This is a genomic window from Parapedobacter sp., from assembly GCF_053550995.1.
Genome location: NZ_JBMQOC010000024.1, coordinates 1 through 57,671, shown reverse-complemented (window position 1 = coordinate 57,671; position 57,671 = coordinate 1). Strand labels below are relative to the sequence as shown.

The 57,671-nt window shown below is 50.7% G+C and carries 49 protein-coding genes and 2 tRNA genes (1 of these 51 running past the window's edge); 28 read left to right on the top strand and 23 right to left on the bottom strand.

The features are described from left to right. The 9 genes from ACO1NT_RS04095 to cysM all read left to right on the top strand — a co-directional run. On the top strand, positions 1 to 45 hold the 3' portion of the coding sequence (locus tag ACO1NT_RS04095) for a hypothetical protein (protein ID WP_449047127.1). The gene continues 201 nt to the left of window position 1, outside the view; only the last 45 of its 246 coding nucleotides appear in the window; the start codon falls outside the window, past its left edge; its stop codon occupies positions 43 to 45. Positions 46 to 184: 139 nt separating this feature from the next. Then, complete coding sequence (locus tag ACO1NT_RS04090) at positions 185 to 1,369, top strand: HlyD family secretion protein (protein ID WP_449047126.1); 1,185 nt, start codon at positions 185 to 187, stop codon at positions 1,367 to 1,369. 32 nt (positions 1,370 to 1,401) lie between these two features. Further along, complete coding sequence (locus tag ACO1NT_RS04085) at positions 1,402 to 3,609, top strand: peptidase domain-containing ABC transporter (RefSeq protein WP_449047125.1); 2,208 nt, start codon at positions 1,402 to 1,404, stop codon at positions 3,607 to 3,609. Positions 3,610 to 3,685: 76 nt separating this feature from the next. Then, positions 3,686 to 4,051, top strand: coding sequence for a hypothetical protein (locus tag ACO1NT_RS04080; protein WP_449047124.1), 366 nt, complete (start codon positions 3,686 to 3,688; stop codon positions 4,049 to 4,051). Positions 4,052 to 4,171: 120 nt separating this feature from the next. Further along, positions 4,172 to 4,696, top strand: coding sequence for a ferritin (locus tag ACO1NT_RS04075; protein ID WP_449047123.1), 525 nt, complete (start codon positions 4,172 to 4,174; stop codon positions 4,694 to 4,696). 172 nt (positions 4,697 to 4,868) lie between these two features. Then, on the top strand, positions 4,869 to 7,589 hold the full coding sequence (locus ACO1NT_RS04070; protein ID WP_449047122.1) for an outer membrane beta-barrel protein: 2,721 nt from the start codon (positions 4,869 to 4,871) through the stop codon (positions 7,587 to 7,589). After that, positions 7,586 to 8,557: an NAD(P)H-quinone oxidoreductase gene (locus tag ACO1NT_RS04065; RefSeq protein ID WP_449047121.1), complete on the top strand. Its 972-nt coding sequence runs from the start codon at positions 7,586 to 7,588 to the stop codon at positions 8,555 to 8,557. Before ACO1NT_RS04070 ends, ACO1NT_RS04065 begins: the two co-directional genes overlap by 4 nt. Positions 8,558 to 8,657: 100 nt before the next feature. Further along, entirely contained in the window at positions 8,658 to 9,470 is an 813-nt protein-coding gene (locus ACO1NT_RS04060; protein ID WP_449047120.1) for a serine O-acetyltransferase, read from the top strand. Positions 9,471 to 9,473: 3 nt separating this feature from the next. Continuing rightward, entirely contained in the window at positions 9,474 to 10,346 is an 873-nt protein-coding gene (gene cysM / locus ACO1NT_RS04055; RefSeq protein ID WP_449047119.1) for a cysteine synthase CysM, read from the top strand. 17 nt (positions 10,347 to 10,363) lie between these two features. Here the strand turns inward: cysM and ACO1NT_RS04050 are convergent, their stop codons facing one another. From ACO1NT_RS04050 to ACO1NT_RS04040, 3 genes are all read right to left on the bottom strand, one after another. Beyond that, a complete protein-coding gene (locus ACO1NT_RS04050) occupies positions 10,364 to 12,625 on the bottom strand; it encodes a Tex family protein (protein WP_449047118.1) in 2,262 nt (753 codons plus the stop codon). A gap of 6 nt (positions 12,626 to 12,631) precedes the next feature. After that, on the bottom strand, positions 12,632 to 13,090 hold the full coding sequence (locus ACO1NT_RS04045) for a Sec-independent protein translocase subunit TatA/TatB (RefSeq protein WP_449047117.1): 459 nt from the start codon (positions 13,088 to 13,090) through the stop codon (positions 12,632 to 12,634). Between the two features lie 62 nt (positions 13,091 to 13,152). Beyond that, positions 13,153 to 15,822, bottom strand: a complete 2,670-nt coding sequence (locus tag ACO1NT_RS04040) for a M14 family metallopeptidase (protein ID WP_449047116.1) — start codon at positions 15,820 to 15,822, stop codon at positions 13,153 to 13,155. 71 nt (positions 15,823 to 15,893) lie between these two features. Here ACO1NT_RS04040 and ACO1NT_RS04035 point away from each other — a divergent pair, with 71 nt between their 5' ends. After that, positions 15,894 to 17,291: an MATE family efflux transporter gene (locus ACO1NT_RS04035; RefSeq protein ID WP_449047115.1), complete on the top strand. Its 1,398-nt coding sequence runs from the start codon at positions 15,894 to 15,896 to the stop codon at positions 17,289 to 17,291. 14 nt (positions 17,292 to 17,305) lie between these two features. Here the strand turns inward: ACO1NT_RS04035 and ACO1NT_RS04030 are convergent, their stop codons facing one another. From ACO1NT_RS04030 to ACO1NT_RS04020, 3 genes are all read right to left on the bottom strand, one after another. Next, positions 17,306 to 18,676 (bottom strand): dihydrolipoamide acetyltransferase family protein, encoded by a 1,371-nt coding sequence (locus ACO1NT_RS04030; RefSeq protein WP_449047114.1) that lies wholly within the window; start codon positions 18,674 to 18,676, stop codon positions 17,306 to 17,308. A 144-nt stretch (positions 18,677 to 18,820) separates the two neighbouring features. Then, a complete protein-coding gene (locus ACO1NT_RS04025) occupies positions 18,821 to 20,071 on the bottom strand; it encodes a competence/damage-inducible protein A (RefSeq protein WP_449047113.1) in 1,251 nt (416 codons plus the stop codon). A gap of 3 nt (positions 20,072 to 20,074) precedes the next feature. Continuing rightward, a complete protein-coding gene (locus tag ACO1NT_RS04020) occupies positions 20,075 to 22,588 on the bottom strand; it encodes a putative LPS assembly protein LptD (RefSeq protein WP_449047112.1) in 2,514 nt (837 codons plus the stop codon). Positions 22,589 to 22,791: 203 nt separating this feature from the next. On the opposite strand from ACO1NT_RS04020, the gene ACO1NT_RS04015 reads away from it, so the two are divergent. From ACO1NT_RS04015 to tig, 4 genes are all read left to right on the top strand, one after another. Then, entirely contained in the window at positions 22,792 to 23,610 is an 819-nt protein-coding gene (locus tag ACO1NT_RS04015) for an N-acetylmuramoyl-L-alanine amidase family protein (protein ID WP_449047111.1), read from the top strand. A 104-nt stretch (positions 23,611 to 23,714) separates the two neighbouring features. Continuing rightward, positions 23,715 to 24,659 carry an MlaD family protein gene (locus ACO1NT_RS04010; RefSeq protein ID WP_449047110.1) on the top strand — a complete coding sequence of 315 codons (945 nt, stop codon included), beginning with the start codon at positions 23,715 to 23,717 and terminating at the stop codon, positions 24,657 to 24,659. A gap of 70 nt (positions 24,660 to 24,729) precedes the next feature. Beyond that, positions 24,730 to 24,811 (top strand) — tRNA-Leu (locus tag ACO1NT_RS04005). An 84-nt stretch (positions 24,812 to 24,895) separates the two neighbouring features. Further along, positions 24,896 to 26,242: a trigger factor gene (gene tig, locus ACO1NT_RS04000; protein WP_449047109.1), complete on the top strand. Its 1,347-nt coding sequence runs from the start codon at positions 24,896 to 24,898 to the stop codon at positions 26,240 to 26,242. Between the two features lie 67 nt (positions 26,243 to 26,309). On the opposite strand, the gene ACO1NT_RS03995 is transcribed toward tig, so the two are convergent. Together ACO1NT_RS03995 and ACO1NT_RS03990 are read right to left on the bottom strand one after the other, a co-directional pair. After that, the gene (locus ACO1NT_RS03995; RefSeq protein ID WP_449047108.1) at positions 26,310 to 27,086 is read right to left on the bottom strand and encodes a copper resistance protein NlpE N-terminal domain-containing protein; all 777 of its coding nucleotides are present in this window, start codon (positions 27,084 to 27,086) and stop codon (positions 26,310 to 26,312) included. Positions 27,087 to 27,138: 52 nt separating this feature from the next. Further along, positions 27,139 to 29,178, bottom strand: coding sequence for a S9 family peptidase (locus tag ACO1NT_RS03990; RefSeq protein WP_449047107.1), 2,040 nt, complete (start codon positions 29,176 to 29,178; stop codon positions 27,139 to 27,141). A 95-nt stretch (positions 29,179 to 29,273) separates the two neighbouring features. Here ACO1NT_RS03990 and ACO1NT_RS03985 point away from each other — a divergent pair, with 95 nt between their 5' ends. Further along, on the top strand, positions 29,274 to 29,570 hold the full coding sequence (locus ACO1NT_RS03985) for a DUF202 domain-containing protein (protein ID WP_449047106.1): 297 nt from the start codon (positions 29,274 to 29,276) through the stop codon (positions 29,568 to 29,570). Between the two features lie 51 nt (positions 29,571 to 29,621). On the opposite strand, the gene ACO1NT_RS03980 is transcribed toward ACO1NT_RS03985, so the two are convergent. The 10 genes from ACO1NT_RS03980 to fsa all read right to left on the bottom strand — a co-directional run bounded on the left by ACO1NT_RS03980 (position 29,622) and on the right by fsa (position 43,568). Continuing rightward, a tRNA-Leu gene (locus ACO1NT_RS03980) sits at positions 29,622 to 29,705 on the bottom strand. 88 nt (positions 29,706 to 29,793) lie between these two features. Further along, complete coding sequence (locus tag ACO1NT_RS03975) at positions 29,794 to 32,979, bottom strand: efflux RND transporter permease subunit (RefSeq protein WP_449047105.1); 3,186 nt, start codon at positions 32,977 to 32,979, stop codon at positions 29,794 to 29,796. 30 nt (positions 32,980 to 33,009) lie between these two features. Further along, positions 33,010 to 34,137, bottom strand: coding sequence for an efflux RND transporter periplasmic adaptor subunit (locus ACO1NT_RS03970; RefSeq protein WP_449047104.1), 1,128 nt, complete (start codon positions 34,135 to 34,137; stop codon positions 33,010 to 33,012). A 67-nt stretch (positions 34,138 to 34,204) separates the two neighbouring features. Further along, positions 34,205 to 35,554, bottom strand: a complete 1,350-nt coding sequence (locus tag ACO1NT_RS03965) for a TolC family protein (RefSeq protein WP_449047103.1) — start codon at positions 35,552 to 35,554, stop codon at positions 34,205 to 34,207. A 26-nt stretch (positions 35,555 to 35,580) separates the two neighbouring features. Continuing rightward, entirely contained in the window at positions 35,581 to 36,165 is a 585-nt protein-coding gene (locus ACO1NT_RS03960; RefSeq protein ID WP_449047102.1) for a TetR/AcrR family transcriptional regulator, read from the bottom strand. A 103-nt stretch (positions 36,166 to 36,268) separates the two neighbouring features. Then, entirely contained in the window at positions 36,269 to 38,401 is a 2,133-nt protein-coding gene (gene rnr, locus ACO1NT_RS03955; RefSeq protein ID WP_449047101.1) for a ribonuclease R, read from the bottom strand. A gap of 169 nt (positions 38,402 to 38,570) precedes the next feature. Then, a complete protein-coding gene (locus ACO1NT_RS03950) occupies positions 38,571 to 39,284 on the bottom strand; it encodes a 3'-5' exonuclease (RefSeq protein ID WP_449047100.1) in 714 nt (237 codons plus the stop codon). Between the two features lie 11 nt (positions 39,285 to 39,295). Further along, entirely contained in the window at positions 39,296 to 41,701 is a 2,406-nt protein-coding gene (gene pbpC, locus ACO1NT_RS03945) for a penicillin-binding protein 1C (protein ID WP_449047099.1), read from the bottom strand. 663 nt (positions 41,702 to 42,364) lie between these two features. Beyond that, complete coding sequence (locus tag ACO1NT_RS03940) at positions 42,365 to 42,847, bottom strand: Fur family transcriptional regulator (RefSeq protein WP_449047098.1); 483 nt, start codon at positions 42,845 to 42,847, stop codon at positions 42,365 to 42,367. A gap of 61 nt (positions 42,848 to 42,908) precedes the next feature. Further along, complete coding sequence (gene fsa, locus ACO1NT_RS03935) at positions 42,909 to 43,568, bottom strand: fructose-6-phosphate aldolase (protein ID WP_449047097.1); 660 nt, start codon at positions 43,566 to 43,568, stop codon at positions 42,909 to 42,911. A gap of 113 nt (positions 43,569 to 43,681) precedes the next feature. Between fsa and ACO1NT_RS03930 the strand changes: the two genes are divergently transcribed. From ACO1NT_RS03930 to ACO1NT_RS03920, 3 genes are all read left to right on the top strand, one after another. Further along, positions 43,682 to 44,914, top strand: a complete 1,233-nt coding sequence (locus ACO1NT_RS03930) for an MFS transporter (protein WP_449047096.1) — start codon at positions 43,682 to 43,684, stop codon at positions 44,912 to 44,914. 152 nt (positions 44,915 to 45,066) lie between these two features. Further along, positions 45,067 to 46,389: a Gfo/Idh/MocA family protein gene (locus ACO1NT_RS03925; RefSeq protein ID WP_449047095.1), complete on the top strand. Its 1,323-nt coding sequence runs from the start codon at positions 45,067 to 45,069 to the stop codon at positions 46,387 to 46,389. Position 46,390: 1 nt separating this feature from the next. Continuing rightward, on the top strand, positions 46,391 to 47,308 hold the full coding sequence (locus tag ACO1NT_RS03920) for a sugar phosphate isomerase/epimerase family protein (protein WP_449047094.1): 918 nt from the start codon (positions 46,391 to 46,393) through the stop codon (positions 47,306 to 47,308). Positions 47,309 to 48,477: 1,169 nt separating this feature from the next. On the opposite strand, the gene ACO1NT_RS03915 is transcribed toward ACO1NT_RS03920, so the two are convergent. Next, positions 48,478 to 48,939 (bottom strand): hypothetical protein, encoded by a 462-nt coding sequence (locus ACO1NT_RS03915; RefSeq protein WP_449047093.1) that lies wholly within the window; start codon positions 48,937 to 48,939, stop codon positions 48,478 to 48,480. Between the two features lie 77 nt (positions 48,940 to 49,016). Between ACO1NT_RS03915 and ACO1NT_RS03910 the strand changes: the two genes are divergently transcribed. The 5 genes from ACO1NT_RS03910 (at position 49,017) to ACO1NT_RS03890 (ending at position 52,228) form a co-directional block, all read left to right on the top strand. Continuing rightward, a complete protein-coding gene (locus ACO1NT_RS03910) occupies positions 49,017 to 49,196 on the top strand; it encodes a helix-turn-helix domain-containing protein (protein ID WP_449047141.1) in 180 nt (59 codons plus the stop codon). A gap of 372 nt (positions 49,197 to 49,568) precedes the next feature. Then, entirely contained in the window at positions 49,569 to 49,913 is a 345-nt protein-coding gene (locus ACO1NT_RS03905) for a YciI family protein (RefSeq protein WP_449047092.1), read from the top strand. After that, positions 49,913 to 51,163 (top strand): RNA polymerase sigma factor, encoded by a 1,251-nt coding sequence (locus ACO1NT_RS03900; RefSeq protein ID WP_449047091.1) that lies wholly within the window; start codon positions 49,913 to 49,915, stop codon positions 51,161 to 51,163. Before ACO1NT_RS03905 ends, ACO1NT_RS03900 begins: the two co-directional genes overlap by 1 nt. Before the next feature lie 85 nt (positions 51,164 to 51,248). Further along, a complete protein-coding gene (locus ACO1NT_RS03895; protein WP_449047090.1) occupies positions 51,249 to 51,683 on the top strand; it encodes a hypothetical protein in 435 nt (144 codons plus the stop codon). Positions 51,684 to 51,703: 20 nt separating this feature from the next. Beyond that, a complete protein-coding gene (locus ACO1NT_RS03890) occupies positions 51,704 to 52,228 on the top strand; it encodes a GNAT family N-acetyltransferase (protein ID WP_449047089.1) in 525 nt (174 codons plus the stop codon). A 12-nt stretch (positions 52,229 to 52,240) separates the two neighbouring features. On the opposite strand, the gene ACO1NT_RS03885 is transcribed toward ACO1NT_RS03890, so the two are convergent. The 3 genes from ACO1NT_RS03885 to ACO1NT_RS03875 form a co-directional block, all read right to left on the bottom strand. Next, the gene (locus ACO1NT_RS03885) at positions 52,241 to 52,897 is read right to left on the bottom strand and encodes a sigma-70 family RNA polymerase sigma factor (protein WP_449047088.1); all 657 of its coding nucleotides are present in this window, start codon (positions 52,895 to 52,897) and stop codon (positions 52,241 to 52,243) included. Further along, on the bottom strand, positions 52,894 to 53,277 hold the full coding sequence (locus ACO1NT_RS03880) for a hypothetical protein (RefSeq protein WP_449047087.1): 384 nt from the start codon (positions 53,275 to 53,277) through the stop codon (positions 52,894 to 52,896). The genes ACO1NT_RS03885 and ACO1NT_RS03880 overlap by 4 nt, the downstream gene beginning before the upstream one ends. Positions 53,278 to 53,360: 83 nt before the next feature. Next, on the bottom strand, positions 53,361 to 53,612 hold the full coding sequence (locus ACO1NT_RS03875) for a hypothetical protein (protein WP_449047086.1): 252 nt from the start codon (positions 53,610 to 53,612) through the stop codon (positions 53,361 to 53,363). Positions 53,613 to 53,858: 246 nt separating this feature from the next. Here ACO1NT_RS03875 and ACO1NT_RS03870 point away from each other — a divergent pair, with 246 nt between their 5' ends. The 5 genes from ACO1NT_RS03870 to ACO1NT_RS03850 are packed head-to-tail and all read left to right on the top strand — an operon-like array spanning position 53,859 to position 56,844. Further along, a complete protein-coding gene (locus ACO1NT_RS03870) occupies positions 53,859 to 54,566 on the top strand; it encodes a class I SAM-dependent methyltransferase (protein ID WP_449047085.1) in 708 nt (235 codons plus the stop codon). A gap of 20 nt (positions 54,567 to 54,586) precedes the next feature. Next, the gene (locus ACO1NT_RS03865) at positions 54,587 to 55,156 is read left to right on the top strand and encodes a pentapeptide repeat-containing protein (protein ID WP_449047084.1); all 570 of its coding nucleotides are present in this window, start codon (positions 54,587 to 54,589) and stop codon (positions 55,154 to 55,156) included. Further along, positions 55,150 to 55,503: a bleomycin resistance protein gene (locus ACO1NT_RS03860; RefSeq protein ID WP_449047083.1), complete on the top strand. Its 354-nt coding sequence runs from the start codon at positions 55,150 to 55,152 to the stop codon at positions 55,501 to 55,503. Before ACO1NT_RS03865 ends, ACO1NT_RS03860 begins: the two co-directional genes overlap by 7 nt. Before the next feature lies 1 nt (position 55,504). Continuing rightward, positions 55,505 to 55,915 (top strand): DUF6157 family protein, encoded by a 411-nt coding sequence (locus ACO1NT_RS03855; protein ID WP_449047082.1) that lies wholly within the window; start codon positions 55,505 to 55,507, stop codon positions 55,913 to 55,915. Between the two features lie 38 nt (positions 55,916 to 55,953). Next, a complete protein-coding gene (locus tag ACO1NT_RS03850; protein WP_449047081.1) occupies positions 55,954 to 56,844 on the top strand; it encodes a DMT family transporter in 891 nt (296 codons plus the stop codon). Between the two features lie 18 nt (positions 56,845 to 56,862). Here ACO1NT_RS03850 and ACO1NT_RS03845 read toward each other — a convergent pair. Beyond that, on the bottom strand, positions 56,863 to 57,671 hold an 809-nt coding region (locus ACO1NT_RS03845; RefSeq protein WP_449047080.1), incomplete at its 5' end, for a carboxypeptidase-like regulatory domain-containing protein.

Here is a 57,671-nt window from a genome sequence, read left to right as displayed (position 1 = left end):
CTTGGTGGTCTCTTGGGTGGTTTATTAGGCGGTATCAGCTTGTAAGCCGATTGCTCACCTGCTAACGGTGATGGACAACGGTCCTAATCATTGCGGGATTTACTAAAAGGAGGGATACGCACATCCCTCTTTTTTTATCAATAAGCCTGGGATAGGCATTCAAATATATACACGGAAGAATAACATGGCGAAAAAGCTGTTTCCGGCTGAGATTGTCGAATTCACGGCAGAATACCATTTCAATAAACACAATCCGCGTACTCTGGTCATTTACCAGGTATTGTTGCTGTTGGTGATAGCGGCTATCGCTGCCCTATTTGTGGTAAAGATTGATGTCAGTGTTAAAGGGGCGGGGGTATTGCGTGCCGTGCAAGAAGACCATGCCATCAAAGCGATTGTTTCGGGTCGTATTGAAGAGGTGCTCGTAGCCGAAAACCAACGGGTGGAGGCCGGCCAGGTACTGGCGCGGATACGGACGGATATCCTTGACCAGGAGAAGGATCTATTGCTATCGCAGCGGTCCGATTTGGGTAGCCAGTTGAACGACCTGCACAAGCTTACCCGCCTACTCCAGCAACGGAACGTGACGCGCCGACCCACATTGTCATCAGCGATGTATAGCCAACAATTTACGCTATTCTGGCAGCGGGTATCCAAGCTGCAGAACCAACTTGATCTGGCCGAGAAGAATTTTGAACGTTATAGCCAACTATATGATAATCGGGTAATCTCCGCTGCTGAGTATGACGAAGCAAACTATACGTACCAGCAGGCAAAAACCGAGTTGGAACTAGCTTATGACGAGCAGGCGTCGCTATGGCAGCAGGACCTGAATGGGCTCCGATTGAAAACGGGCGAATTGGGAGCGCGGATCAACCAAGTGAACAAAGAGCAGGAACTTTATGTACTGCAAGCACCGGCATCAGGTACCCTCCAGTCCGTAAAAGGGTTGCGGAAAGGAAGCATGATCAGTGCAAACGAAGTGCTGGCCGAGGTGTCGCCCGATTCGGGGCTAATCGCCGAGGCTTATATCCTGCCGAAGGATATCGGTTACCTGCGTGCGGGTACTCCGGTGAAACTGCAGGTAGAGGCTTATGATTATAACCAATGGGGAATGGCCACCGGCGAGATTGCATCGATTTCGGCTGATATCTTCACCGATCGCGGGCAACCCTATTTTAAAGTGCGCTGCATGCTCAATGAAGACAAGCTAGTGCTCAAAAATGGATATGAGGGGAAGTTACATAAGGGGATGACCTTGCAAGCGCGTTTTTTTGTAACACAACGTACCCTCTTCCAATTGATATATGATAAGGCAGATGATTGGTTGAACCCTAATATGATAACATCTAAACAGGCCGCACTTTAAAAGGTGTCTGGCATCTACTGGAAACGGAAGGCATGGCAAAAAAAATAAAAAGGATAGGGCGCGTGAAGATCAAGCAGCATGATATTGCGGATTGTGCGGCGGCATGCCTGGCGTCTGTATTAGCGTGGTACCGGCGCGATGTGCCCATAGCCCGCATCCGGCAATATGCTTCAACAGATCAGAAAGGCACTACTGCATGGGGCATCATCCAAGCAGCCCAGAAGCTCAACCTTTCGGCCAAGGGTGTGCGTGGCAATATCGAGGCACTGCCCGATATTCCGTTGCCGGCAATTGCCCATGTGGTAGTGCGACAACGATTACAGCATTATGTGGTCGTTTACAGCGTGTCGAAAACGCACGTGCAAGTAATGGATCCCGCCACGGGAACAATAGACAAGATGCCGCTTTCAACGTTTAAGGAAAGCTGGACCGGCGTGTTGATCCTTCTCAGCCCGGATGATGGGTTCCGTCCCGGAAATGAAAAAGTGAGCGTTGCGAGCCGTTTTATGTATCTATTGAAGCCCCATAAAGCTATCCTTTGGCAAGTGCTCACTGGAGCTTTGCTATTTACCGTGCTTGGGCTGTCTACCTCCATTTTCTTACAAAAGATCGTAGACCATGTTATTCCCGATGGAAACCGTAACCTCCTTAACCTGATGGGGATTGCCATGGTGTCTATTTTGGTCGTAAAACTGATCATTAACCACGCCCGCACAATCCTGACCATCAATACCGGGCAGCAGATCGATGCCCGGCTTATTTTAGGGTATTACAAGCATTTGCTGCGGTTGCCACAGGCCTTTTTTGATAACATGCGCGTAGGGGAGATCATTTCGAGGATGAATGATGCCGTGAAAATCCGAGCATTCGTGAATGATGTATTGGTCGGCTTGGCAGTTAATGTTTTCATCGTGCTGTTTTCATTCGCACTGATGTTTACCTATTACTGGAAATTGGCGCTCGTATTGTTGGTAGTGGTACCTTTGTTTTCCATTATCTATTATTTCGCAAACCGGCTGCACCGGAAGACGCAACGCAAACTTATGGAAGATTCGGCCGATTTGGAGGCTCAATTGGTCGAATCGGTCAATGCTGCCCGTACCATCAAGCGTTTCGGGTTGGAGGAGTTTGCCAATTTGAAAACCGAAACCCGTTTTATCCAACTGCTCAAGAGTGTTTATACATCGGCCACGAATACCCTTTGGATAGGGAATGCTAACGGGCTAGTGGCTGGTTTATTTACCGTGGTTTTGCTGTGGCTGGGGACCTTGTTTGTGCTTGATAAAGCCATTACACCTGGCGAATTGCTTTCTTTCTATGCTATTTTGGGATATTTTATCGGTCCCGTGGGTAGCTTGATCGGAATGAATAAAACCATCCAGGATGCTGTAATCGCGGCGGATCGTCTTTTTGAGGTGATGGACCTTGAGCGCGAGGAAACCGAGAATCAGAGCGACCTGACCCCCGAGATGATCGGCGATATGGTGTTTGTGGATGTGAAATTCCAGTATGGTACCCGTACCACGGTCTTTGAAAAGCTCAACCTGCAGATTCCGAAAGGTAAGGTGACTGCAATCGTAGGTGAGAGCGGTTCGGGAAAAACCACGTTACTCTCGCTGCTGCACAACATGTACCCCATCCAAGGGGGCAAGATCATGGTTGGCGACTTCGATGTACGTTACCTCACACATGACAGCCTCCGGCGTCTGGTGGGTGCTGTGCCGCAGGAAGTTCATCTTTTCGCCGGCAATATCGTCCAGAATATCGCCATTGGCGATTTATCGCCCGATATGAACGAAATCATGAAATTATGTAAGGAGTTGGATCTGTTGTCGTTCATCGAGCAACTTCCTGCCGGATTCAATACCTACATCGGCGAGAACGGCACGCAGCTCTCTGGCGGGCAACGGCAGCGTATTGCCATTGCACGGGCGCTATACCGAAAACCTGAGGTGCTTATCCTTGATGAAGCGACTTCGTCGCTCGACTCCGTGTCGGAAAGCTATGTGCAACGAACCATCGCCGATTTCAACAATCAAGGAAAAACCGTAATCATCATTGCGCACCGCCTCAGTACGGTAATGAATGCCGATAAAATCGCGGTGCTTCATAAAGGTGCCCTGGTCGAAGAGGGCAACCATGCAAGCCTGATGAATATAAAAGGGCATTACTACAATATGTGGCAGCAGCAATTCCCACCTGAATTTGCCCTGTTGGGCAAACCGCTGCCACGAAATTGATCGCCAAGATGAATTTAGTTGGACTGATTATAAATAATATGTATATTCGCCCCCGATTAATGACTTGGAATAAACAATGGTTTGCCCGTTAGCCCATTTCGAAGAAGTATACAAGACCCAGCATGGTGCTGTATATCAGTGTAGTAGGCAGAATTGCTATTGGTTGGAATTTGCCGGCGATACCACAGCATTTAGGGTGAGTGACTTCTTCAATTTCAAAAAGCGGATCGACGCCATCGATTTATCGGCGATGATCATCGATTCATCGCGAACCGCTGACTTTACCATCGTGATGCCGTTCCGTACCCCCCGTTGTTTTGTACTGGATGTAAATGACGTACTCAACCTCCGTGAATTGCTGGATGGGGCTAAGTTTATGATTGAACTTAACAGCGTGGTCAACGCATGCCTTCAAGGGACGCCGAGCGGCGCCCGCGTATAATTTAGACTGAATTCGTATTGCTTTTATTTTGTGGCGTTTACCGCTTAGTTTGTGTATTTTTGTATCACAAGCTTGGATAAGCTATCGTTTGTTTGTTGAAATCAGGAAATAGGGAATATTATGAAAGATTTATTAAGATTGAAGACTTCGTTGAACGAAGAAATCGAAGCCATATTAAATGCACAGATTAAGGTAGAAGCACATTCTTCTTCGGTATACTTGGCCATGTCGGCTTGGTGCGACGACCAAGGATACGACTTCAGTGCAACTTTTTTTTCAGAGCAATCGGAAGAGGAACGGAAGCACATGATGAAACTTTTCAATTATGTGAACGACCGTGGAGGAAAGGCGATTTCGCCTGAGATCACGAACATTCCGGCAGATTTCGAATCCTTCCGGTCGGTATTTGAAGAAATGCTCGAACAAGAGATGTATGTGACCCAACAATTTAACAATATTGCCGACAAATGCATTAAATTGAAGGACTTTGTAACCTTCCAGTTCATACAATGGTTCCTTGAAGAACAGATTGAGGAAGAGTACGTGGCACGCCGCATATTGGATATGTTTGACGTCATCGGTGAAGAGGGGGTAGGCCGTTGGGAAATCGATAAGCATATACCGAAGGTGCAGTACAACGGTTAGCGGCCAGCGGTTGACATAAGGGATAATCGGGTTGTCTTTTTTAACGAGGCAGCCCGATTTTTTTTGCACACATACGGATTATGTACTATCTTTCGTTCTTTATAAAAGGTGGGACGGGGATAGTTGTTTGCCTCACATAATTCACCTTTGGTTCATATATTGTCACGAAAAGTTGCCATCGATAGCGCTACATAAGCTCCTCGTTTTCGCATTCCTTTTTGTATCGTTGCAGGCTTTCGCACAGCATCAACGAAAGGAAATAAGCGGTCTTGTTATCGATACAGCGGGTACACCGTTGGTTGGCGTCAACGTGCGGCTAACGACCATATTGGACACGATGCTCTCGGTAACCGATGATCGCGGCCAGTTTAGGTTTGCCGATATCATCGGCCCCGAATTCAGGTTGAGTTTTAGTATGATCGGCTACAAAATATTGGACCGGAGCTATGCCAATAATTTCCCGGGTACGTCCATGCAATTGCTGCCTACCGTGCTGCCACCCCAGCGAACATTGCTGGCGGAGATCGTTGTCAATAGGGTGCAACCCATTGTTCTCAAGGAAGATACTGTACAGTATAACTTGGAAGCCTATAACATCAGGGAAAACGCTTTGTTGGAAGAAGCGTTAAAGCTGCTTCCCAATGTGCAGGTGCGGCGTGATGGTAAAGTCATCGCACACGGAAAACTAATCAGCCGCGTTCAGGTAGACAGCAAGAATTTCTTCGGTGGCGATGTGCAGACGGCCACCCGTAATCTTCCCGCGGGTTTCATCCAGTCCGTGCAGGTAATCGATGACTATGGCGATATGGCCAACACCACTGGTGTAAAAGACACCGAACCGGAGAAAATAATCAACATTGTGTTGAAAGAAGATAGCAAACGGATCCTATTTGGTCAGGTGACCGGCGGTGGCGGTACAGAAAGCCGCTATATTGGGAGTATGGGGCTTAATAATTTCAATGATGGGCAAGAGTTTTCCATTTTGGGTTCGTTTAACAACACGAATACCAGCCTGTTTAGTTACGGGGCACCTAATGGTGCCGGTACACGAGAAAGGGGCAACGTAGACCTAACGGGGATGACTGACCCCGTGGATGGCGTGAATACCACCAATTCGGCCAGTGTTAGTTACTCAGATGATTTATCCGACAAGGTAAGTGTTTATGGAAGGTACACCTACACCAACCGGAAGAATCATACCATTGGCCATTCCGTGTTGAAGAGCCACTTCGATTTTTACGAAATCATCAACCAGGAAGAGCGGGAGCTCATTACGGACAACATCAACCACTTGATGGCGTGGGATATCGAGGCTCAACTGGATAGCCGTAATTCCTTGAAAATAAGTCCGAATCTATCGTATAGCACCGTTAATACCGTCAACCATAGCAATGATACGATCAAAAACCGTAACATCGTCAGTGAACGGGTATACCGCGCCACGGATGAGTTATCGATCCCCAATTTCGACATGGATGTGCTGTATTCCCGGATGTTTAATAAGCCCGGCAGGAAATTCGTACTCAACATGCAGGGAAAATATGCCAAGCAGGACAAGTTGGAAGACGTAAATGATTATTTTGAGAGTATGAATATCCATTCGGGCCAACCTGTCCAAGACGATGCATATTATCTTGCCCAACAGATAAGTAGCGACAACCAGAGCCGGATAGGCCGTATTAAGGCGTCTTTTGTGGAGCCCATCGACAAATCGAGTATATTGGAAATCAACTACGAATACAATTATACGGCAATCGATAGCCGTAGAAGTGTATGGGATACCAACGAGGCCATGTTTGTCGATTCGCTGGGGGTGGACTATTCTTATTTTTTTGAAAGTAACCGGGTAGGCCTGAACTACCAGATGGAACAGAATAAGCGGTTTAGATATACACTGGGGTTTGCGGTGCAACCGTTGCTGTTGCAAGGCCACATGCTCAATGCGGATACCCTGATCCAGCATCGAAATGTAAATATCATCCCGAGTGCCGGCCTTCGCTTCCTTATCAGCGATGAAAGTGAACTATCTGTCGAGTATCTGGGCACTAACAACCAGCCTAACTTTTCGCAGATACAGCCTATACGCAACCTCACCAATTCGCAGAATATCATTATTGGTAATGCCGACCTGAAAGCAGAGTTCATCAACCGGATAACCACCCGGTTCCGCCAAACAAAACCGGGCAGGAATCAATTTTTCGAGGCTCAACTCGCGTTCAATAAGATACAAAACAAAATCGTAACCAGCAGGTCAAATCCGAACGGAACCGTGCAGGAAACGAGTTTCCGTAACTCCGGCGGCTATTTTGACGCACGGGGATATTATATGTTCAGCACACCGGTTATCAATGAAGATTTCCAATTGGACCTAACGGGCACCACCGACTATGTTAACAACATATCGTATATCAATGAGGAAAAAAATTACGGTCGGAACTTCATATACTCACAGGCGGTTCGAATGCGTTTCATGCTCGAAGATATTATTGAAACCGAATTGAATACCGGCTATACGTTTAACCACACCCGTTATTCACTGCGCAATAGCGATGGCATCAATGCCAACTCGTTTCTGGTCGGGCTGGCGGCCAAAGGCTATCTTTCAGACAACTGGGCCTTCGGGTTTGATTTATCGCACCGGCTCAACAGTGGCTACGGTAGCTTCGTGAACGTAAACCCCACGTTGCTCAATGCCTATCTCGAATGTATGTTCCTACCGAACAATATGGCACTACTTCGGTTCCAGGGCTTTGACTTGTTTAATCAGAATACAGGTGTAACCCATGAAATTATGGGTTCGGATGCACTTTTTATGCGCAATAACCGGTTGGCGAGGTATTTTATGGTCTCGTTGAATATCCGCCTGCGAAAATACCCATCGAAAAAGTCATGATGCGCGCATCCGTCATTTCTACTTATGGTCCGGCCGGTAACCTCCGGGTCCAGCAACGACCGATACCAACACCCGATCGCGGACAAGTACTGATTGAAGTACGCGCAGCGGGCATTAACCGACCGGATGTTTTACAGCGCATGGGAAAATACCCTGCGCCGCCGGATGCAGTGCCCGATATCCCTGGGCTGGAAATAGCCGGAACGGTGGTGGCCTGCGGCAGCGTTGTGGATCGCTGGGTGCCCGGCGACCAGGTATGTGCGCTTTTGCCCGGTGGTGGCTATGCTGAGTATGCGACGGCAGACGCGTTGCATTGCTTGCCTATACCGCAGGGTATGGATGCTCGTCATGCCGCTTGCCTGCCCGAAACGGTGTTTACCGTCTGGCATAACCTGTTCCAACTAGCAAACTTACAAAGTGGTGAGACGGTGTTGGTCCATGGGGGGAGCGGTGGGATCGGTACTACTGCTATCCAGCTTGCAAGCGCCATGGGAGCCAAGGTATATACCACAGCAGGGTCGCCCCAGAAATGTGCGTTCTGTGAACTTCAGGGTGCAATTCGATGTGTCAATTACAACGAGCAGGACTTCCGCGACGCGTTCGCGGTGGGGTCCATCGATGTTGTCCTTGATAGCATAGGTGGCCCTTATTTTGAAAGAAATATGGCGTTGTTGGCAGATGATGGCCGGATGGTGTTTATCAATGCCGTTGGCGGCCGGCAAGTGCGTTTGGATGTGCTGGCGCTCATGCAACGGCGGATCACGCTTACAGGCAGTACCTTGCGAAGCCGGAGCAATGCCTTTAAAGCCGCGCTGCGCGAAGCGGTAGAACGCCACGTGTGGCCATTGGTGGCCGCGGGGCAGGTACAACCGATTATCCATGAGGTTTTTCCGCTGGCCGAAGCCCATCGCGCACACGAGCGGATGGAGTCGGGCGATTTTATGGGTAAATTGGTGCTGGACATGTAAGGCTCTCGAGTTTGTTAAGATTATTGTAATAAATAACGGCAATGGTTGCCAACATGCAAATTATTTACGTCCTTAGTTGCCGCTTATAACAAAAGATACCATGAACGAAGCGTTTTTTCAACGACTCCATAATAAACAACGGGAAATAGCGGATGTGCCCCCGAACGATGTGATCGCCGAATGGGCACTACACTTGTTGGACTTGCTCTTCCCCGAACGCCAAACCCACCCCAACCGGGACGTGGAGCAACTTAAAGAGCAATTTGCACGCTCTGAGGCAGACTTGCTCAGTATTCTCAACCGTACCAAGGCATGCGAATCGTGTAATCATGGGAAAGTTGCCGCGCGTTTTTACGGGCATTTGCCCGAATTGCAGCGGATCATGTACACCGATGCCGCAGCACTATTTGAAGGGGATCCGGCGGCGACCAGCACTTTTGAAGTGATCCGTACCTATCCCGGGTTTTTGGCTATTGCATTATACCGCTTGGCCCATGCCCTGATTGTGCTCGATGTGCCGCTTTTACCGCGGATTCTTACTGAACATGCTCATTCACAAACGGGTATCGACATCCACCCCGCGGCGACCATCGGCGAATATTTCTGCATAGACCACGGTACGGGCGTAGTGATTGGCGAAACGGCCGTGATAGGTGACCAAGTAAAAGTGTACCAAGGGGTTACCTTGGGGGCCATGAGCGTTGAGAAAATTTTGGCGAACACCAGGCGCCATCCGACCATTGAGGACCGCGTGGTGATTTATGCCGGTGCGACCATTCTGGGCGGCGATACCGTAATTGGCCACGACAGTGTCATCGGAGGAAATGTCTGGCTTACCTCCAGCATACCCCCGTACTCAACGGTTTATCACCAACCTACCGTGAAAATTGTGGACTCGAAAGCAGCGCATTAAGCTATGAAGACGTTGATTGATTGCGTGGGGAACACCCCATTGGTAAAACTAGAGAAGCTGAACCCGAATCCAGCGGTGACGATTTTTGTTAAATTGGAAGGAAACAATCCGGGGGGTAGCGTGAAAGATCGAGCGGCGCTCAACATGATACGGAGTGCGATAGGCCGCGGAGATATTGCCCCGGAAACAAAACTTATTGAGGCGACCAGCGGTAATACAGGCATCGCGCTCGCCATGATAGCGCGTGTCTTCGGGTTGTCTATTGAGCTGGTGATGCCTTCGAACTCTACACGGGAGCGAACACTTACCATGGAAGCGTATGGCGCGAAAGTGACGCTGTTGGATACTATTGAGGCATGCCGCGATTATGCTGAGGAGAAGGGGCGGAAGCCCGAATACTACGTGTTAAACCAATTTGCCAACCCGGATAACTATTTGGCTCATTACCAAACCACAGGGCCGGAGATATGGCGCGATACGGAAGGGAAGGTTACCCACTTTGTGAGTGCCATGGGTACCACAGGTACCATTATGGGCAATTCCATGTTCTTGAAAGGACAAAATCCCGGGGTGCAAATCGTGGGCTGCCAGCCGATGGAAGGGTCGTCCATTCCGGGGATCCGCCGGTGGCCGACCGAATACCTGCCTAGCATCTACGACCCCCAACGCGTCGATCGGGTAATGGATGTTTCTCAGACAGAAGCGACGGCCGCAGCGCGGCAATTGGCACGCGAGGAGGGGATATTTGCTGGAATGAGCAGTGGCGGTGCGATGGCCTGCGCAGCCCGTCTGGCCACTGAACTCGACTCCGGCGTTATCGTGTTTATCGCGTGCGACCGTGGCGACCGTTACCTTTCCAGTGATTTATTCGGTTAGCGGAATGTAGTTTTTAACTAAGATCCAAACTTACTTTTCAACGCAGCTAATTTGCTGGCCATGTCGGTTTCCTTTGTCTGACGGGCCTTGGTAGGTTTTTGCTGCTTGTGCTTATCGGGGCGCCTGTTTTGTTTTTTGGCGGCAGGGGGCTGGTGCTCTTCCGTTTTCATGGACAAGCTGATCCTGTTACGCTTTTCATCCACCTCAGTAACTGTTACCATCACTTTTTGCTGAACTTTTACCAATTCGTTCGGATCTTTTACAAAACGGTTGGCCAATTGGCTGAGGTGAACCAATCCGTCTTGGTGGACCCCGATATCTACAAATGCCCCGAAATTAGTGATATTGGTAACGATGCCCGGTAAGCGCATCCCGATTCGGAGGTCGGCGATACTGTTCACGCCTTCGGCAAATGAGAAGGGTTCGAACTGCTCCCGTGGATCGCGCCCTGGCTTGGCCAACTCGGCGACGATGTCGTGTAAAGTAGGCATGCCCACATGTTCGCTGACGTATTTCTTTAGCTCGATTTGCTTGCGGATATGTTCGTCGCGGAGGAGGTCGGCTACCTCGCAACCCAGATCGGAAGCCATTTGTGCCACCAATGAATAACGTTCGGGATGTACGGCGCTGGAATCCAATGGGTTCTGTGTATTCCGTATCCGTAAGAAACCAGCAGCCTGTTCAAAGGCCTTTTCGCCGAGCCGTGGCACCTGCTTCAATGATTCGCGGTTACGGAAAGCACCGTGCGCTTGGCGGAAGTCGATGATCTGCTGGGCTAAAGAAGGCCCTAAACCGGAAATATAGGATAGGATTTCCTTGGAAGCCGTATTGAGTTCAACCCCCACGGCGTTGACACAACTGACCACGGTGTCATCTAACGCGGTCTGTAACTTCGATTGGTCTACGTCGTGCTGATATTGACCCACACCGATGGATTTGGGGTCTATTTTGACAAGTTCGGCCAAAGGGTCCATGAGCCGGCGACCGATGGATATGGCGCCGCGTACGGTAACGTCATGGTCGGGGAATTCCGCCCGGGCGGTATCGGAAGCCGAATATATGGAGGCTCCGCTTTCATTCACCATCACCACGGCAACATCGGTGATATTTAATTTACGCACAAAGGCTTCCGTTTCACGCCCGGCCGTCCCATTGCCGATGGCGATGGCCTGCAACTGGTATTTTTCGATAAGGGAGTTGATGGTTTTGGCAGCCTGTTCGGCACCACCTGCACCGGTATGGAGGAACAGTGTGGTGTTTTCGAGTAATGCGCCCTGTTCATCCAAGCAGACCGTCTTACAGCCCGTTCGGAACCCAGGATCGATAGCCATGATGCGTTTTTGGCCAAGGGGGGCTGCCAACAGTAGTTGCCTTACATTGCCGGCGAATACGCGTATGGCCTCCTCATCGGCACGTTGGCGCGTAAGCATCCGTACTTCGGTTTCCATGGCTGGCTTGAGAAGCCGTTTGTAACCATCGAGCATGGCCAAGCGTACTTGTGTGCTGGCCTCGCCGGCACCCGTTACGTAGGCATTGTCCAGTGAGGGCAGCACATCGGCTTCGGGTACTTCGATATCCAGGTAAAGCAGTTCTTCTTTTTCACCACGGCGCATGGCCAGTATGCGGTGGGAGGGAGCGGTTTTCAACGGCTCGGTCCACTCGTGGTAATCCTTATATTTTAGTGCTTCTTCCTCCTTGCCGGGCACAACCCGAGCAACGAATGTTCCTTTTTCAAGGAAAACCTGCCGGGTCTTGGCCCGGATTGCGGCATCTTCGGCAATGGTCTCCGCAATGATATCGCGGGCGCCGGCCAACGCGTCTTCCACATCATTCACCGATTTAGCCTCATCTATGTATGCTTTGGCAGCTTCCCGCACGTCCGTGCCGTCTTGCCGTAGTACCAATTGTGCAAGGGGTTCCAAGCCGCGGTCGCGGGCCACGCTGGCGCGGGTTTTCCGTTTCGGCCGATAGGGAAGATAGGTGTCCTCCAGTGCGGCCATCGTTTCGGTGGCCCGCACCTTTTCCTCCAATTCGGCAGTGAGCTTGCCTTGGTCTACAAGCGATTTGAGGATAGCTTCCCGTCGTTTCTCGAGTTCGCGGAGCTGATGTAGACGATCACGTATTTGGGTGAGTTGTACTTCATCAAGGCTACCCGTCATCTCTTTGCGATAGCGGGATATAAATGGGATGGTGGCTCCGTCGTCGAGGAGTGAGATGGCTGTGCTTACCTGCCGCGGGGACAACGCAAGTTCCTGGCCAATACGAATGTGGTGGCTCATATTCCCTTAAGGGTTCTTTTCTTCACTAACCGGTTGTTTCGGAGTGCTCTCCGGCGTGGATGACGAATCATTGTTTCCGGCGCCTACCTCGGTGTTCTCTCCAGCGTGGTGGTCGTGGTAATAGGGGCCCTGGCTTCCGTAATAGTCTGGTTCACGGCTTGGGTCGGGGTTATGTTGGTATGTGCCAGCCGGTGCTGTCGGGTTATTTTCATTCAGTTTCTTGGGCTCCTGTTCGTCCACGATAATGGCGTCCTTCACATCCAAGTCTTTCTCGAAATTATTGATCTGGTCGCTGATGTCGCGTTTGATGGTTTCCGAAGCATCCTTGAATTCACGTATGCCACGGCCCAGTCCCCGCGCCAATTCGGGAAGTTTTTTACCCCCGAATAACAGCAGGGCCACGAACACGATGAGCATCATCTCACTCGTTCCAATATTTAAGAATGCAATTACTGTACTCAACATAACAATAGCTCAATTTTCCACCGCTAAGGTAGGAGTAAATTCTTTTATATCCATGGATAGCCTTATTTTTCCGCATATAATTGGTTAAAAAGCCACTTAAAGGTGCCATGCGGCTGCGCACGGAATGTAATTTCCGGCCCGAACGCATACAAGGCGCCCTTGCCAATGGGAGCATAAAAAGCGACCACCCCGTTTTCGAGGTATTCCGCCCCCCATATCCAGCCGCTCCGCAGTGGGTTTCCATCGCCATACCATGCCAACTTTTTCACGACCGATTGATCGGTGCTGGTAAGCTTGAATACCGGACTGTTACTAGACATCACGTCTACGTACACAGGCATGCCCCATCCGGCGGGGTCGGTGGTATCGGCCATCACCCGGTGTACGCTGCCCGGGGCATAAAACTGTGTACCGGTTAAGGGGTGCTCCGTGCCGGTGGAGTCTACCGTTACTAATGCATTTTTTATGGGTAGTCCCAGGTGGTAAGCGAGGGATGTGCTGCTACCTACGGTGAATAATGTGCCGCCTGCCTTGGCAAATTCCCGCAATTGCGGGATGGATTTTTCGATCGTGATACGGCCAAGCATATGTTGGTACGACACGGGGATATTTTCGCCGTTTGCCGTTCCGCTGTTGCGATCACCTCCGGCGGGTGGCATCCCGCCCCCGATGAATAGGATGATATCGTAATTGGCTATGAGGTTTCCGTCGTCGATCTCCTGCGGATACACCACGGTGAACCGATCGAAGTGATATTGTTCGAGCAACCATCGTACCCAACCGGATGGCATGGAGCCGCCGTAGTAATCAAATAGCGCGATCCGTCGTGGTTTGATGGGGATTGCGTCGGTCGGCACATGGCTTACGTCGATTGGAACAACACCCAGCGAGTCAACTGCTTCGTGCAGTATCGAAGTGTCTCCGGCCGCGACAAAAAACGAGCCAGCGGGCAGGCCAGATACCACTTGGTTGGTTCGCGAAACGCCGATGCCTGCGGCGAGCAGCTTATTGACTGCAATAAACGAATTGTTTACGCGTCCATCTAGCAAGTAGCCGGTCGCTGTCGAGGGGACGGGGGCGCTGACAGGGGTTTGCCGTTCACCATATGGAATGGCACGGAAGGGCCCGTCAAATGCGTCCAATATGCGATCGAAAGAGATGCCGAACTGGTAGGCTAAGGTCCATCCGGCGGCATCGTAGGGCTTCACCGGTGGACCACCGGGATATTGGAAATCATTCGGGTGATCCTGCGGTTCAAACATGTCCAGCACATGCGGCCGGAAAGCCTGATTGGTTTTGACGACATACGATCCCCTGGGATAGGATTTGCCACCTACATCGAAGTCGGCGGTGGCTTGATGGATTTGAATTCCTGATTTGATCAGTGCATTGATAAAATGTATGGCCCTCGGAAAGTCTACTTGGTCCGAAGGGATGATAAACCCGCGGGGATCGCGCAGGCTGGGATCTTTGAATACCTTTTCGTAGTGATGGGTGGGGATGTTGCGGCGGCGGTTTGCCGGATCATCGGTTTCCTTCCGGGCCGCTAGATAATCGGTTTCTATCTTATGGACCGTGCTGGGTTTTAGTGGCCAGTAATCCGTGCTACCCCGCTCAATGGCATTACGACCCATTTTGTAACGGTTGTACAATAGCTTATCGCCGTATCTGCTGGCGTAGTCAAGTACGGCATAATTGAGCGATACGGAATAGGTGATGGCATCTGCAAAGTGCCATGGCTGCGGTCTTACCGGGTATGGGGTCGCATTATTCGGTATCAGCCGCTCGGGGACCAGTGGGATATCCATGGGTGTTGGGTCGCCCACGATTTCGGTGAGGATGCCGATGGCATGGTGATAGTACGGCGTGGTGCGTAGCCCTCCATTCCACCATGTTGAAAATACGGATCCACTGAGCCGCGTATAACCCGGTTTGTCTTCCGCGTTGAGCCTGTTGATCATGGCGGCGGCGACGCCATCTATGCCGGTAATCAGCATCGGGTCGATGACATAGTTAAAGGGGTCGCGATAGGGTGGGCCGGCAACAATGCTCCCCGGAGGGCCCGACTGGTGGTGGTTGTAGATAATCTGGGGCATCCATTCGATGTATTGCAGCCGAGACATGGTGGTGGTTTCCAGTAGGTTGTTCATGTAAAAGTCTCGGTTATTATCGTGCCCCGCATATTTGTGATATAATTTAGGGATCCGTTTGTTGCGTTTCGATGTGTCGGTTTGCCGCATATACCAGTTGGATACCAATTCTTGCCCGTCGGGATTGCAATGGAAAAGAAGGATAACCACGTCGTCGAGGATACGGAGGTTTTCCCGGTCGTTTCGGGTTGCCAACTGGTAGCATGTTTCCAACAGCTGATGGGTGGCTACGGTCTCGGTAGCGTGCAGCCCGCCGTCAATCCACACGACAGGTTTGCCAAGTAGGCTCAGCGCCCGCGCCGAGTCAGGAGCAAGCTCTGCGTGGGCGAGTTGTTGTGCGATTTCCCTATAGGTGTCCAGTTTCGATAGGTTGGTGGGCGAGGAAATGATGATAAGGTGCTGGTCGCGGCCTTCGGATGTTTTGCCCACAACCTCCATTTTCACCCGGTCTGAAGCCGTAGCCACTTTCTTGAAGTAGGCTTCCGACTGTGTGTAATTGGCTAGTTTGTAGTCTTCGCCGATAGCGAACCCGAAATGTTCTTTGGGCGACGGAATGTGCTGGGCTACAGCTTGTATTGCCACGCATAGGGCAAGTAACAATAGGGGTATTTGACGTTTGCGCATAAGCAAACATAGGAAAAAAATCGCCATGAATGTTGTACCTTTGGCGCTCCAAAACGCAAATCAATGCAGACATGCGCTGGCAATTGAAACGATACAAACCCTATTACTTCAGCACATTGGTGCTGGCTGGCCCAGTGGTGATCTCGCAGTTGGGCCATATGTTGGTACAGGTGGCCGATAGCATCGTAGTGGGTCACTTTGCCGGTACCATCCCCCTAGCAGCCGTATCGTTGGTGCATAGCATCTTCATGATTGTGATGGTTATGGGCTTGGGCATAGCTTATGGACTGACGCCGCTGATCGCACAGGAAAACGGCCGAAAAAACCATTTGGAATGCGGTGCCCTCCTATCCAATAGCATATGGATAAACCTGTTCACCGGTATCGGACTGTTCTGTTTGGTGTATTTCGGCTCGATGGCTGCCATTGACCATCTCGACCAAGACCCTGCGGTGGTGCTTGAGGCAAAGCCCTACCTGTTTATCTTGAGTTTATCCATCGTACCGTTGATGGTTTTCAGTGCATTCAAGCAGTTTGCCGAAGGGTTGGGCTTTACCAAGGAGGCGATGCGCATTACCATATGGGGGAATGCGCTCAATGTGGTGTTGGCCATCGTTTTCGTAAAGGGGATGTTTGGTGTGGCGCCTATGGGCGTGAGTGGGGTAGGGTATGCCACATTGATAGACCGCTGTTTGATGGCTGCTGTTATGGGGGCTTATGTATTCCGTTCGACCAACTTCAACGGGTATTTGAAACAATTTAGGTTATCCTGCGTGGACTTGCGACGCTGCCGTTCGATCCTGAAAATCGGTGCCCCAGTAGCTATGCAATACGTTTTTGAAGTGGGGGCGTTTGCCGGCGCTGCGGTCATAGCGGGGACGCTTGGTGCTTATGAACAGGCCGCCCATCAGGTTGCGATCACCCTTGCAGCGTTGACGTATATGATGGCGAGCGGCATTGCGGCCGCAGCAACTATCAAAACCGGCAATAATTTCGGCCAGCGGAATTTTTTCCGTTTACGGCGTTTTGCCATTTCCAGCTACCACATCGTTCTGCTTTTCATGGGGATAAGTGCATTGCTGTTTGCACTGTTGAACCAATACCTACCCTGGATTTTTACGAAAGATACAGTGGTTATCGGCATCGCGGCCCAGCTGCTCATCATTGCGGGATTGTTCCAATTATTTGATGGTACGCAAGTAGTGGGCTTGGGCATATTGCGGGGGGTGGGCGATGTGAATATTCCCACATTAATCACGTTTGTGGCCTATTGGATCATTGGATTGCCGACGGCTTATTTGCTGGGCATCGTGCTCGGGTTGGGCGTATTGGGTATCTGGTACGGGCTTACGTTGGGCCTGCTCACGTCGTCCCTGCTTTTATATATCCGGTATCGGCGTGTTATTTCCCGTTTTGGTTCGATTTAGAATCCACCGTCCCATCAAACCTCACGGTTCACATCCCAGTTTTCAAGGTAATCGGCTACACGTTTCACAAAGCGGCCACCCAACGCCCCGTCAACCACGCGGTGGTCGTAGGAGAGCGACAAGTACATCATGTGTCGGATGCCGATCATATCGCCGTATTCCGTCTCGATCACTGCGGGTTTCTTGGTAATAGTACCTACCGCTAGAATCGCCACCTGCGGCTGGTTGATGATTGGCGTACCCATGATGTTGCCGAATGCACCGATATTGGTGAGCGTGAACGTACCGCCTTGCGTATCATCGGGGAGCAACTTATTGTTACGCGCGCGGTTCGCTAAATCGTTAACCGCTTTACCCAGCCCAACCAAACTTAATTGGTCTGCATTTTTGATGACTGGCACGATAAGGTTGCCTGAAGGTAAGGCGGCGGCCATGCCGATATTGATATTCCGTTTTTTGATGATTTGCGTGCCGTTTACAGAAACGTTGACCATGGGGAAGTCGCGGAGTGCTTTGCTCACGGCCTCGATGAATATCGGGGTAAATGTAATTTTTTCGCCTTCACGTTTTTCGTAGGCACCCTTGATTTTGTTGCGCCAGTTGACGAGGTTGGTCACATCGGCCTCTACGAAAGAGCATACATGCGGTGAGGTATGGACGCTTTTTACCATATGGTCCGCAATCAGCCGGCGCATGCGGTCCATCTCTATGATTTCGTCTTGGGGTGACATCGAGACGATAGCCGATGTTTCCACTGGCGTTTCGTTGATCGGTTGCTTCGGAGCGGCATTACCGCTGTTTTCCAGCGGCGGCGGCTGTGAAACGATGACTTCTGACCGTATCAGCGTTCCGAAGGTCGCCGGTCCATCCGGATTTTTTTTCCAAGCCAAATAATCGAGTATGTCTTGTTTGGTTACCCTACCCTCATTTCCGGTGCCTGGAATGCTGTCGAGTTCCTGAGACGAAATTCCTTCTTCTGCCGCGATGTTTCTCACCAATGGAGAATAGAATTTACCTGCACCCTCTTTCGACGGGGAGGGAGATGAAGGCAGCTGGTTGGCCAACTGATCGACACCCGGAATCTCCTCGACTTCGACCGGTGCTGCAGCGGCCGTTGCGTCGCTGGTTTCGTTGCCGTCGGCTTCGTCCACTTCGAGCGTAGCGATGACATCACCTACCTGAGCCACCGAATTCTCTGTGAAAAGTTGTGCTTTGAGTGTGCCGGATACCGGTGAGGGCACATCGGAGTCCACCTTGTCTGTAGCTACTTCCAAGATCGACTCATCCTCTTCGATGCGATCGCCGGGTTGTTTCAGCCATTTGACTATCGTCGCTTCCGATACGCTTTCTCCCATCCGGGGCAGTTGCAAGTTGTATGTCGCCATAACGATTCTCCGTATTACTGATTGAAACGCGTCTAAGTTACATAAATAATTGACTAAAAATAAAACAACGAAACTTTATTCTGTATTCTTGTTTTTGTTCGAAACAAAATAACGAACCAGCCTGGAAAGCTGAACACTATCGGTTTATTCGGTGTTTTCTGCATGTAACAACCGCCAAAGCATAAACAGTGCCGCCATGGATGACCGTTCGATATTGATTGCGCGATCGTGGCCGAAAAGGAATTGATGGGCAGCAACACCCGATTTGCCCGCTACAGCAATCCACACCAGTCCAACGGGTTTTTCGGCCGTGCCGCCATCCGGCCCGGCGATACCGCTTACTGCAATGGCATAGTCTACCCGGAAAAGAGCTTGCGCTCCCAAGGCCATTTCGCGTACGGTCTGTTCACTTACTGCCCCATGTGTGTCGAGGGTTTCCGCTTTTACGCCTAATGTCGCTTGTTTCACGGCATTGGAGTAGGTTATGGCGCCGCCCTCAAACATGGAGCTGCTGCCTGGCAATGCGGTAATCAGCCGAGCGATGTTACCACCTGTGCAGCTCTCGGCCGTAGCGAGCGAGAGCCCATGCTGTTGCATGAAATCACGGATCAGCATTTCAAGAGCGGTGTCTTCGTTGGCAAGGAAATGATCGCCCAAGCGATCCCTCAGTTGGCCGGCCACGGCCGCTGTTTCCTGTTTCAGTACCTCTTTGTTCTCTCCTATGGCCGTGAGTCGAAGCCGTACCAATCCGGGTTTGGGTAGGTACGCCAAATGGATATGCGGAGGTAGGGCACCTTCAATATCGGCTATCTTTTCGGCCAGGAACGACTCGCCAATGCCGGCTGTAAGCACCGTTTGGTGCCATAGCGGCTGGCGTCCGTCCAAGTGTCGAAGCCGGGGCAACACCCGTTCCCGCATGATGTGTTTCATCTCGAAGGGTACTCCCGGCATGATAACATAGGATTTTCCCTTGTGTGTTAGCCACATGCCCGGGGCGGTGCCCATTTCATTAAAAAGGACTTCGCTTTTGCCGAGCACATCCGCTTGCCGGCGGTTTATTTCGAGCATCGGCCTGTTGTTCCTGGCGAAGATGGATTCCACGTGGGCCAATACTTTCGGGTCGCGGTGGAGACCACAGCCAAAGTACACAGAAAGTGTCTGCTTCGTCACATCGTCTTTGGTGGGGCCCAGCCCGCCGGTAATCAGGATCAAGTCGGCCCGTCCGGAAGCCAATGTGAGGGCAACGATAATATCTGCGGGGTGGTCTGCCACCGAGCTTACCTGCTTCACGTGGATGCCGATGGCGTTCAGCTGTTGCGCCATCCATGCCGAATTGGTGTCAATGATCTGACCGATCAATATTTCGTCGCCTATAGTAATGATTTCTGCCTGCATATCTTAGAAACTGCCGAAGTTGTCGTTTCGTTTAGTCAACTTCAAATCCTGTAGGATGGAGGCCTTGGCCCTGATGGTTACGTTATAACTTTTGTATCGTCCAAAAGGTACCCAGCCGAACGACATATCCCAGCAATGGAGGTCGCGGTAAATGCTGAAGCGGGTCATGGAAACCTCTTTTTGTCTAAAGTCATATCCCGAATTGAATTGGACTTTCCACTTGGGCGTCAGGCTGAAGTCGCCATGGATGTTGAGCGTGGCGGTAATACGCTTTTGTGTTCCCGGATTGGCATATTGGAAACTGAATGATCCCGCGAGGTTCCACGGGATGTTGAAATCGACAAAAGCGTTCGGGTCGGAACTGATGCGCGCCAATTGCTGCTGTTGTTCAGGTGTCATGTTGGCTTTTTGGTTGTCGAGCGAGTCAAGGCCTTCTTGGCGGCTTTTATTGGCCTCAGGGTTGAAGCTGTAATCGAACGACAATCCGAAGTTCGTCAACCGGGCTAACTTGCCATCTTTAATCATATAGCGGTTCACGCGCCGGCCCGCTTGGTGATCGAAGGCGTAGGGGTCAAACGTACCGTTGAAGTTGAGGTTGATTTTTTGGTTGAATAACGCGGTACGCCCCGAAAAATTGATGTTGGATAACTTGAATGAATCGGCTACGAAATTATAGTTGCCGCTAAAGGTGAGCCCTTGGAGTATGGGTATTTTCTTAACTCCGCCGTCGGTGGTGTCTTTCTTGCTCAATATTTTGGCTTCCAGATTATTGTCTATCGAGAAACCGATGCCCATGGAACGGCCAGCCCCCGGCGAACCGTAGCGGCTGCCCTGGAAAATGGAATACAGCGTCTCCTCGCCCTTGGCATCGATGAATCTACGGTAAAATCCGTACTGGGGATCGGAAAAGTCGGGTCGGTAGTTGAGGTTTACCGATGGCGTGATGACATGGCGCATGGCCTGTATCTTCCCGATTTTGGGGTACATACCGTAGATTTTGGTAGAAAGCCCCGACGACACCGAATAGTTGTAAGACCGCCGGAACCCGTTCACGGTATCGCGCAGCACCTCAAAACCGCCCGGCGTATTTTCCAGTCGCTGGCGGTAGGTCTGGAAGTGCCACCCTTCAGTATAGTTCACGCTTGAGTTGAATTGGAAGTATTTCAATACGTTGAGCGATAGGCTCACGGGGATACTATGCTGGAAGCCGTGCTGGAACTGGCTTAAAGTTTCTTTGCTGAATAGGCCAGCCTCTTTCGTATTGAGGATGTTGTCGCCCCTTAGCGAATAGCTCACGTTGATGCGTTGGTACCATTTCTGCTCGCCCACACGGTCTTTCGAATCAAATGGGTTGAAGGAGCTCACGCTGAGCGAGAAGGTAGGGAGATCGAGCGAAAGGGTCTTGGCCACCATATCCTGTGAATGCCGTAAACTGCTGGTAAAGTTTATCTTGCCATCCAAGAACGTCCGGCCATAGCTGATGCTTGAATTCATCGAATTTCTTGTGATTTCTTCGACGTTAAGACTTCCGGCCGCAGCCGTATTTCGGGCATATGTACTGGTTCCGAAGTTTACATTGGCACTGAACGTCGTGCCGGGGTTGGCCTCCTGTGCCTGCGAATGGTTCCAGGTTACGTTGAAATCTGGAACCGTGGTATATTGCGGTGTTCCTTCCACGCCGCTCTTCGTTTCGGCGTAACGGATATTGAAACCACCATTGTATTTGTAGTTGACGCGGTAGCGGGTATGCAGCGACGTTTCCCATGATCCTTTGGAATACAAGGTGCCCCTTATTTCGCTGTCCCAATAGTCGTTAAAGGCAAGGTACCAGCCGATATCTCGCATAAAAAATCCACGGTTGAATTCCTCACCGAAGGTGGGAAAAAGGAAACCGGACGATCGTTTGTTCGGTTTGGGGAAAAAGCCGAAGGGGATGGTGATAAACTTGAGCGGAACCCCCTCCATCACGAGGTATGCCGGCCCCGAGATGATTTGGTTTTCGGTAACGATGCCTTTACTGATCTGGATGCCGAAGTGGGTATGGGGTTCGGGCAGGTTACAGGTGCTGTACATGCCATGGTAGAGCGACATTTCGTTGTACTGGTTTTTGCGCACCCGGTTGGCTTGGATAAAGCCACCCTCAACTTCCGTGAAAATACCCCATGTATCGCCTTTTTCCGATTTGAAATTATACCGTAGGGAGTCGACGACCTTAGGTGTTTCATTCGGGAAGATGACAACAGGCCGACCCACGTACTTATTGTTGTGGTCAAAAACACCACTGGCATAGATTTCGTTAGTGTTGTTATTGATACGGATATAGTCGGCTGCCAATTCAAATCCCTCGTATTTGATTTTGGCTTCTTTATAAAGATGGATGATGTTATTGCGGATATCGGTGACTTGTGAATCTTGGGCAACGATGGTAACCACGGCTTTCAAGCCATCGGGTTGTTCCTTTTGGACTGTATCGGCCGGTGTGCCCAACGAGTCCAATGCCAAGGAGTCAGTTCCCATTTTGAGTGTGTCCACCCGGGTGCTATCCGGCGACGAAATTTCCTGGCCAAACACCGAAATAGCCGAGAATATCGTTAAGAATAGTGAAATGCAAGAAAAAATAACAGCAACTGACCTCAAATTTGACAACGAATATTATTTTTGCAATATCAGAATTGCGTACAAAATTAATTAAAATAGTTAGGACTTCGGTGTTTTCAGATATGACAAAACGTTTCATTGCGCCTTTTCTTTTTTTTCTCTCATTCGCCTTACTCCCTGCCTTAATACTTGCAAACGAGCAACAGGATTCCATATACAGGGTCCGTACCATTGTGCTTGACGCTGGCCATGGCGGTCCGATACCCGGTGCACGGGGAGCTACATCGTTGGAAAAAGATGTAGCCCTACAGGTGGTGCTAAAGTTGGGCAAAGCTATCGTGAAAGAGATGCCGGATGTAAGGGTATTGTATACCCGCACTACCGATGTTAATGTGGAATTGTACAAACGCATCGAATTTGCTAACGAAAACCGGGCCGACCTGTTTATTTCGGTGCATTTGAACTCTGCTCCCGCTCCCCGAGGTAGGCAGAACAAAACGGTTAGGGGTACGGAGACGTTTGTGTCGCTTTTCGGTAGGTTGGATGAACAAGAACCGAGTTTGCGCGAAAAAGCGGAACGGGAGAATAAAGATATTCTATTGGAAGAGAATTATGAGGAGAACTACGGCGGCTTTGACCCGAATGACCCGGCGAGCTATATCATCTTGTCGCTTATGAAAAATCAATTCCGTGAGCAAAGCGTGCATCTAGCGACATTGATGCAGCAAGAATATGAGAAAACGGGCCGAGAAAACCGTGGCGTGCAGGAGTTGAGTTTGGCGGTTTTGGCACGGGCAAGCATGCCGGCGGTGTTGACCGAAATCGGATTCATCAGTAACCCGAATGAGGAAACCTATATGAAGTCTGCAAAGGGACAAGAGGAAATCGTGGGTAACCTGGTCAATGCAATCAAGTCGTACAAGAAGCATATAGAGCGTTAAAGCCCCTGGCTAAACAATAACGGCACTAAAGTTGTTTTGTACTATTGACAAGCTTTTCTTAGCTTAGCGAATTATGGCTTGACAGACTAAAACGAAAGGAACACTTGAAAATAGCAAACGAAACCAAAGTAGGGATACTGGCGGTGGTCGCCATTGCCATATTGATTCTGGGCTATAGTTTTTTGCGGGGCAACGACGTTTTTAGCCGTGAAATTACCCTGTATACCACCTATGACCGCGTGGATGGCCTCACAGAGTCGAAGCCCATCTTGGTAAATGGGTATCAGATCGGCCGGGTATCGAAGATGGAGTTGCAACAAGACGGCCGTATCCGCACGGAATTTAAGGTAAAGCGCGATTATGCGGTTCCGGCGAACACGGTCGCACTGTTATCCAGCACGGATCTATTGGGTGGCAAAGCCATTGTTTTTGAGCTTGGCGACAGTGCCGTCTATGCAAAAGACGGCGACGAGCTTCCAGCGGGCATACAGAAGAACATCATGGAACAGGTAGAACCGATCCAGAAGAAGGCACAGGATATTGCTGCGGTACTCGACTCCGTATTGAATTCCATCAACAACACCATCAACAAGGACTTCCAGCGCGATTTCAATCGTAGCATCAATAGTATCGCCAACTCGTTGCAGAACCTGGAGGGCATTACCCGGCAGCTGGATGGACTCGTCGTATCCGAACGTAACCGCATCAGCCATATCGTGGCCAATGTGGAATCGATTACCAATAACCTGAAAGAAAACAATGAGCGTATCGGCAACGTACTGGCCAACTTGGATAGTATTACTGACCAGGTGGCTAAAGCGGATTTCGCGCAGACCATTACGAGTGCGAATAAAGCGATGGCCGACTTCCAGTCAATCACCGATCGCATCAATCAGGGGCAGGGATCCATCGGCATGCTGTTGAATGATGAGCAGTTGTATGATAACCTCAACCAGGCTTCGAAAAACCTGGAGGAATTGATTGCCGATATGAAAGCACGGCCCGGCCGATATGTGCATTTTTCGGTATTTGGCCGAAAAGACAAATAGCAAAAAAGCAAAAAGTTATTGTTGATTTAAAGAAATAACCCTACTTTTGCAGTCCAAAGAGAAATCCTATGCGGAAGTGGCGTAATTGGTAGCCGCACCAGACTTAGGATCTGGCGCCGAAAGGCGTGGGGGTTCGAGTCCCTTCTTCCGCACTTGAATCCTTCCGAGACACCGGGATCCTCCCGGGAAATCGGGAGGATTTTTTATGTAAATGCGATAAACGCTTAAAATTGAGTATGAATATTTCACACGAAAACATCGACGAAACCAACGCTGTCATCACCGTGGACCTTGCCCCCGATGACTACAACCCGCAAGTAGATAAAGCGATCAAAGAACAGGCCAAGAAAGCCAAGCTTCCTGGGTTCCGGCCCGGTATGGTGCCTGCATCGCACATCAGACGTACCTATGGCAAGGCGATTTTAATCGATGAAGTAAATCGCGTGGTAAGCGATAAGATCAACGCTTATATCGGCGACAACAAACTTGAGATCCTAGGGCAGCCATTGCCGAAAGAAGACGACACCGATTACAATTGGGATTTTGCCGATAGCTTTTCTTTTGCTTATGAGGTAGGGTTGGCGCCGCAGTTTGAGGTGCCATTTACCGAGAAGTCTAAATTTACCCAGTATGTTATCAAAGCCGATAAGGAGACGTTGGAGTCGCGCATCAAGAACCTGCGCCGCAGCTACGGTAAAATGACGAACCCCGACGTGTCGGAAGATGGCGATGTACTGTACAGCGAATTGAAACAACTGGATGCCGAAGGGAACGAACGGGAAGGTGGCATTGTGAACACTGCGTCGGTACGGACCGATTTGGTAGACGACAAAAAAATCAAGAAATCCCTCATCGGCCTTAAAAAGGACGATACGGTAACCATCGATGTCAAGAAAGCGTTTAAGTCGGCAGCAGATATCGCCCGCATCATCGGTATTTCCGAAGAGGGGGTTGAGGCCTTGGAAAACACGCAATTCCAGTTGACTGTAAAGAACGTGAACCGGCTCGAAGAGGCAGAACTCAATGAGGAGTTCTACACCAAGGTGTTCGGTGAAGGGGTGGTTACCTCCGAAACCGAATTTGAGGAGAAAGTAAAGACCGAGGTGGAAGATATGTTGGTGCAGAACGCTACGCAGAAGTTGCAGAATGACCTTTACCTGAAAGGCCTCGATGCGGTGAAAGCTGATTTCCCCGAAGCGTTCCTCAAGCGTTGGCTGAAAGCGACCAACCCCGAGATCAAGGAGGATGAGCTGGAAGAAGGTTTCGCAGACTTCATCAAGAACCTGAAGTGGACGCTGATTGAAAACCGGCTTATCACCCAAAATGGATTGGAAGTGAAGTATGAAGAAGTGCTAGCATTGGCGAAGGAACGTATTGCCACTCAGATTAAAATGTACAATCCGGGTCAGGAGATTACCGACCAGCAGCTTGCCCAATATGCCGTACAACTGCTTGGTGACAAGGAACAGGCCAATCGTTTATTTGACGAGGTAAAGGCCCTGAAAGTGTTCGATTACCTGAAGGGATTGGTGAAATTGGAAGAGAAGGAAATCGAGTACAACAAGTTCCTTGAATTGAAATAATAACATAAATTGTAAGCGTAAAAAAGAGGGACCTCGAAAGAAGTCCCTCTTTTTTATGCGTCTATCCTTATTTTCCCTTCGCCACGAATTTGGCCAGTGGCGCCATCCGTGCCCGGAAAAGTTGGAGGGTGTCGCCTTGCACATGGTAGCTGTCGGCCGATTCCAGTGCCCGTTTCAATCCATTTTCCACTTCCATGTTTTCACAGGCCATCAACGTGCCTATAAGCTGGGAAAACGATATACGGTTCGGTTCTTTCAATTCATAGGTACCCCCCATGCCGTTGCATCCGCCAGTGGCTTCCACCCGGTTGCCTTCGCTGTTCAACTGGATGTAGGGTTCCTTTTGGGTAGATCCATCCGCTACGGCTTGTCCACCCACTTCAATGAGTTTCCAATAGCGATCCGTTATCTGGTCGGTCATCTTCGTCAAGACATAATGTTCGGCCAATGAGCCGGTGATGCGGTTGCCTTCCATATCCAAGTGGAATAGCTTGTTTTCGCCCACTTGGAATTTCTCGCCACGGTCGGCCAGGGTGATCTTTCCACCGTTTTCATCCCACGCAAATGTGCCGGACTCCGTAAACACCGAATCACCCTTTTCGAGGTAGCGTGTCTTCAGCACGTACGTATCGTCATCCTTTAACGTGATGGTATATCGGATACCGGGACAGTCGGCGCAGGGCAAGGTGCCTTGGTACGTGCCGGCCCAATCGACTGAGTTCATGCTGTTGTGCGCAGGGTCGGCATTTTGGCCGGTCGCTGTTTTCTTGGTCTGGCATGCGCTAATGGCGAATGCAACGATCATCGCGCCAGCAGCGGCCTTCAGTAGTTTTTTTGTTTCCATGGTGCTTCTTTTTTATCGATTAATAAGCATAAAATATACCAAAAACATCCTGTTACAATGTTTCCTTCAACCAGCGGAAAAACTCCCGCTGCCACACGAGGGCATTCTGCGCACTTAATACCCAATGGTTCTCATCGGGCAGGTAGAGCAGTCGGCTTTTGATACCGCGCAATTGGGCAGCCTGGAAAGCTTCGAGCCCCTGCTCGATGCCGACGCGGAAGTCCTTGCCTCCCTGTACAATCATAATGGGAGTATTCCATCGATCCACATGGGTAATGGGGTTGAAGTCGGTATATGTTTTCTCGTTGCGCCCATCCCAATAGGGGCCACCAAGATCCTTGTTGGCGAAGAAAAGCTCTTCTGTTGTACCGTACCAGCTGCGCATATCAAATAAACCATCATGGGCAATGAATGTTTTAAAACGATTTTCATGCACCCCGGCCAACATGAAAACCGAGTACCCGCCGTAGCTGGCACCTACTGCACCCAATCTATCGGTATCTACATACGGCTCTTTGGCCATATCGTCTATGGCGGAGAGGTAGTCGTTGATGGCTTGTCCACCCCAGTCGCCGCTGATCTGTTCATTCCAGTCCACGCCATAACCCGGCATGCCCCTGCGGTTGGGGGCAACCACGATATATCCTTGTGCCGCTATTAGTTGGAAGTTCCATCGGTAGGAGTAGAACTGTGAAAGCGCGCCTTGCGGTCCTCCTTGGCAGTAGAGCAGGGTGGGATATTTTTTGGTCGGATCGAAATCAGGGGGATAGATGATCCACGACAAGAGGTCCTTGCCATCGGTCGCCTTGGTAATACGGGCTTCCACGTTGCTTTTGGCGATATCAGCATAGCGGTTGTCGTTTACCGACGTGATTTTGGCGAGTCGGTGGCTGGCCAAGTCAAAACGGTACAGCTCTGCGGCATGGTTCATATCGGTGAGCGACACCACCAATTGGTTGCCCGCTTGGCCTACGATGCTTGCGATGTCGTGCTGCCCTTGGCTAATCTGCTGGATATGGTCCACGGTTGCATCCGCCAAGTTATTGGGTAGCCGGATTTCGAACAGCTGGACGGTTCCTTTCACGGCTGCCGTGAACCAAATGGTGCGGCCATCATCGCTCCATTGGTACGCGCTTACGGTACCGTCCCAACCGCTGGTCAAGTTATAACGCCGGGTGGTCTTTCGGTCAAAAACGACGATGTCATTTTTGTCGGATTCGTAGCCGTCTTCGGCCATACTCAGCCACGCCAGGCGTTGTCCATCGGGGCTATAGGCGGGTACCTGGTCATAACCCGCCATCCCTTCGGTGAGGTTGGTGGTTTGGGCGGTGGCCAGCTCATATCGATAAATATCGGTGTTGGTGGTTTGGGCGTATGCTGTGCCCACGCTTTTTTTGCTCACGTAGAGGATACTTCGGCCGTCGGGACTCCATATTACGTCTTCCTTGCCGCCGAAAGGCTGTTGTGGGGTATGGTAAGGCTCGCCAGCCATGATATCGATGGGAATGCCGATTTCGCCCTCATTATAGGTGGCATAGAAGACATGGTTGTATGTTCCATCGGCCCACGTGTCCCAGTGGCGGTAATCCAGCGCGTCATACACGTATGCATCGGATTTGGGTAGATCGCTATGGCGGTCGGTGCTGTGCATTTCCTTGAGGGGTACGGCCTTGGTAAACAGGAGGTGTTTGCCATCGGGCGAGATGCGGACGTTATGTAGGGATTCCGGATGCTCCGTTAACTGCTTCGGTTCGGAGCTTCCGGGGCTTAGCTGCCAGAGTTGTCCCTTTAGGAGGTAAAGGATGGCGCCGCTTTGGCTGTCGATATGGACGACACTTTCGCTGCCCTCACCTGTGGTGAGTTGCTCTGCCGCACCACCGGCTACCGGGACGCGGTAAATGTTTTTTTCAGCTTTGTTTTCGGGGATATTGTAATACGTGACGCCGTAAACCACGGCTTTCCCATCGGGGGATACGGCTTCAGCCGATACCCTGCCCAGTTGCCAGAGCATCTCGGGGGTCATGGGTTGTTGGGCTTGGCTAACGCCTGCGGTGGCTAACGCTGCTGCGATCATAAGTGCTTTGTGCTTCATGGTTGTGTATTCGTGTGTAACGGCTGCAAGTTAATGAAGTCTGGCTATATACGGAAATGGGAGTGAAGGGGGCGAACGTTTCGTATCTTTGGGCTATGAATAAAGATTTGATCCTGCGCGAGCGGCTCGCCCTCCAGCGGACTATTTTGGCCAACCAGTCTACCTTCCTGTCGTTCCTGCGGACGTCCATGTATTTCGCTGTGGCTGGCATCTCGGTCGATCGGCTGCTGGACCTACCCGGGGGCCTTATTTACGAGTATGTTCTTTTTGTAATTGCTGCCATTGTTTTGGCGGTAGGTGTGTTCAATTTCGCGATCCATAGAAAGAAGATTGTCCGCAGCCAAAAACACATCGGCGACTACAAACTGGAATATGGCGAGGGAGGCGATTGAGCGAAAGATAGCCCAATAAAAAAGCGAACCTGAACCAGATTCGCTTTTCTGTGCCCGGAGAGAGACTCGAACTCTCAAGGGACTGCTCCCAACGGCTTCTGAGACCGCAACGTTTACCAATTTCGCCATCCGGGCGGCACAGCCCTTTCGGGGCTGCAAATATATCAATAATTGTTAATTGTCAATGGTCAATTGTTAATTATCTCAGGCGGACCATTAAAGCCTATTCCTCCTCATCATCGCTATGCAGCATGTCCTGGTGCTCTTCGGGTCTGTAAGTTGCCTTAAGCTCAGCCAGTTTTTTCTTGCCATAAGCCATCTTCGTGATCAGCACAAACAGAACGGGAATGATGAAGATACCCACGATGGTAGCGATGAGCATACCACCGAACACCGTCCAGCCGATGGTTTGTCGCGATACGGCACCCGCACCCACCGAAAACATCAGTGGCATGATGCCGATGATAAACGCGAGTGAGGTCATGATGATGGGGCGGAGGCGTAACTTGACCGCTTCGATGGTCGCTTTAAGCAGGCCCATACCCATATCTACCCGTTCTTTGGCAAACTCCACGATGAGGATAGCGTTTTTGGCCGCCAGTCCGATGATGGCGACCAGTCCGATCTGCGCGTACACATTATTGTCGAGATGGGGAAGGAACGTCAGCACCAGGATGGCTCCGAATATACCCAATGGTACGGAGAGGAGGATGGAGAACGGTACCGACCAGCTTTCATACAACGCGGCCAACAAGAGGAACACGAAAATGATACAAAGGGCGAAAATCTGTAGGGTCGCGTTGCCCGATTCCTTCTCTTGGAGACTGAGGCCCGAAAACTCATAGGTGTAGCCTGCACCGAGGGTTTCAGCGGCCACCTCTTCCAGGGCATTCAGGGCGTCGCCACTACTGTATCCCGGAGCGGCACTGCCTCCCACATCGATGGATCGGAAGATATTATAGTGGCTGATGATCGATGGGTTTTGTACTACCTCATACGAAACCAACGTACTTAACGGTACCGATACGCCCTGCCGGTTTTTTACATACAGTTTATTGATGTCTTCGATATCCATCCGGTAGGAGGTGTCCGCTTGGGTCACTACGCGGAAGTTCCGGCCGAATCGCGTAAAATCGTTCACATAGCTGCTGCCCAGATAACCGGATATCGTTTGGTATATACTGTTTAGGGGGATGCCCATTTTCTTGGCTTGATCCCGGTCCACAGTGACCTCGTAATTGGGCGTCTTTGAGTTGAATAAGGTATATGCCATGCCGATTTCGGGCCGTTGGTTGGCAGCCATTACCAGCTTGCCGACCGCGGCCTCGAAGTCCTTGATGTCGCCACCCTGCTGGTCGAGTATCTGCATACTGAAGCCGCCGCTCGCCCCCAGTCCGGGGATGGCGGGCGGTGCCACGGCCAGCACCGTAGCTTTGGGGTATCCCCTATACATCCCTTGGATTTGGGCCAGGATTTCCGTGGACGTACGCGTCCGTTCTTTCCAAGGCTTCAACTGCACGAAAAGTGTCGCACCGTTCGATTTGAACGATCGGTTGAGGAGGTTGATGCCGTTGATGGCCGTCACATCCTTGATTTCGGGGAAGGCCTCCATAAATGTAGCTTCCATCTCTTCCAGCACTTCCGTGGTGCGGGCGGCGGAGGCCCCTTCGGGGAGGGTGATCCCCGTAATGAATATCCCGTTGTCTTCCGTCGGGATAAACCCGGCGGGTTTGGCTGAAAACAGGCCAAATGTGCCGATATAGAGGCAAACGAGGATGATGACGACGAACGGTGCGCGTTTGATGGCTGCCCTTACACCGCCAGAGTAGCGTTTGGTAACCCGGTCGAACCAGTTGTTGAACCGGTAGAACACTTTATTCATGCCTGTCGACTTTTCATTGAGTTGCGATGGTTTGAGCATCAGGGAGCACAATGCCGGTGTAAGTGTGAGCGCAACAAAGGCAGACAAGAGCACGGAAACGGCGATGGTGATGGCAAATTGTTGGTATAGTAACCCTACCATGCCGGGAATAAAACCGACCGGAATGAATACCGCTGAAAGGATGAGCGCGATCGCAATAACCGGCGCGGTGATTTCCTTCATGGCGCGTAGGGTAGCCTCCCGGGCGCTGAGTTTGTTTTTATCGATATGGTGTTGTACCGCCTCGACCACCACGATGGCGTCATCCACCACGATACCGATGGCCAATACGAATGCCAGCATGGTGAGGTTGTTGATGGAGAAGCCGAAGAGGTTGAAGAAAATGAACGTACCCACAATGGAAACGGGGATAGCTAATACAGGGATGAGCGTAGCCCGCCAGCTTTGCAGGAAGATAAACACCACCAGGGTAACCAGGATGAGCGCTTCGATGAGGGTATGGAGTACCGCATTGATGGAAGCTTCGACCACCGATACGGTTTCGTAGCTCACGGTGTAATCCAAGTCGCTGGGGAAAGTTTCCTTCAGCGCTTCCAATGCCTTGTATATACCGTCGGCGGTCTGTACGGCATTACTGCCCGGCATCTGGTTGATCATCATGCCCGACGCTGCCCGGCCATTCACCGTACTGGTGATGGTATAGGCAAATTGGCCCAGCTCTACTCGGGCAACGTCATCGAGATAGACCAAAGAACCATCGGTATTCGTTTTGACAACGATTTGATTGAACTCCGCTTCTGTATCGAGGTCGCCATCGAGGATGACCGGGAACTCGAATACCTGGTCGGATTGCTGCGGCCGTGCACCTACGCTTCCCCCCGGCATCCGGAGGTTCTGTTCCTGTATGGCGGCGTTGATATCCGCCGGCGTGAGGTTAAGGTTGGCCAGCTTATCGGCATCGAGCCATACCCGCATACTGAAGGGCTGTCCGAACGCCATCACATCGCCCACGCCGTTTACGCGCATCAATGCATCGCGCACGTAAAGGTTGGCGTAGTTGTTCATGAACTGCTGGTCGCGCGTGCCATTGGGCGAGAATAGGTTGATCATCATCAGCACATCGGTGTTGGCCTTGCGCGTGGTTACGCCCAATCGGCGTACCGCCTCGGGCAGTGCCGGTTCGGCAATGCCCACACGGTTCTGCACGTCGAGTGTGGCGATATCGATGTCGGTGCCCACATCGAACGTAACCGTGATGTTCGCCCGCCCGTCGGACGTACTGTTTGATGACATATAGGTCATGCCCGGTGTACCGTTGATCTGGCTTTCAATCAAGGTGGTAACGGTTTGCTCCACCGTCTCTGCGTCCGCTCCGGTGTAATTGGCCGAAACGTTGACCGTAGGGGGCGTGATGTTGGGGTATTGGCTTACCGGTAACGTCGTGATCGATATGACACCAATCAACGTGATCAAAATGGAGATAACGATGGAGGTGACCGGTCTTCTTATAAATACTTCTGAAATCATATTTTACGCTTGAGCTACAATGTGATCTACCTACTGTTCTGGCTCCGTGGGCTGTTGTACGGTAACTTTGGCTCCCGATCTCAGATTGATTAAGCCCTGAATTACCACTTCATCGCCGAGGGAAAGCCCCTCGCGTACCACAATCCTATCGGCTACTTTCGCACCGAGTTCGACAAGGCGCTCTTCAACCGTACTGCTATCCGTTACCACATACACGGCCGACTGCCCCAGCTGTTCGGTAACCGCTTGGTAGGGCACAACCAGTTGTTTGTTGGCTGATGTTGTCCGGACGCGCACATTGGTATTCATCCCTGCCCGTAACAAGCCCTCGGGGTTAGCAAAGACTGCCCGCACGGTGATGGTGCCCGTATTGGCGTCTACCGCGCGGTCGATGACCGTGATCCTACCGGATAGGGGATATACGGCGCCGCCACCCAGCGTCAACGTGATCACGGAATCCTTTTCGATATCCGTTTGCTTCTGCAAGGCTACAAATTGCTGGATGTTCCGTTGATTAACGGGAAAATCAACAGCGATGGGGCTGGTGGATGAGATGGTGTTGAGCAAGGTGCTGCCCGCGGTTACCAACGCCCCGGTCCGTACCTGCGAAATACCGATCGTGCCACTGAAAGGCGCCACGATGGTAGACCGGTTGAGGTTTGTGGTGGCCGTGACCCTAGCGGCCTTGGCCGATGCTACTTGCGCCTCGGCATTGTTGAGGTCGGTTTCGGCATAATCCAGTGTTTGCCTAGCAATCGCGTCTTGCTCGGCCAGTTTGCGGTACCGTGCCACATCGCGTGTGATGCGGTCAAGGTTTGCCTCGGCAATGGCTAAACTAGCTTCGGCCTGCTGCGCCGCAGCTTCATAGCGCGTGCGATCTATTTCATAAAGCTTCTGCCCTTTGGAAACCGAAGCACCATCGGCCACGAAGATAGCGGTGATGTAACCACTTACTTCCGCCCGGAGGTCGGTTTCATTGAGCGGTACCACACTCCCGGGGTAAGCGTCTATGCCCGCCACGATTTCTTCCGTTACTACATCCGTGGTTACCGGGATGGCTTGAGCCTGCGGCCTTCCGGCTTGTTGTTGTTTGTTGCCACATGCACCTGCGAGGCCGGCGGCAATGAGGAGGAGGGGGGCTATTTTGTAACTGTTCATATGTTTATAAATCAATCGTCGTGTCTAATGTCTAGTAGCTGTTGTTTATTGTCTAATATCTGTTGTCTTATTGACTCATGCCACCGTTCTCATCCAATACCGAGCCCAGTGCACGCTGTACTTCCAACTTACCGGAGAGCACGGCAAACAGGGCGTTAAGGTAATTGATCTGTGCGGTACGCAGGTCCGTCTCGGCGGTCATCAGATCGAGGTATGTCTTAATACCTTCGTCATATTGCAATTTCAGGGTGTTGTACACCTCCTCGGCTAGGACCATGTTGTGCTGTGCGGTGGCCCAGTCGTTCAGGTTAGCTTTGTAGGTGGCCATAGCCATTTCGTACTGCGTATTGATCTGGTTCTTCAGGTTAACGATATCCCAATCGATACGCGCTTCCTGCAGCTTGGACTTCCGGATTTCCTGGATACGTTTGGTGCCTTGGAAGATGGGTACATTGAGCGTCAGACCGAATACCGACCGCGGGAAAGCGGGGTTGTACAGGTCCGAAAACCGGTTGTCACGGAAATCCCATGCGTAGTTATAGAATGCCGATAAATTGGGTAGGAATGTCCATTTGTTGTACTGTGTGTTCACCTGCTGGAGTTGTTTGAGCGTCTGTAGCTGTAGGAATTCCACGCGGTTCTCCAGGTTAACGGTCTGGGTGGTATCGAGTAGTATTTCCTGTTCCATCGCATGATCTTCGAACGATAGGGAAAGGGGTTGCGTCGCCGCCAGTCCAATAAGTTCCTTCAGGTAGGCATATTTATAGTTGAGCATCTCGGCCACCCGTTTTTGTTCGGCCTTTGTGTTTGCCAGCGTTATCTCTGCCCGTTTATAGTCGATTTTGTCTACAATACCTGTTTCGTAGCGCACCTTTGCATCGGCCAGCTGCCGTTCGATACGAGCTAGGTTTTCCTGTATGATGTTCAACTGCTCTTCACTGGTGAGGATGTCGTAATAGCCCCTGCTCACTTCCACCACCGTGTTGATAGTGCTGTTTTCCGTATTCAGGGCATTTTGCTGCCGGATATACCGTGCGGCTTTCGCAGCTTGCATCAGGCCCGGGTTCAATAGTTGCTGGTCGGCTTGGAGTACCACGGCGCTTGAATGGTTTTGACCCATCGCAATGACCTGGTCTCCAATGACCGTTGTAGGTATTTTGACGTTGTAATTATAGGTGCCGGTTGCGCCGATCTGGGGGTACCATCCCGAAAGGGCCGATGCAATCTCCCGTTCGCCGATCGCTTCATCCAATAGGGCCTGCTGTACCGTCGGCCGGTTGTCGAGCGCAAAATCGATCAGGTCTTGCAATCGTGCATGGTCGGGCAAATCGGCGGCACTCTCCTGTGCCAGCAAAGGTGAAGAAAAACTTCCGCCGATAATAAATAAGGTGCTGTAAACAAGTTTTTTTAAATACATATTTGCCGTTGTCGTCATATGGGTAATCAGTTCTTAATGCCATCCCAGATGATGGCGACCATTTTTTTAAGGTCTTCTTCTTTTAACGCGAAGCGGCCATGGATGTTGCGCTTGGCCGTGGCGGATACGGTGCCGATGTATGCTGCGCTAATGATGTTGATATCCAAAGGCTTGATGTGGCCGTCTTGGACGCCCTGCTTCAGGAATACCGACACCTCATCCTGGAAACACACACGGTCTTCGGGGTAAACGTCTTTCACATAGGGCGAGGAAAAGAACTGTTCGAGGAAACCCAGCACTTCGGGGTGTTGTACATAATATTTCACCAAATTCATCCACACGGCGGTAAACTGGTCTGGGTAGGGCAGGCCAAGGTCGTTATCCTTGAAGATCACCTGTTGCATGCGTTCCCTTACATCATGGTAAAGTTCAACGATCAGTTCGTCTTTGGAAGTGAAATAATGGTAAATCGTTCCCGTGGCCACACCCGCCTCCTGCGCAATCTGGCTCATCGGCGTACCGTGGAAGCCGAATTCCTTGATCAGGCGCAAGGTGCTTTCATAGATAGCCCGCTTTTTCGTTGTTGTTTCCGTGCTTAATTGAACGTTCATTCGGGTGGCAAAGGAAAACATAATTTGCGAATAATAGCGAAGCATGCCCCATTAATAACGGAAATTTGACAATTGCCGTCAAAAGGTCAGTGGCTGTGCGTTGTCAGGAAACGAGGGTGAAGTCGATCTGCCTTTTGGCAAGGTCCACTTTCTTCACGCGGATCTGCACTTCATCGCCCAACTGGTACCTTTTCTTACGCCGTTGGCCGATGATGGCATAGTTCTTTTCGTCCAATGCGTAGAAATCGTCGGTAATGTCGCGCAGGCGCACCATGCCTTCGCATTTGTTTTCTTCGATTTCCACGTACATGCCCCATTCGGTTACGCCGGATATGATGCCTGTGAAGGTTTCGCCCACTTGGTCTTGCAGGAACTCGGCCTGCTTGTATTTCACCGATGCGCGCTCGGCGTCCGCAGCCCGCTTCTCCATTTGTGATGCATGCTCGCATTGCTTTTCATAGGCTTCGGCATTGACCGATTTGCCACCTGCTAGGTAGTGTTCGAGCAGACGGTGCACCATCACGTCGGGGTAGCGGCGGATGGGGGAGGTAAAGTGCGTGTAATAGTCGAATGCCAAACCATAATGGCTGGTTTTTTTGGTGGTATAGATGGCTTTGGCCATGGACCGGATGGCCAAGGTAGTCAGTACATTTTGTTCCTTGGTGCCTTCTACCCGTTCCATCAGTGTATTGAGCGACCGGGCGGTCTCACGGTCGGATTTCGTGTTTATTTTATATCCGAAACGGGCGGCAAATTGGGCAAAGGCGGTAATGCTTTCTTCCTTGGGTACGTCGTGCACGCGATACACGAACGTTTTTCTGTTGTTGCCCTTGCCTTGTTTGCCGATGAATTCGGCCACACGCCTGTTGGCCAGCAGCATGAAGTCTTCGATGAGTCTGTGGGCGTCTTTGCGCTCCTTTACGTATACGCCCAATGGTTTGCCGTCTTTGTCAAGGTGGAACTTTACTTCGGTTGTTTCAAAGCTGATGGCCCCGTGCTTGAACTTGCGGTCGCGCAGGATATGTGCCAATTGATTAAGGGTTTGCAGCTCGGTACTGAATTCGCCCGCTTGTTGTTCGATGATTTCCTGCGCTTCTTCGTAGCTAAAACGCCTGTCGGAATGGATGATGCCTTTCCCAAACCAGTCTTTAACGACGTTGGCATTACTGTCCATCTCGAATACGGCAGAGAATACAAGGCGGTCTTCTTTTGGCCGGAGGGAACAGAGGTCGTTCGAGAGACGCTCGGGAAGCATGGGGATCACGCGGTCTACCAAGTAAACGGATGTGCCACGCTCGTAGGCTTCCTTATCGAGGGGCGAGTCGGGCCGCACGAAGTGGCTCACGTCGGCGATGTGGACCCCTATTTCACAATGGCCGTTGGGCAGTTGCTCGAACGATATGGCGTCGTCGAAGTCTTTGGCATCTTCGGGGTCGATGGTAAACGTGGTTACCCCGCGGAAGTCGCGCCGTTTGGCGATTTCTTCGGCCGGTATTTCTGCGCTAAAGGCGGTTGCCACTTTTTCCACGGCTTTGGGGAATGCGAGCGGGAAGCCGAAATCGGCCAAGATAGCATTCATTTCCGTGTCGTTCTCCCCCTTTTTGCCCAGCACGAAGGTGACCTTGCCAACGGGGTTTTTGCCGTCGCGTGGCCATTCGGTGATGGTTACCACGACCTTCTCACCGTCTTTTGCCCCATTGAGATCGGCCAGGGGTACAAAGATATCGTGCAGCATCTTACGGTCGTCTGCGTTGAGGAATGCAAAGCGCGGGGAGATGGCTATGGTGCCGGTAAACTCAGTGCGCGCTCGTTCCAATATTTCTACCACTTCGCCTTCCTTGCGTTTGCCGCGCCGTTTTTCGTAGGTGTGCACTTTCACGCGGTCGCCATGCAGCGCTTGGCGCAGCTTCCGCGGTCCGATGTATATATCGTCCTCAAGCTCATCTTCCGGTACGATGAATGCCGATCCGTCGGCTGTCATATCCACCTTCCCAATAACGAAGGCTTTAAGTTCCCTGAGGGTATATTTCCCTTTTTCCACTTCTTTGAAGAGCCCGCCGGTTCGGGTTTCTTCCTGCAAGATGTCGCGGATCGCTTCGCGCGATTCGTTATCGGCCAGGTTAAGTTTGGCGGCCACCTGCTTATAGTTCATCGCCTTATTGCCCGATTTCTCGATCAGGTCGGAAATCAATTGGGTAAGTACGTGTTTGAATGCATTGTTTTTTCTGTTTGCCATATTGAAATTTGTGATTTGAGACATTCGACGGCCTGTATGGGCGCTGTTGTCTAGTGTCTGTCGTCTGTTATCTAGTGTCTGTCGTCTGTTATCTAGTGTCTGTCGTCTGTTATCTAGTGTCTATCGTCTGTTGTCTAGTGTCTATCGTCTGTTGTCTAATATCTCACGTCTAATCCGCATAACTAACGGCCTCCAGCGCTATTGGCGGTTCATTGCGCAAACGCCGCAAGATTTGTGCCGTGGTGAGCACATCCTTTTCGCAATACACGCGGATGCGCGCCAAATCATTTTCTTCGTAGTACACCCGGTACACATCTGCCCCGCTGATATCGTCTTTGGGCGACGGGATGTCCAATGCGGCTGTCATGAGGTTGAGCGAGACGTAACTACGGAAATCGCCGAATCGCCAGAGTTCCATGGTGTCCAAGTGATTGATTTCCCAGGGTTTCTTGCCCGATATGTCCAATTGGGCGGGCAGTGGGAGCCTATTGATGATCATCCGTTTGCACAGGTAAGGGAAGTCGAAGGCCTTGCCGTTGTGGCCGCAAAGCACCAGGTTAGGTGGTTGCGTCTGTAGCAGGTCGGAAAAATCGGCCAGCAACTCCCGTTCATCCCGATGGGCGAACGACTTCAGCCGGAAGCCGGTCTGGCTTTGCCTTTGGTGGAATACGCCTACCGATATGCAGATGATCTTGCCGAACTCGGCATGCAGGCCAGCATTTGGATACACATCTGCGGCCGTCTGGTCTGCTTCCAGCGTGTTGCGCACCTTGTGGGTCCATAATTCCTTGAACCTGTCGGGCAAATCATCGAAAGCGGCCGTTTGGCTTACCGTTTCGATATCCAGTACCATTATTTGTTGCAGATCGACCGTTTCGAGCATGGCTATTTCACTTATTTCGCTAAGATTTCAAATCGCTGGCTGATGCGCGTTCCGTCATCGTCTACCAACGTGATGCGATGTTCTCCCGGAGGGATTTCCAGCGCCAGTTGGTGGAACGTTTCCGTTTCGCCAACAAATGTATTGTCCAGATGCCAGAATATCTTGCTTCCACGCTTGCGATGGGCAGCATTGAAAATCACCTGTCCGCGCTTTCCATCAATTTCTAAAGGTATATAAATTCTCGCGTTATTTTTCGGATAAATCATTTCCATCACCAGCCCTTGCGAGCCGTCGGTACATCCTGATGCATAGGGCGGAAGCTCACGGTAGTTGCTGTGCCGGGGCTTGTAATAATATTCCATGGCCGGCGGTAGGATAAACCACTTGGCGGCCACGATGTCGCCCGGCGGGGCGCACTCGGCCGTTACGCGGAGTGTGCCCTCGCGGTTGGTGTGTATGGTACGGTGGTAGGGGCATACGGTAGAACGGTGGCCAGGCACGGGAATATACAGGGTGTCGGGATTGGGGCAATCCGGCCCCGCCAGGTGGCCGCTTTGACCGCATACGGCGGTCTGTACCATGCGGTCCAGGGGCGGCGTAAACCACCCCGGCGAAGGCAGTAGATCGAAAATATCGAACAAGATGGGCGCTGCGGTATTGATACCTGTCAGTCCGGCGCGGCCCTCGCCGTCGGCGTTGCCCACCCATACGCACACGACATGCGAGGGAGTGAGGCCCACTGCCCACCCATCGCGGAAGCCGAAGCTGGTGCCTGTTTTCCAGGCGATTTTCTTAGATGAAGCGAATTGTTCCCAAAGGGCCTCCTCGCCGGGACGCATCACCTCATTCATGGCTTGGAAGGTGAAATAAAGCGATGCATGGTCAATGACTGAGGCACGTTCCGTGGCTCCCGCCGTCGGCCCATGTGCGCTTTTGATATAAAATGGCTCGTGGTAATCGGCGGGATCGTAGTTGGCGTTAAGCCGTTCATAATGATTCAGCGTACGGGCCATACTGGCATAGGTGCCCGCCAATTGCCAGGGTGTTACCTCACAGCCACCCAAGATCATGGATAGCCCGTAGAAATCGGCGGGCCGGTCGAGGGTGCGGATGCCCACCGATTTGAGGAACGGGTGGAAGCGCTGGTATTTGTATTGCTGCAGCATCTTTACGGCGGGGATGTTGAGCGAGCGGCTCAATGCCTGTGAGGCCGGTATAGCACCATCGTAACCAAGGTCATAGTTCTGGGGTGCGTAACCGCCGATCTGGGTAGGCACATCGGCGATGAGCGTATTCGGCAGGATCAGGCCGTCGGTGAGCATGGCCGCATAGAGCATGGGCTTCAACGTACTCCCCGGGCTTCGCAGTGAGGTGATCATATCCACCTGGCTTTCGGCCCCACTGTTTTGCGGTGTGTGCACATTGCCAATGTACGCGAGGGTTTTACCTGTTTCCACCTCCAGTACCAGCGCGGCAGCGTTTTGGATGCCGCTGGCACTGAGGTTGCGGTGGTAGCGGTCTACGATGTCGGCAACCTGCTGTTGTAGGGCAGCATCGATGGTGGTAGCTACGCGGGTGGAATGCAGGCCGAGTGTGCCATATTCCTGTTTGAAACGTTCGAGCAGATGGGGAGCAAGCCGCGGTAGGGGGTGTGGCTTGTCGGGCAGCGGTTCCAGCTTGGCAAGGTCGGCGGTCTGTTGGTCAATGTTACCCGTAGCCGCCAGCCTATCCAATAAACCGTTGCGCTTGTTGAGGAGTTGCCCCCGGTTGCGTCCGGGGTGGATGAGTGCCGGTGCATTCGGTAATACGGCCAGCACGGCGTTTTCCGCCCATGATAGTTGGTCGGGTGCGCGACCGAAATAGCGCCAAGCTGCCGCCTCGAGCCCTACTACATTGCTTCCGAACGGAGCATTTGCCGCGTAAAGTTCCAGGATGTCCGCCTTGCTGTAGCCTACTTCCAATCGGACGGCCAGAAACGCCTCGACCAGCTTTTGCCACAGTGTGCGGTCGCGGTTGCGACTCATACGGATGACCTGCATACTGATGGTACTACCGCCGCTAACAATACGGCCGCCCGCGACATTCTGCCGGATGGCGCGAGCTAGCGCGATGGGGTCGATACCGGCGTGGTAGTAGAAACGTTTGTCTTCGAAGGTGGTGATGCACTTGGCAAATTTTTCCGGTACTTTCCCGGTAGCAGGGAAACGCCATTGGCCATCAGCCGCGATGGAGGCCGCCAGCAGCGTGCCCGATGCATCTTCGATGACGAAGGAGGTAGGGGAACGGAACAATGGCTTAGGCAGCGATAGGTAAAATAGTACGAGCAAGGTTGCTGATGCCAAGAGAACGGTGATGCCCCTTCTGGTTTTACAGAAGCTGACGAAGCGCTGTCCTTGTCTCGATACCCAGTTGATCACCCCGCTAAATTACGAAAATATTCATGCGTCTACGGATTGGGGCTCGATCAGAAAACGGTGCTAAAACCTTAGTGTTATTATTTTGTTCAGGTAATTACAATAACCTAATGGTTTTAAATTGATTGATTGTATATACTTGGGATTTTTAGCGAATGGATAGTTTTTGTTTTAGCAATAAAATAGCGGTTTTCAGGGAGTTGCGGGTAGTGTGTGCTGCGTTGGGCAATGAGCGGCGGCGCTAGCTAAAAAATATATAAGGATATTAAATTTATATAAACAATGCAAAATACTATTTATCAATATTATATAATATTTATACCTTCTATTTTAGCTATGAAATAGTGAGTTGTTTTAGCTGGATTTTGTAGACAATAAGCGCTGGCGCATGGTCGTTTGATTCCATGCATTGATTGGTGGTATACGTTCGATATTATTCGCGGAATGGTAAATGTTACTATTTTTACAGAGCGATTCTGTGCCATTTACCTGAATATAAATTGTGAAAAATTGCCGTGGTTCAGGACTGTCAAGGAGATTACACCATGCCAAATTTATATATTATAGCGGGCTGCAACGGAGCGGGGAAAAGGTTGCTTGATGGTGTCCGGAAGGCATTGCGGAAACTGGCCGAGTAAACAGCGGCCAAAGGAGGGAGTTAATGTTTTATTTCCCGAAGGCCCTGCACTGCGCGCAAAGCCCTACGGCGTTGACACCGATGGAACGCAATTGATATCCGTCGGGTAGGTTGATTTTTGGCATCCTAAAGTCTTCGAGGCAATAGATGCTGTTGCACATTTCGCAGATGAAATGCACATGTTCATCGTGGTGGTGGTGTTCGTCGCATTCCGTCGAGCAGAGTGCATACGTTGCGGTACCGTGGAGGTCGAATATCTTGTGGAGGATGCCTTTTTCTTCGAAGGTAGCCAGCACGCGGTAGAGTGTTACCCGGTCAATCGAATCACCCAGCACTTTTTCCAATTCGGGCTGGGAGATGGCCGTTTCCTTATCGGAGATGATTTGCAGTACCCGCAGCCTGGGTTTGGTTACCTTGAGTTTGTTGCGGCGCAAAAGAGGAGCAAAATGCTCACTGGCGTCGGTTTGCTGGATGGTATTTGCTGCTGAAGTAGGCATGTTTGTTCGGTTCATGGGGTGGATGCCTCAAAAAAGGACTAGCCTTTGTATGGAGGCACCCGCCTCAAAAAACAATTTATTTACCGGCAGCTTTGGCGTGGTCGGCCAAAAACTGCGCCAGTCCGTTGTCGGTGAGCGGATGCTTGAGCAATCCAAGTATGGCAGACAGCGGACCGGTCATTACATCGGCACCGATTTTGGCACACTCCACGATATGCATCACGTGGCGGATGGAGGCGGCCAATATCTGCGTTTCATAACCATAGTTATCATAGATCAACCGGATGTCTTCGATCAACGCCAATCCGTCGGTCGAAATATCATCCAAACGGCCCAGGAATGGCGATACGTAGGTGGCTCCGGCCTTTGCCGCCAGTAGGGCCTGTCCCGACGAAAATACCAGCGTGCAGTTGGTTTTAATGCCTTTGCTGCTGAAGTATTTGATCGCCTTTACACCTTCCTTGATCATCGGCACCTTCACCACAATGCGGTCGTGGAGCTTGGCCAACGCTTCGCCTTCCTTGATAATATTGTCGTAATCGGTCGAAATGACCTCCGCGCTGACATCGCCGTCGACGATTTCGCAGATGGCTTTGTAGTGGTTGATGATATTCTGTTCGCCGGTGATGCCCTCTTTGGCCATCAAACTGGGATTGGTCGTTACGCCATCCAGCACGCCCAGGTCCTGGGCTTCTTTGATCTGTTGCAGATTGGCGGTGTCAATAAAAAACTTCATGTTTTGAGTGATATAAAATAATGTATTTGTAAACAGCTGTAAATGTTATTATACAGCCTGTAAAATTAACGATAATAACCCGGATAGCGAAAAAATATAGGTATGACTTTTGCATGATTCACGGGGTGAACATCTTCCGGGCACTAACGCATCGCAACTACCGGCTTCACTTTACCGGCCAAGCCATTTCCCTGATGGGTACATGGATGCAGCGCATTGCGGTGAGCTGGTTGGTTTACCGGCTCACCGAATCGGCATTGGTGCTTGGCGTGATTTCGTTCCTGTCGCTCATCCCCTCGCTGGTACTGTCGCCGTTTATCGGCAGTTTCGTAGACCGACAACAGAAATACCGTATTGTGCTGGTTACACAGATCGGCCTCATGTTGCAGGCAGGTACACTGGCGGCCATGGTGTTTTTCGGTTATTACCATGTGTGGTGGATCGGTGTGCTGAGCCTTGCACAGGGTATCATCAACACGTTCGATGTTACCGCCCGGCAATCGCTCATGGTGGAATTGGTAGACAACAAGGCCGACCTCCCCAATGCCATTGCGCTCAACTCCTCGGCCTTCAATGCCGCGCGCATGGTGGGGCCTGCGTTGGGTGGTATATTACTTAGCACCTATGGCGAAGCAGTATGTTTTGGTATCAACTTCATCAGTTTCTTCGCGGTCATCACTTCGTTGCTCCTTATGCGGTTGAGGCCGCAGCAGGCAATTGCGCATAAGGAAAGTACATGGCAAGGCCTCAAGGAAGGGTTTAGCTATCTGCGGCATTCGCCGCACCTGGCATCATTGGTCATGCTGCTCTCGGCCTCCAGCCTGTTGGTCATTCCCTATACCACGCTGCTGCCGGTCATCGCCCGTGAAATGTTCAATGGGGACGCCACCACCTTTAGCTGGTTTGAGAGCGCGGCGGGGCTAGGTGCCATGGCGGGCGCCATCTACATGGCCAAAACAAGGATAGGCACCAACCTGCGCTTCCGGGTGATGAAGGCTGCCGGCTTGTTGGCGGCGGGCATCCTCGCCCTTTCTTTTGCCTCGTGGCTGCCGCTGGCGTTGACCAGTACATTACTGGCCTCCATGGGCATGATGGTGCAGAATTCGAGCATCAATACCTACATCCAAACCCACGCCATGCCGGCTTACCGCGCGCGGGCCATCAGCTACTACATCATGGCCTTCCAGGGGATATTCCCGCTCGGCAGCCTTCTGGTGGGCGCCATGGCCAGCGCGTGGGGTATCCATTACACCCTGCTCCTACAGGGGGTGGCCGGAGCACTTGTGGCATTGGGGTTTACGGCATACATCTGGCAGCACATCCATCGCAAATATGTGCCGGTATAAACGCATGTTGAAATAGAACAACCGATTGATTAGGCCCTAAAACAGGGCTGTACCGTTTTATACTTGCCGAGCAGCTTTATTTTTTCAATATTTGTGATTGTTTCAACGGCTCGTAGATGAGCCGCTAATCAATTATCCATTTAATGATTCATATGAACTATTCGAGAAGACGGTTTTTGAGAACGGCTGGGTTGACCACCATCGCCGGCGCGGTTGCCGCCGACTATGCACTGGGGTCCAACTCCATTTGGTCACTCAACTCAAAGACCTTGAAAGTGGGGCTTATTGGCTGTGGGGGTAGGGGTACGGCCGCGGCCATGGAAGCGCTTAATGCCGACCCGAACGTAATCCTTTATGCCATGGCCGATGCGTTCGAAGATCAGCTTGAACATTCGCTGACAACGCTGGAAGAGAAGTTTGGCAACCGGGTAAAGGTTAGCAAACGGCACCGGCTCGTGGGACTGGATGCCTACCAGCAATTGGTAGACCTGGATGTGGATGTGGTGCTGCTGGCCGCGCCGCCAGCCTTCCGGGCCGACCACCTCGAGGCCGCGGTCGATGCCGGTAAACACATATTCTGTGAAAAGCCCTTCGCCGTGGACGGGCCCGGATTGCGGCGGGTTATCGAAGCTTCGAAACAAGCGAAGGCCAAAAACCTGTCGTTGGTGTCGGGGTTCTGCTGGCGCTACCACATTCCGAAGCGGGAAACGTTCAGCCGTGTGCAAGACGGGCAGATCGGCCGGATATTGGCCGCCGAGTGCAGCTACAATACCGGGGAGTTGTGGTACAAAGAACGGCAACCCCAATGGACGGACTTTGAATACCAACTGCGGAATTGGCTGTATTACAATTGGCTTTCGGGCGACCATATCATCGAGCAGGCCATCCATAGCCTGGATATGATGCAATGGGCGCTGGGCGATAAGCTGCCAGTGAGCGTAACGGGAAGCGGCGGCCGCCAGAAACGGGTGGACCCCAAATTCGGCAATGTATACGACCATTTTGCCATGGTGTACCAATATGACGACGGCACAAAGGCTTATTTCTCTTGCCGGCAACAGAACGATACCGCACCCGCGTATGCCGTGGAGCTGGTGGGCAACGAAGGCCGGTGTGTGGTAGACTGCCGTACGGGTGGCCATGATATCACCGGCAAGAACCCATGGAAGTATGACGATACGACGAAATTCACCGACGAGAACGCGTATAAGAAGAGTAATTCGAGGGGCATGTACCAACAGGAGCACGACGAGCTGTTTGCCTCCATCCGTGCAAACAAGCCGATGAACGACGGTGACTGGATGGTGAAATCGAACCTGGTTGCCCTTGCGGGCCGGATGGCGGGCTATACCGGCCAGGCCGTTTCACTGGAGGCCGCGCTGGCATCCGAAGAGGTGTTCTTCCCCGGAAATGTGTCTTGGGACACGAAATATGATCTTCCCATTGCCATTCCTGGCGAAAAAAAGACGACTTGATATGATGGACAGAAAAAACTTTATAAAATCAGCATCGCTGTTGGCGGGTGGGGCCGTGGTAGCCCCGGCGCTTGGCGGCAACGGTCCGCTGATGGCCAAACCGGCGGGCAACACATTGAAACTGAAGAAAGGTGTCAGCTTTTACATGATCAAGGAGGAGCTCTCATTGGTCGACAAGTGCAAGCTGGTGAAAGATCTGGGCTTCGACGGGGTTGAGTTCAACAGTCCGGTCGACTTCAGTCTGGACGAAATGCTTGAGGCCAAGGAAAAATCGGGCATCGAGATACCCAGCGTGGTCAACAAAGACCATTGGAGCAAGCCATTGTCCGATCCCGACCCGGAAGTGCGGCAGTATACCATTGACTCGGTGGCGAAATCGCTGGCCGATGTCAAGGCGCTCGGCGGCGACACGGTGCTGGTGGTGCCGGGTGTGGTCAACGAAAAAATCCCCTACGGCGTGGCGTACCGGAATGCGTTGGATTCGGTGCGGAAACTGATCCCCCATGCCGAAAAGACCGGTATGAAGATCGGCTTGGAGAACGTATGGAGTAATTTTATCCTGAGCCCGGTGGAAGCGCGGCAGTTTGTCGACGAGATCAACCACCCATTGGTAGGCTGGTACTTCGACATCGGCAACATTCTGCGGTATGGCTGGCCCGAGCATTGGATAACCGAGCTCAACAGGCGCATCGTGAAGCTCCACGCCAAGGAATTCAGCCGTGGGAAGATGAACGACGAGGGGCTGTGGAAAGGGTTTGGCGTTGACCTGCTGGCGGGCGACAACAACTGGCCGGTGGTGATGCAGGCACTCAGGGACATTGATTACCAAGGCGGCTGGCTCACCGTTGAGCTAGGCGATGGCGACCGGGAGTATCTGAAGAAGGTGTCTGGGCAGGTGGATGCCATTTTTGCTCTTTAGGAATGGTACGTGAGTTGTGTGAGGGGCGTCTCTGGAAAACGGGCGCCCCTTTTCGTTTCAATTAACGGAGGTATAGACACTGCAAAGTGAAAGCCTAACATATCGCTTCATTTTCTCTAAAAATTTGTTGGGATATTGGAGTTTTTTTTTGGATTGAAATACTTTACTCATCCATCTTTCCAGTGCATTAATCCGTTCTGGTGTGTTAAAATACCTGCCTCGGTATCCGAAGCAGATGGCCATATGTAAGGCGAGTTCGCTGGCCGAATGTTCAATTCCCTGATTATTCAATTCCTAAACAGTTAGAAACGAACTATGGCGAACGACTGGGCTTTAGGCATGAGATCAAAGGATCAGCCGAAATCATCACCCGTGATAGGCGTCTGATTCAACGGTTCTTCGATAATTTGAGATATATTATTGAAAAATAATATTATATCGATATTTTAATCGGCTGAGTCTATTACAATAATGAAAGTCTAGTTCACTAAGACCTTTTCAGGATTAATAAATAGCCCATTACAATATAATTCTATGATGTTAAAAATGCCAATCCCATTCTTTTATATGATTTTTTAGTTCCTCTTATTCATCTGACACATTTATAAGTGCTCTCTAAAATTTTTTAATGCTTAGTCTTCGTGTATCCGGATATTTGTTGGGAAAAATCACGATGAAATACCTTATTACATATCGTTGGCCGTCTTAGCATTATACATGTTGGGTCCATATGGAGGACCTATAGGCATTTGGAATGCCATCAAGCACGGGGTTTATGATAGTAACTACATCAAATCTTCATTCAGCGAGGCTGCTGCAAATAGCATACTTTATCTGAATCAACTTATCGCCATTGTGTTTTTTGGCACTATTACGTTTTGTCTTTCATTGCCGCTATTTCGTAACATGGGCGCATCATCGAAATACCAACTCGGTGTAGGATGTTTGCTGGTCATTGTTTTGATTATATTTATTCCGAAGGTTGTGTATCAAATTTAGCGCGTTTTCGTTTGCGATGAACATTCACTTTATTCCGTTATTACCCCGCGAGATATGCTCCCAAAAGCCATCGCAGTTTGAAATCTTGCCCATTTTTCCTACCTTTAGCTTTCAGAAAATCGTCTACATCTACCAATGATAAACTCAGCATTCTTCCGCTTTGCCGGAAATCAATAGGTTACCTCTGGTCGGCCATTCAACGGCCTGCTCCAGTTTATCCCGCAGCCGGACGACCGGTCGCCGGCCAACGCCCCGCGCCACGCGGCCTTTGAAAGTACCGACCCACAATGGCTCGAAATCAAAGAGAACATCTCGACGGAAGGGGTGCGCGTGGAGCTGCCGGCTAATGCGCCACGGTATTGGCAGCTGTTCCAACTGGGCGGTACCGCGATGTGTACCTGCCCCACGCCATCCGTGTGGCCGAAGGGGTGTGTTTCGGTTTTGGGAGTAGGCGCGAGAAAATACCCATAACCTTCGCCAAAGGCAGTGTATGGGCGCTGCTGGTGGGCTGCACGGGAGGTGCTACCCTTGCTGGCGGAAGAGTTTGAGCCGCTGGCCAGGCTGCATGCGGTGTGCGACGACGACGGTCCGTTGGATGTGATGGTGCCCGAACAAGCGATGATTATATCCAACGCCGCAAGTTCCAGGCATTCGAAAAAATGAAATATAAGCCTTGCAGTACGCTTACCCGGGCTTTTGAGAACGACCGATTAAGATCAGTGACTTCATCCATAAGCTTAAGCTTGATAAAGCCAGAGAGTTACTCTATACAACGGATCGGCCTGTGGAGGATATCTCGCGAGAGTTGAACTTTTCATGCCCCAAATATTTCTCCAATAGCTATAAGCAACATTTCTTTGAAAGCCCTACGGAATTCAGGATGCGGTAAGGGGTCGATGAAGAATGAGTGCGGATTGGATGCCATAGTGCTTTGTACGCTAACGTCAAATACATGTAAATCGGTAAGCAAAACATGAAAAGCGGCAATGACACTTATTCCGTGCAGGGGCTTTCCAGGGGGAGACGCCCTGCCTTTTTTATCTACTTGTTTAGGCAAAAAAAATTATCTTTACCACACTTACGCCCATGAAACACGTTACCAAACAACACCCGCTGAAACCGATAAGCCTGTCTTTCCATGAAGACAAGCAGCCTCCCGCACTTGAGGTGGAGGCCCTGAGGGGAATAACGGTTGCATGTAGACGATGTCCCCATCCTTACCCGCCAATCGTTATTAGGGTGAACAATAAAATTTTTAGAAATGAAAGAATTTGCATTAATCTTTAGGTTGAAAGACATTGCCGATTTTAAGCCATCGCCCCAACAAATGCAGGAACGCATGAATTGGCTGGCCGGTATCGCCGCACAGAACAAATTGGTGGATAAAGGCAACACGTTGTTGCCCACTCAGGGGAGTGCGAAAACCGTGAAGGCCAACCATGTGGTCACGGATGGGCCGTACACCGAAATCAAGGAATTTATCAGCGGATACATCGTTGTAAGTGCCGAAGACATCGACGAGGCGGTGGAAATTGCTAAAGCGAACCCGATATTTGATCAGGTGGGCGGCAATATTGAAGTACGGGAGGTGTTAAAAAGGGATTGATGAACGAAAACCGTCAGTCACATACGGATCTTTTACCGCACTTATTCCGACAGGAATATGCAAAAATGACGGCCGTTCTGTGCCGTCATTTTGGTTTAGCACATATTGAAATTGCCGAAGATATTGCCAGCGATACCTTTTTAAAAGCATCGGAAAATTGGGCAATCAACGGAGTACCTGAAAACCCCACCGCCTGGCTATATACCGTAGCCAAAAATAGAACCAAAGATTACCTGAAGCGTACGGCTACTTTCGAAACAAAAATAAGAGAGGCCGTGAAACCGGCCAACCTGGAAACCGAAGAAGCTATCGAGTTCGACAATCAGCATCTTGCGGATAGCCAATTGGCCATGATTTTTGCCGTTTGTAATCCAAGCAATTCAACCGAAGGCCAAATTTGTCTGGCCCTCCAGATCCTTTGCGGTTTCAGCGTAGTGGAGATTGCCAACGCTTTTCTGACAAAGGCCGAAACGATAAAGAAACGGTTGCACCGAGCCCGGACCAACCTTCGGAACGACAATTTTCAAATCAGGGAGCTGCGTGGAACGGAAATCAAATCGAGATTAGATGCGGTTTTGCAAACGTTGTATTTGCTCTTCAACGAAGGCTATTTTTCAAAAACCTATACCCAACAAATCCGAAAAGACGTTTGTGCAGAAGCTTTGAGACTTACGCTCGTATTGACCGAAAACCGGCTGACAGACACACCGGAAACAAACGCCTTGCTTGCCCTGATGTGTTTCCAAAGCTCACGGCTGGACGCGAGGATGGATGCAAATGGCGAGACCGTTTTGTTTGATGAACAGGATAAATGTTTGTGGGACGAGACGCTGATTGAAAAGGGGAATCATTTTTTGATAAATGCCTGTAGCCATAGCGAAATTTCAAAATACCATTTGGAAGCGGGTATTGCCTATTGGCATACCACGCTGACCGGCCACCACAAATGGCAACACATTTTACAACTTTATGATCAGCTGGTTCTGATTGCGTATTCGCCGATAATAGCATTGAACCGGATATTTGCTGTTTCCAAAGTTTACGGAAACGAAAGGGCGATAACCGAAGCGGAGCAACTGAAACTGGAAAATAGCCCTTATTACCACGAGTTATTGGGTTATCTATACGCGGATCTTGCCACAGACACAGCAATCGCCCATTACGAACAAGCTATTCAACTGACGAAGTCGGAAACGGAAAAGCAGACATTGATAAAGGAAATAAGGCGAATGAAGAAAAACTACGGATAATGCATATGTATTTGTATTTCGACTCACCTATTACCGAAGTTTGGACCTATTGTTGTACGCAAATCACGCGATAACAAACTGGAAAATGGAAAAAATAGTTTTACTGTCACTAGGATTATTCGCCTTAACAGCCTGCAATAACCCGGAAAGTGGCTCGTCGGAAAATACGGAGGCGCAAACCCCCACCGAAAGCACGGCGATTGGCGGAGAAAAAGATGACCACGGGTGCCTTGTTGGCGCTGGTGAGACCTGGAGCGAATTACAGCAAGGTTGCGTGCAGATCTTTGATATCGGACAGCGTTTAAACCCGGTGGAAGTACCCGATGGAGGAGCAGTCATCAGTGCATTTGTGTTATGGGATGACGATCGGTCGAAAGCCGAACTGTTTTTGCCGGATGGGGAGGGGGCCATCATCATGGAGAAGGGTGAAAACGAAATATATCAAAAGGATTCTGTTAAATTTGATGCATCAGCAGCGGCTTTATACATCAATGGCAAAATGACCTATAAGGCAGATTAAACAAGTAACCAAGCGGATATATGCATATTAGAAAAGAAGAAGCGAGCGATTGCGAAGCCGTTTTCCACGTCATTGAAAAAGCTTTTGAGCATGAAATATACACGGACCATCAAGAGCAATTTCTGGTGGAACGCTTGCGGAAATCGACTGCATTCGTGCCGGAATTGGCTTTGGTAGCCGAGTTGGATGGTGAAGTGGTGGGATATATTTTGCTCACAAAGATTCAGATTGTAAATGAACACGCCAGCGCAACGTCGCTAGCCATGGCTCCGGTGGCGGTTTTACCAGCACATCAGGGGAAAGGCATCGGTGGACAGCTGATTAGATACGCCCACGAAAAGGCGACGGAATTGGGCTTCGGTGCTGTGGTGGTACTGGGGCATGAAAATTATTATCCGCGATTCGGCTACCGATTGGCTGGCAGCTACGGCATCAAGTTGCCGTTTGACGTCCCTGCCGAAAACTGTATGGCCATTGAGCTGGTTGAAGGTGCGTTGAGCAATGTAAACGGAATGGTGGAATATCCGCCGGAATTTAATGGATAAAGATGCGTTTAATCATCCAAGGTTGTTTATTTTCTTCATGACGTTTTCCACCATCGCATCGCAATAGATTAAATTAAATTCGAAAAGTTCGCTGGGAGAATAATCTCTTTCTATTTCGCTGCGCAGCATGGCCTTGGCTCTGTTGAGGCGGACCTTGACGTTGGCGTTGCTGATATGCAGTGTTTCCGCGGTTTCCGCTACGTTCAACCCGTTGATTTCTCGCAATGAAAATACAATGCGATAGTCGAATGGGATCCTTTCGAGTGCGTTTTCTATCACCCGCCCCAGTTCATGGCGCTGCACGATTTTATCCGTATCGTTCTGACCGTTGGTAAACATCGGCGTGGATTGGTCGTTTATGTCCTGCATAATTTCGTTCTTAAAACTCGACTTTCCCTTCCTGCGAAAGCAGTTGTTCATCATGATACGGATAATCCACGTTTTAAAATCGGAACGGCCCTCAAATTGTAACAGGCTTTTGTATGCGTCGATAAATGTTTCCTGCATCAAATCCTGCGTGTCTTGGTGATTGTAATTGTACGACCTGCCTACTTTGTACAGGGAGGGATTGAAGCGCCGCACGATGATCTCGTAGAGCGCTTTTTCCCCGTCGATAATCCTCCTGATAATTGCCTCTTCGGTAAACTTTTCCGACTGTATCCTATTCATACTATGGTCTTAGCTATTCTCGCCATTGATAGGGCTGCGATGGCCATTACCAGGTCACGCACGGCCACATCTACATAATTGAAGCCGGCTAATAGCGTGAGTGCAATCAAGGTAAGCCATGCCGCAACAATGTATCCGCCAATGTCGGGTTTTTTCAGCACAATGAGGCCGGCCACGATTTCAATAACCCCCACCACCATCATGAACGCCGAAGCGGAAAAGGGCAGAAGAGCCCCCAGTGTTGGATTAAGGTACTGATCCCACTCGGTTAACAGATTGGTGAACTTGTCAGCCCCCGCAACAATAGGTACGATGACGAAGGTGTACTTCAACAGGTTGAAGGTTTGTTTTAACGCTTGCTGTGCATTTGTTGATTCCATGATTTTTCGTTGTTTATGTCTTACACTACCATTAGGGTAAACGAAGAACGAAAAGGTTACAGAAAAGTGGATGATCACACTGCCTACAGAATCGGTTCCTGTCGATTGTCAAAGAAAACAATGATCTGCACCTCTTTGCCGACGACACGATATAAAAATGAAATAGTACGGTGAACGATAGCACGCCTTACGCGCGCATCCTCCCTGTACAGTTTGGAAGGCAAATGGAGATTTGGTAACAATAGCCAATACGCGTCGGGTGTCTTTCTGGAATTGTTTGGCGGTTTTGGACTATCTTTGGCTTCGTCGGAGAAGTAGGGTTTATAATCTGCCATTACGGATTACGAGTCAGCAATTCCTCAAATTCGCTGAATGGAACTTTCCGTCCATTATCAAGGTCGTCAATCCCTCGCTTCATTCCTTCAATGGCATGGGGAAATAAGCTCACCCATGTTGCCCGATTTATCTGAAAATAAAATATAATTGGTATCATTGTATGCGATAAAACTAGACAAAACCTGACGTAACGGGCATCCGATTCCTGTCGAAGACGAAACGGCAAAACATCATAAAGGAAAGATATGGATAAATCGACGGTAGAAGAGATTAAAGAACGGTTCGATAATGACGTGGAACGATTTTCCAACTTGGACACCGGTCAACTTTCAACAATTGACGCAAAAATTTCTTTGGAACTGATTACGGAAGCCGCTAGACGGATTGTTCCGGGGGCTGAAAATTTACTGGATATCGGTTGTGGGGCAGGGAACTATTCGCTGACCATGCTTTCAAAAATCCCTGGCTTGAATTGTACGTTGGTCGATTTGAGTAAGCCGATGCTGGATAGGGCGTCGGAAAGGGTGTCGCCGCAAACCGACGGTGAAGTAGCGGTGTTACAAGGCGACATCAGGGAGGTGGAATTGGCCGAAAACCATTTCGACATCATTCTTGCAGGCGCTGTTTTGCATCATTTGCGGGATGATAAAGATTGGGAAACAACCTTTGAAAAACTTTTTAAGTTACTGCGGCCCGGGGGTTGCCTGATGATAGCCGACTTGGTCACACAGAACACGGATGTGCTAAGCGATTATACCTGGGAGCGGTATGGCGACTATCTGGAAAGGCTGGGTGGAAAGGAATACCGCCAAAATGTTTTGGATTATGTGGCAAAGGAAGACTCACCACGGTCAATCAATTATCAACTAGACCTAATGAGGCAGGTTGGCTTTAGTGCGGTGGAAATACTGCATAAAAACATGTGCTTTGGCGCATTTGGTGGAATAAAATAATATGGAGGTAAAGTAGGCAGATGCAAGAAATATTAATGGAGGACCAGACATTCGATCGAAACACCTCCCTGCAAAGCGGCGAGTACGATAATTGCATTTTCAACGGGTGTGACTTCTCCGGAGATGACCTCTCGTCGTTTAAATTCGCGGATTGCACATTTAATGGGTGTAACTTCAGCCTGGCGAAAATAAACGGAACCGCATTCCGTGATGTTCAGTTCAAAGACTGCAAAATGCTGGGGCTCCGGTTTGATAGCTGTAACCCATTCGGCCTTGCTTTTTCCTTCGACGGATGTCAATTGAACCACTCGTCGTTTTACAAAACAAAAATCAAAAAGACTGTTTTCAAAGATTCGCAGTTGCAGGAAACGGACTTCGCAGAAGCGGACCTGACCGAGGCCGTCTTTGATAACTGTAACCTGATGCATGTTGTTTTTGATCGTACCATAATTGAAAAGGCTGATTTCCGCACTTCTTATAACTACACGATCGACCCGGAAACCAATCGCATTAAAAAAGCTAAGTTTTCCGTTTCAGGTATAGCGGGGCTTCTTGCTAAATACGATATTGGTATTGAAAAAATATGCTGACAGCGATACACCCGAAACTGCCCATGCGCGATAAAACCGCGACAAAGGATTTTTACATCGATCAGTTAGGTTTCCGTGTGTTTGGAAATGCTGACTTTGACGATTACCTCATGGTTGAGAAAGATCATATCCAGATTCATTTCTTTGCGTTTAGGGACCTCGATCCAATGGAGAATTATGGCCAGGTGTATATCCGTACAGACGATATTGACAATTTGTATAAATCATGTGCGGCCAACGGCTTGGTACATCCCAATGGGCCATTGGAAATGAAGCCGTGGGGGCAACGGGAGTTTTCGCTGCTCGACCCGGATAATAACCTGCTTACGTTTGGACAAGCTATTTGACATGAAAACACATACCACCAACTATTTCGACACCTTTATCGAAGTGGCGGAAGATACGAAAGCGGCAGCGGGGACAAGGCCGCCAAGCAAGGCCAAACCCACGGTTGCCGAAATGCAATATGACCTCATTTCAAACCATCCCTACCAATACACTTCTGACGACGTCTTGTTCCAGGTATATGCCAACCGCAATGATTTAACGGAAGCGGAATACGCCCAGGCCAGGGTGCAGTTTTTTTCGAAAGGGCAGGCCTGTCTCCGGGCGTCGCCGCTTACGAAGACGTATGGGTTTGGCATACACTGCGACAGTGAAGGGAAAGTGGCACTATATGGTGTGGAAACCGCGGCGTATCAAACATTATCAACCGCCCCCCGGATCAAAAAAGTAAAGGCAATGAAATCAAGCCGCTGATATTGTAAGATGGGAATTTTCAGCCTACTTTTGCGTTCATGAATACGCACGCGAAGGGGGTGGCGATGGCATTATTTGCCGCTATGCTGTGGGGTGTCTCCGGCACATCCGGCCAATTCCTGTTCCAGCAGCGCGCGATGCGTGTTGAGTGGCTTATGGCTATACGGATGCTCGGGGCGGGTTCGTTGCTTCTTCTTTTCGGTATTCTTCAAAAAGATGGGAATGTGTGGGCCGTTTGGCGCAAAAGGAGTGATCGTCTGCAGTTGGTCATATTCGGCATTGTAGGGATGATGACCGTGCAATACACCTATTTCGCGGCGATAAAACATTCCAATGCGGCTACAGCCACCATCCTGCAATTTTCGGCCCCCGCGATGATTGCCGCCTACCTCGCCTTGCGGTATGGCAAACGGCTCAATCTTTTTGGCTACATCGCCATCTTATCCGCATTATTGGGGGCATTCCTCCTAGTGACACACGGCCGTCTAGACACCTTGACCATATCGCCCTTGGCACTTTTACTAGGCATTGCCTCTGCCGTTAGCTTGGCTCTGTATACCCTAATGCCGGGGAAACTGCTTCATAAATACAGCGCAGTAAGCATCATCGGTTGGGGCCTGCTTATCGGTGGGGTGGCGATTTCCTTTGTTAATCCCCCTTGGCGCCCGAATGGGGTGTGGGATATTTATACCCACCTGAACGTCCTGTTCGTTGTGTTCTTTGGAACGTTGATTCCATTTTATATGTACTTGCGTGCCGTGCAGATGATCGGCGGGCAGCAAGCGAGTCTCCTCACATCGGGGGAACCACTGTCGGCTACACTGATTGCCGTGCTTTGGCTGGGCATTCCTTTTCAGGCGATCGACTGGATCGGTGCTTTGCTGATTATAGCGACGGTGTTTCTGTTAGCACTCGATAAAAGGCCCTAGTTTTGGCATTTTTCCCTCTCAAAAATCTATCCGTAACGTTACTTTACGTTCGTCGTTTACCCCCGGCACCCATAGTGGCCCGTCGCGAACAATAAGCGTAGCGAACTTGTTGAGCTCCACGTTTGAAGTCTTGACGATTGCCACGTCGGTCGGACGTCCGCTGTCGTCTACCGTAAATGTTAACTCGACCGCACCTCCCTTTCCCGGTGCCAGTTTCGCCGCATCTTTGAGGTATTGGCGATAGGCGGCCCACCCGTTTTTAGGCGTGGGTTTGTTTTCCGTGTGCCCTACGTTCTCGGCCTCGGTTTGGTGCCGAAGTTGGCCATACCCCACTACAACGACCTCACCCAATCCGGTCTTGCTGGGCCGTAGGGCGATGGTCACACTATCACGGCCGTTTATCCGGATGGTTTGCGTTTCATAACCGATATAACGCGCCGTGAGTATCTGTGAAGAATCTATTGCCTCGAAGCGACCCTGTTTGTCGGTGGCCACGGTGTGCCCATCGGTAAACTGTATAGCAACACCGGCCAGCGGTTCCTGTGTCTCTTTATCCACCACCTTGCCGACGACCGGCTGCATTCGCGCCGGGGATGCGCTGATGCCGCGGATACGGATACCGTGCGTACGACCAGCCAGGGCCTCGCCGTTAACGACGACGGGGCTGTCCATTTCCGCGGCAACTAAGCGGGCCGTCGCTCCGGCTAGGGCTGATTTTTTTTGTGTGCCGTAGCCAACCACGACGGTCGAATCCGGCGGGTTGGCGCTGATGCCGGCTTTCGGCGTAACCTTAGCCAACCGTACGTCTTGTTTTTCCGCTGGGTGGG

Bases quoted from the DNA above. Each gene is read 5' to 3' on its own strand.
- ACO1NT_RS03850 (WP_449047081.1), top strand. From the start codon at position 55,954: ATGAATACGCACGCGAAGGGGGTGGCGATGGCATTATTTGCCGCTATG.
- ACO1NT_RS03970 (WP_449047104.1), bottom strand. From the start codon at position 34,137: ATGAACAGTTACAAAATAGCCCCCCTCCTCCTCATTGCCGCCGGCCTC.
- ACO1NT_RS03865 (WP_449047084.1), top strand. From the start codon at position 54,587: ATGCAAGAAATATTAATGGAGGACCAGACATTCGATCGAAACACCTCC.
- ACO1NT_RS04015 (WP_449047111.1), top strand. From the start codon at position 22,792: ATGACAAAACGTTTCATTGCGCCTTTTCTTTTTTTTCTCTCATTCGCC.
- ACO1NT_RS03990 (WP_449047107.1), bottom strand. From the start codon at position 29,178: ATGAAGCACAAAGCACTTATGATCGCAGCAGCGTTAGCCACCGCAGGC.
- ACO1NT_RS04035 (WP_449047115.1), top strand. From the start codon at position 15,894: ATGTTGTACCTTTGGCGCTCCAAAACGCAAATCAATGCAGACATGCGC.
- ACO1NT_RS03920 (WP_449047094.1), top strand. From the start codon at position 46,391: ATGATGGACAGAAAAAACTTTATAAAATCAGCATCGCTGTTGGCGGGT.
- ACO1NT_RS04020 (WP_449047112.1), bottom strand. From the start codon at position 22,588: ATGGGAACTGACTCCTTGGCATTGGACTCGTTGGGCACACCGGCCGAT.
- ACO1NT_RS04085 (WP_449047125.1), top strand. From the start codon at position 1,402: ATGGCAAAAAAAATAAAAAGGATAGGGCGCGTGAAGATCAAGCAGCAT.
- ACO1NT_RS04075 (WP_449047123.1), top strand. From the start codon at position 4,172: ATGAAAGATTTATTAAGATTGAAGACTTCGTTGAACGAAGAAATCGAA.
- rnr (WP_449047101.1), bottom strand. From the start codon at position 38,401: ATGGCAAACAGAAAAAACAATGCATTCAAACACGTACTTACCCAATTG.
- ACO1NT_RS03855 (WP_449047082.1), top strand. From the start codon at position 55,505: ATGAAAACACATACCACCAACTATTTCGACACCTTTATCGAAGTGGCG.
- ACO1NT_RS04065 (WP_449047121.1), top strand. From the start codon at position 7,586: ATGATGCGCGCATCCGTCATTTCTACTTATGGTCCGGCCGGTAACCTC.
- ACO1NT_RS04030 (WP_449047114.1), bottom strand. From the start codon at position 18,676: ATGGCGACATACAACTTGCAACTGCCCCGGATGGGAGAAAGCGTATCG.
- ACO1NT_RS03985 (WP_449047106.1), top strand. From the start codon at position 29,274: ATGAATAAAGATTTGATCCTGCGCGAGCGGCTCGCCCTCCAGCGGACT.
- ACO1NT_RS04090 (WP_449047126.1), top strand. From the start codon at position 185: ATGGCGAAAAAGCTGTTTCCGGCTGAGATTGTCGAATTCACGGCAGAA.
- ACO1NT_RS03940 (WP_449047098.1), bottom strand. From the start codon at position 42,847: ATGAACCGAACAAACATGCCTACTTCAGCAGCAAATACCATCCAGCAA.
- ACO1NT_RS03925 (WP_449047095.1), top strand. From the start codon at position 45,067: ATGAACTATTCGAGAAGACGGTTTTTGAGAACGGCTGGGTTGACCACC.
- ACO1NT_RS04050 (WP_449047118.1), bottom strand. From the start codon at position 12,625: ATGAGCCACCACATTCGTATTGGCCAGGAACTTGCGTTGTCCCCGCGG.
- ACO1NT_RS04080 (WP_449047124.1), top strand. From the start codon at position 3,686: ATGGTTTGCCCGTTAGCCCATTTCGAAGAAGTATACAAGACCCAGCAT.
- ACO1NT_RS03900 (WP_449047091.1), top strand. From the start codon at position 49,913: ATGAACGAAAACCGTCAGTCACATACGGATCTTTTACCGCACTTATTC.
- ACO1NT_RS03880 (WP_449047087.1), bottom strand. From the start codon at position 53,277: ATGGAATCAACAAATGCACAGCAAGCGTTAAAACAAACCTTCAACCTG.
- ACO1NT_RS03895 (WP_449047090.1), top strand. From the start codon at position 51,249: ATGGAAAAAATAGTTTTACTGTCACTAGGATTATTCGCCTTAACAGCC.
- ACO1NT_RS04045 (WP_449047117.1), bottom strand. From the start codon at position 13,090: ATGTTGAGTACAGTAATTGCATTCTTAAATATTGGAACGAGTGAGATG.
- ACO1NT_RS03905 (WP_449047092.1), top strand. From the start codon at position 49,569: ATGAAAGAATTTGCATTAATCTTTAGGTTGAAAGACATTGCCGATTTT.
- ACO1NT_RS03870 (WP_449047085.1), top strand. From the start codon at position 53,859: ATGGATAAATCGACGGTAGAAGAGATTAAAGAACGGTTCGATAATGAC.
- ACO1NT_RS03975 (WP_449047105.1), bottom strand. From the start codon at position 32,979: ATGATTTCAGAAGTATTTATAAGAAGACCGGTCACCTCCATCGTTATC.
- ACO1NT_RS03890 (WP_449047089.1), top strand. From the start codon at position 51,704: ATGCATATTAGAAAAGAAGAAGCGAGCGATTGCGAAGCCGTTTTCCAC.
- ACO1NT_RS03995 (WP_449047108.1), bottom strand. From the start codon at position 27,086: ATGGAAACAAAAAAACTACTGAAGGCCGCTGCTGGCGCGATGATCGTT.
- ACO1NT_RS04025 (WP_449047113.1), bottom strand. From the start codon at position 20,071: ATGCAGGCAGAAATCATTACTATAGGCGACGAAATATTGATCGGTCAG.
- ACO1NT_RS03960 (WP_449047102.1), bottom strand. From the start codon at position 36,165: ATGAACGTTCAATTAAGCACGGAAACAACAACGAAAAAGCGGGCTATC.
- fsa (WP_449047097.1), bottom strand. From the start codon at position 43,568: ATGAAGTTTTTTATTGACACCGCCAATCTGCAACAGATCAAAGAAGCC.
- ACO1NT_RS03860 (WP_449047083.1), top strand. From the start codon at position 55,150: ATGCTGACAGCGATACACCCGAAACTGCCCATGCGCGATAAAACCGCG.
- ACO1NT_RS03885 (WP_449047088.1), bottom strand. From the start codon at position 52,897: ATGAATAGGATACAGTCGGAAAAGTTTACCGAAGAGGCAATTATCAGG.
- ACO1NT_RS04060 (WP_449047120.1), top strand. From the start codon at position 8,658: ATGAACGAAGCGTTTTTTCAACGACTCCATAATAAACAACGGGAAATA.
- tig (WP_449047109.1), top strand. From the start codon at position 24,896: ATGAATATTTCACACGAAAACATCGACGAAACCAACGCTGTCATCACC.
- ACO1NT_RS03930 (WP_449047096.1), top strand. From the start codon at position 43,682: ATGATTCACGGGGTGAACATCTTCCGGGCACTAACGCATCGCAACTAC.
- ACO1NT_RS03965 (WP_449047103.1), bottom strand. From the start codon at position 35,554: ATGTATTTAAAAAAACTTGTTTACAGCACCTTATTTATTATCGGCGGA.
- cysM (WP_449047119.1), top strand. From the start codon at position 9,474: ATGAAGACGTTGATTGATTGCGTGGGGAACACCCCATTGGTAAAACTA.
- ACO1NT_RS03875 (WP_449047086.1), bottom strand. From the start codon at position 53,612: ATGGCAGATTATAAACCCTACTTCTCCGACGAAGCCAAAGATAGTCCA.
- ACO1NT_RS03950 (WP_449047100.1), bottom strand. From the start codon at position 39,284: ATGCTCGAAACGGTCGATCTGCAACAAATAATGGTACTGGATATCGAA.